This is a genomic window from Acinetobacter junii (assembly GCF_018336855.1).
GTDB lineage: Bacteria > Pseudomonadota > Gammaproteobacteria > Pseudomonadales > Moraxellaceae > Acinetobacter > Acinetobacter junii.
This window is the reverse complement of record NZ_CP059558.1, coordinates 865,073-922,743: the sequence shown is the minus strand read 5'-3', so window position 1 is coordinate 922,743 and position 57,671 is coordinate 865,073. Positions and strand designations below refer to the sequence as shown.

Genomic DNA, 57,671 nt, shown 5'->3' with positions numbered 1-57,671 from the left:
TTGAGTACATCTTAAAAAAGCAAAAAAAACCACATCGTGAGATGTGGCCAAAGGTGTAGCCATGCTTGAACTGTCATGCTGCATTTTTAGAATAAGCGAGAAAACTTAATTTAATATTAAGTCAAAAAATAATTTATTTAGCTTTATTCCGAATGTTTAAAATTCGATTGTTTGAATGAATCATTTTTAAACAACAAGTCATTCAAGGATCTTATATTCACAAGGATTTTACAGTACTGCACCTATATTAAAATTTTGTACTGGTGACAAGCCTATGCGGTACGGCTTAATCTTAGGAGATCAGCTTTCAGAGCAAATTGCCACACTCAAAGTGCTTGATAAAGATCAAGATCTCATTTTGATGGCGGAGTTGGTTGAAGAAGCTACCTATGTACAGCACCATCCTCAAAAAATCGCATTTATTTTCAGTGCAATGCGCCATTTTGCAAAATCATTAAAAGCACAAGGTTGGAAGATTCGTTATCAAACATTTGACCGTACACAAGCTGCCCAAGGATTTATTGATTTTATCCAAGCACAATTAGAAAAAAATCCAGCTGATGCATTGATCATCACAGAAAGTGGTGAATTTCGATTACAACAAGCGATTGCAACCACATGGTCTAAGCAACTTCAAATTCCAATACAAATCCTTAATGACGATCGTTTTTTTTCCTCTCCCCAAGCTTTTCGCAACTGGGCTTCAAATACCAAAACCTTACGCATGGAATTTTTCTATCGAAAGCTAAGACAACAAACCGGTTACTTAATGAATGCTAATGAGCCAATCGGTGGGAGATGGAATTATGATACCGAAAATAGACAAGCTTGGAATAAGAATGACCCAACCCCCTCAGCTCTACAATTTCATCGAGATCAAATTGACTTAGATGTCATTGAGTTGGTTAAAACAGAGTTTAAAGAACATATCGGTCATATCAATCATTTCAACTGGGCAACGACACGACAACAAGCCCTCGAAGCGCTCAAATATTTTATTGATTATCAATTAATTCATTTTGGTCAATATCAAGATGCAATGGTCAGTGGAAAGGATTATCTCTTTCATAGTCTGCTTTCTCCTTATCTGAATTGTGGCTTACTTTCTCCAAAAGAAGTCTGTGATGCTGCGCAACAAGCATACTTTGATCATCATGTTCCGCTAAACGCTGCTGAAGGTTTCATCCGTCAAATCTTAGGTTGGCGTGAATTTATTCGAGGAATATATTGGTTAAAAATGCCAACTTATCCTGATTTAAATGAGTTACAGGCAGATCGTAACCTTCCTGATTATTTCTGGACAGCTGAAACAAAAATGCTATGTTTGCGTGAAGCTTTAAGAAATTCTTTGGAAAATGCTTATGCCCATCACATACAACGATTAATGGTGATTGGGAACTTTACTTTATTAAATGGTATTTCACCTAAACAAGTGAATGATTGGTATCTCAGTGTTTATGCAGATGCTTTTGAATGGGTGCAGTTACCTAATACTCACGGTATGGTTTTGTTTGCAGATGGTGGTCTCGTGGCAAGTAAACCTTATGCAGCTTCAGGCAACTATATTCATCGTATGTCTAACTACTGTCAGAACTGCCACTACAATGTCAAAACCAAAACTGAACAAGATAGCTGTCCTTTCAATAGCTTATACTGGAATTTCTTAGCCAAACACCGTGTTTTCTTTAGCTCCAATCACAGAATGTCAATCATGTATAAACAATGGGATAAGCTTAGCCAAGATGATCAAAATACAATTTTGACTCATGCGAATGATCTACAAAAACGTATCGAAGAACTCTAATCATGCATAAGAAACTTCATTTACCTGAAAAAATTTGTGCTTATTGTTTACGCCCTTTCACATGGCGAAAAAAATGGGAAAGAAGCTGGGGTGATGTGAACTTCTGTTCCCAAAAATGTAAACAGCTTGCTAAGCGAAAAGCGAAGTCAGATGTAAACAATCACACCTGAATGAGTCGATTATGGTGAAGTATGAGTTGTTTTAATTAAATTACTTAAATCATAACCTTGCTGTTTGGCGGTTTGTAAATAGGATTGATAAGTAGCTTCATCAATTGTTGGAGTTTTTGAAAGTATCCATAGATACTTTGTTGATGGTCCGCCAACTAAAGCAACTTTATAATCTGGATCAACTCTCAATACCCAGTAATCGCCTTTGGTGAACGGTAACCAACGTAATCCTTTTGGCAAAAAGCTCACTTTCAACTGACTTTTTCCCTGATTTTGTGGATAGGCTACGCCCTCTGAACTTTTCATTTCTCCAGAAGCAGTACGACAACTATTAAGTACTGAAATTGTATTGTCAGCTTTAATTGCATATTTAGCGCTGGTATCACTCACACATTGACGTTGAAAATACATCGGTAAATGTGCGATTTCATACCATTTACCTACATATTGATTTATATCAATTTTATCAACTGCTTTTGGTGTGTTTGCAAAGGTTGGGAAGCTTAAAGTGCTTAATGAAATAGACAATACAGATAGACTTAATAGCGTTTTTACTTTCATTTTATCCTCTTCATCGAAAACTATACTTTTCAACTATAAGTAGCTCAGCGTGAATAAAATGTGAGTCATCTCTAAGAGTAAGTTTTATTCTTTTTTATATAAAAAGAAAGTTGGAGATGTCACTCCAACTTTCCGATTAAGAAATTAATTTACCTGTTTATCTTTATAGAAAATCGCATAACTTGCATAACAAGCGATGATAAACAAGACACAACATACAAATCCAACTTGCATCGATGGATCAGTCACCATACTAATACATGTAATGACGCAGAATACCCCACCTAAAATAGGAGTTAATGGGAATAACGGCGCAGCAAATTTGAGATCTTTAACAGTGTTACCTGATTTAATCCATTGTCTACGGAAGTTAAATTGAGAGACACAGATCGAAATCCACACTACAACCATAGTGAATGCAGCAACACCTAATAAATTTTTGAAAATTGTTTCAGGTGCAAAGTGCTCAGACAATAAACCAGGTATTGCACCAAACATCGTCACGATAATTGCAATAATCGGTGTACCTGAACGTGTCAATTTTGCGAAAACTTTAGGTAACTGATTTTTAGTTGATAGTGACCACATCATACGTGAAGCAGCAAATAATCCAGAATTCGCAGCAGATAACAATGCAGTGATAATCACAAAACGAATAATATCTTCAGCATATGGAATACCGATGTAATTGAATACAGTTACAAAAGGACTATTACTTACCGAATTTGCATTTAAACCCGCCATATCATAAGGCAATAAGGCACAGATCACGATAATCGTACCAACAAAGAAAATCAGGAGTCGCCAAATCGCGGCATTGATTGCTTTAGGAACCGTTTTAGCTGGTTCTTCTGCTTCACCCGCAGCAACACCAATCAACTCAGTACCTGAGAATGCAAAATTCACAATTAACATGGTCGCAAAAATAGGAAATATTCCATTTGGAAACCAACCGTGCTCTGTTAATTTACTAAATAAAGGCGCTGATTCATGCCCATGGTAGGAAATAGCTCCGAAAATAGCGGCTAACCCCAAACCAATAAAGCAAATGATGGTTAAAACTTTAACCAAGGATAACCAAAATTCAGATTCTGCAAATAAACGCGTTGAACTGACATTCAGTGAAAAAATTAATCCTGCAAATAACAGCGTCCATGTCCACATGGAAATGGATGGAAACCACTCCTGCATCAATAATGCTGCCGCAGTAAACTCCGTCCCCAATGTTGCGGTCCAAGTTAACCAATACAACCACGTAATCATGTAACCTGTACCAGGTCCAATATAAGTTCTGGCATATTCACCGAACGAACCTGATACGGGCATATGCACGGCTAACTCGCCTAAGCACAGCATGACCATGTAAGCAATTACGCCCCCAAGTAGATAAGATAAAATTGCTCCAATTGGGCCAGCTTGAGAAATAACATCTCCTGAACCAAGAAACAGTCCTGTTCCAATCGCACCACCTAAAGAAATCATGACCAAATGACGTTTTGTCATTGCACGTTTCAAAGGTTTAGTGACATCTACTTCTGACAACGAAGTATTTAAATGGCTTGATGTGTCTTGTTGCGGCACATATTGCTCACTCAGGAGTTCACCTGAAGGAAATGTTTTTTCATTATTGTTACTCATACACGATCACTCCAACGATATTCTTATGACAACCTGTCCTTGCTGTTTCACTTTCATAACAATCAATATCCAACGGATATCTTTTTTCTGCGTATTTTTCTACTGAACATCCATATTCAAACTCCATATACATCATTTCCTTGAACCGCTTAAAATCTTTCGAATGGCGTTATCTACATTATTTCTTTGAGAATTAGCCCTGCTCTCAATCCTACTTTGACGTTCGGATTTGGAAATAAAATCCAAACTTGCTGATCACTTGCAATATAATTTCCTGCCTCTTGAGTCGCGATTACATCGCCTTTTTCAAAGGTCGAAAAATTAGGTGCATTCGCATCTAATCGCAATTGAAAATCCTCACTTTGTTTAACAATTGAATCTACAACCTTGAATTGACGAAGCGATGCTTTTTGTCGTTGAGGTAAAGCTTCACCTGTAATTACGGCACGTAGTACTTGTTCAATTGCAGAAAATTCAGCTAAATCATTTTGACCAAATGGCTTTGCTTTACCTAACTCCAAAGTACTGCTAGCAGCCTGAAAATACTCAGTTGTAAAATGAGTAAAAGTTTTACCAACAGCCTTGTGATACACCAAAGCATCAAGATCAGCAGCGTTGAGACTATCTATGAGAAAATCATCGTAGGGTTGCGTCTGATAAGGGAATAAGGCAAATACAGCTAATAGTGATGTGCGTATAGCCGTATGCAAATCATAATGATAGCGTTGAGCATCACTATGACTTTGCTGGAAAAACTCTGCGGTAATTTGCTCTAAAAGCTGAGCACGTTTTGTTTCTTCATCAGAATTTAATTGTTGATAAGCTCCACAAAACATGCGGTTCATATCATTTTCTAGATAACGCACACCTTTGCGAATAGCTTGAGGATTACCGAAAACAAAAAGGACTCTCTCAGTCAGACGTAGACGAGACGCGAACAGGTCTTGAACCATCTTTGCAAGTAATTCAATAGGTGCCGTTTCATTTCCATGAATACCCGCAGAATATATGATGGCCTTGTTATAGCTTGTTTTAGGCGTGCATACCAATAACCCTTCACCTAGCCATTGCCAAGTAAATTCAGTTGTTTCACCTTGAGTTTGATTAGGTGCTTGCTGTGCAAGAGTTAATTCGAGTAGATCAACCATATGCCATCATTCCCTTGTTTAACCACCTCAAATCCGATGCCATTGTGAGCATTCGGATTTGAGGAAAATCCATATCAATCTTTTCACTACGATGATTAGCGTTGAAAGTGATAAACAGAACCTAAACCTAAAATTTTGGTTAATTCATCTAACGCTGTACGACTCTCAATCAACAAACTTGGATCAGCTAAATCATCCTGAGTTAATTCATCACGATAGTGTTGATCGACCCATTGGTTGAGGGTCTTAAACAAACCGTCATTCATAAATAAATTTGGATTAACTGCTGCTAACTCTTTTTCATTGACCGCGACTCGTAAGCGCAAACATGCTGGTCCACCGCCATTACGCATACTTTCACGCAGATCAAACACCTTGATGTCATCAATTGGCGTGCCCATCTGAATCATGTCATTCAAGTAGCTCCAAACCGCTTTATTTTGACGAGACTCTTCAGGTACAACGATACTCATCCCACCATCTGCTCGTGTCAAAATTTGGCTATTGAATAAATATGTCGCAACAGCATCTTCAACACTCACACGGTTTTCAGGCACTTCGATCGAAATAAATTCTTGCTCAATCCCTGCCATTTTCTGGCGAATTTCATTCAAGGCTTGTGTTTGATTCAAAAACGCATGTTGATGATGAAAAAGTACCTGTTGGTTACTTACCGCAATCACATCGTTATGAAATACACCTTGATCAATCACGTCAGGATTCTGTTGAATAAATACCGTCCGTTTTGCATCTAAACGATGTAAACGTGCAATCGCCTCACTCGCTTCACGGGTTTGACGTGCAGGGAATTTCTTCGGCGCAACCGTACCACCGAGCTGCTGTTGTCCGTAAACAAAAACTTGCACGCCAGCTTGCTCGTATCCACCGCCTAGACGGTTATGATTGGCTGCACCCTCATCACCAAATAATGCTGCATCAGGTAAGGCTTCATGATGCGCGAAATATACATCATTATCGAACATCGCTTTAAGGATTCGCGTTGTCGTATGATGCTCAATTGAGCGATGGAACTTATTATTTAGATTTGCGGCTGTAAAATGTACACGTCCATCCGCACTATCAGCCGATGGTGACACGGTGCATGAGTTTGCAGTCCACATTGAAGATGCGGAACTGAGTGAAGATAACAAGGCAGGTGCTGTTCGCATTGCCTGTGCAATGACATCAATATCACTGCCTGTAAAACCTAAACGGCGTAAGGTCGGAACATGTGGACGCTCTTGTGGAGCAAACACCCCTTGTTTAAGCCCTAAATCCGCAAGGGCTTTCATCTTCATTAAGCCCTGTTTGGCTGCTAATTTAGGATTGGACGCATTATTACGGTTTTTTGTTGAAGCAACATTACCAAAAGAAAGACCTGCATAATGGTGAGTTGGTCCAACCAAGCCATCAAAATTGATTTCATAACCTGACATTTTTTTCTCCATATCGTCACGGCACGATTTAACTTAGAGCACAATGCCCGGTGATAATTTTGATGGCAGTGTAACGCTATCGCTTTCCAGTGAAGCCATCGGCCACGCACTATAATCTGCTGCATAAAACGCGCTTGCACGATGATTACCCGATGCACCCACACCACCAAATGGAGCAGCACTCGATGCGCCAGTTAATGGTTTATTCCAGTTCACAATGCCAGCTCGTGCTTCGATCAATACTCGATCAAATAATTCACGATCAGGAGAAACCAAACCTACAGCTAAACCAAAACGTGTGTTGTTGGCTATTTTGAGCGCTTCATCAAAATCGTGATAACGATAGATCGTCGTCAAAGGACCAAAGTATTCATCATCTGGGATTGCATTCACTTCACTCACATCTAAAATGCCTGCACTGAGTAATGAACTATCAGCTTGAGGACGAGTCATTGCTAACAATGGTTTTGCGCCTAGTGCGATCAATTTGCTTTGTGCAGCCAGCATCTGATCTGCCGCATGAGATGAAATCACCCCGCCCATAAATGGTTGTGGTTCAGCATCCCAAGCCCCGATCACTAAGTTCTTTGTGACTTCAACAAAACGTTGAATGAATGCATCACCATTAACGCCATGTTTTACAATGATACGGCGTGCACATGTACAACGTTGCCCCGCAGACACGAAAGCGGATTGAATAGCTAGATTCACCACTGCATCAATATCAGTTGCTTCATCAATGATTAAAGCGTTGTTACCCCCCATTTCAAGGGCTAGGATTTTTTCAGGTGCGCCTGCCATTTGTTTATGCAAGTGATAGCCAGTGTTGGCACTTCCCGTAAACAGTAAACCGTCAATTTGTTCAGCAGCAGCTAAAGCCTCACCAGTCGTGCGACCACCTTGCACAAGGTTGAGCACACCATTTGGTAACCCTGCCTCTTGCCACAATTTTGCAGTTTCTTCGGCTGTCCAAGGCGTTAATTCGCTTGGCTTGAACACAACCGTATTACCTGCAATTAATGCAGGAACAATGTGTCCATTAGGTAGATGTCCTGGGAAATTGTACGGTCCGAAAACTGCAAGTACCCCATGAGGACGATGACGTAAAGATGCGATGCCATCTGGCATTTCAGTTTCACTAAAACCAGTCCGTTGGTGATATGCACGGATTGAAATCGCGATTTTTCCAATCATCGATTGTACTTCTGTGAGTGTTTCCCACAGTGGTTTACTGGTTTCTTGACTGATGACTTGTGCAAGTTGATGTTTATTTTGTTCAAGTAAACTTGCAAAGCGTTCAATAATAGCTACACGCTGCTCTAAACCTAAGCGTGCCCATGCAGGGAAAGCTGTTCTAGCAGCATTACAAGCTGCCTCAACATCAGCAACACTAGCTTCATGACCAGACCAAATCTGTTGATTGCTTACAGGGTTGGTTTTAATAAAGCTTGTACCCTTTCCCTGTACCCAAGCACCATTAATTAATAATTCACCTTGCGACATTAGTGATTCTCCATTTTATCTAATGCTAAAACTCGTACTTCATCCTGTTCGTTAACTTGGAGAGCCTGAGCTTGTGCAGATGTGATCATTAAGGTATCGCCATCACAGACTTTGTTATTGATCAACAGCACGCAGTAATTTTTGTATTGGTCATTTGCGACCAAATAGTGTGTATCAGTCGTTTCGATTTGCTCAGTGATTTTGACTTTCACTGTTCGACTTTCTTTGACCGCCCGCAAATCCGCAGTATTCGCTTCTAAAGTAGGTCCAGCATCAAAGATGTCGACATAACCTTGATATTTAAGTCCTTCTGACATCAAAACTTTTGCTGCAGGCAAGGTATGCGGATGCACTTCTGCAATTACCGCTCTAGCCTCAGCTGGTAATAGATTGACGTAAACAGGAAATCTTGGCATTAGTTCAGCGATAAAGACTTTTTGACCGATACCACTTAAATAATCGGCGGTCGCGAAATCCATATTGAAGAAGTGATATCCCAACGCATCCCAAAATGGTGAATGACCATTTTGATCTGAAAAACCTCGCATTTCTGCGATTAAGCGATCTTCAAAATACGAGCGAAATGCAGCAATAAATAGAAAACGAACCTTAGAAAGAAACTTACCGTTTTGATTTTTTCGATATTCAGGATCAAGGAATAAGGTACATAACTCACTACAACCTGTATGATCATTACTCAAAAACAAGGTGTCTAAAGCATTGTAAACATTGAGTGCTTTAGAAGCATGTACCTGTTTCGCCACACGAAAGTTATAGAATGGCTCTTTCAAACCAACCGAAACCTCGATGGCACTTACACCAACGATTGTCTGAGATAAGATGTCTTCTAGAACAAACAAATAACTTGCATCACACTGCTCAGTCGTACCTTCTAAAGTTCCTATCGTGCGTGCAATTCGCGCTGCCAAGATTTCTTTATTTTGCGGCAAGGAGGTCAGGCCGATACCTGACTCACCTGCTCGTTGCGCTAAACGATAAATGTCATCTAAGTCCCGATGCGCTGCATGTCTAACAATCATCATGGTTAGATGCTCACAGCAGATTTAGAGACGTGCTAATGCACGAGAAAAACGATTTAAACCTTCATCAATATCTTCCATTGGAATAATCAGCGAAGGAGTAAAGCGCACGACATCTGCACCCGCAACTAGAGCTAATAAACCCTCTTCACCCGCAAGTGTGACGATATTTTTAGCTTTACCTGCATGTTCATCTTTCAGTACACAACCAATCAACAAACCTTGACCACGAATTTCTTTGAATAATCCATATTGCGCATTGATTTTATTTAATGCATCTACGAAATATTGATGGCGTTGTTTCACACCCTCTAAAACGTCAGGCGTATTAATAAACTCAAAAACTGCACCCGCTACTGCGCATGCCAGTGGATTACCACCATAAGTCGTACCATGATCACCTACTGCATACATGTTGGCATAATGGTCTGTCGTGATCATCGCACCAATTGGGAAACCACCACCTAATGCTTTAGCAGTCGTTAAGATGTCTGGGGTAACACCTGTATTCATATAGGCATACAAAGAGCCTGTACGACCAACACCTGTTTGTACTTCATCAAAAATTAATACCGCACCATTGGCATCACATAAGGCACGTAGACCTTTTAAAAACTCAAGATCCGCTGGAACTACACCACCTTCACCTTGAATCGGCTCGACAATTACGGCACATGTATTTTCATTAATTACAGCTTTCGCTGCTTCTAAATCATTAAATGCCGTATGTTGAATGCCTTCAGGTAATGGTGCAAAGTCTTGAGAATACTTTGGTTGGCCGCCAGCAGTAACGGTAAATAAGGTACGACCATGGAAGGCATTTTTAAATGCAACGATATGATTTTTGTTTGGATTACCACTGAGCAAACCAATTTTTCGAGCTAATTTCAAAGCAGCTTCATTCGCTTCTGCACCTGAGTTACAGAAAAATACTTTGTCTGCAAATGTGCTATCCACTAATTGTTTGGCAAGGCGTAAAACTGGTTCATTGGTATAACCATTGCCAATATGCCAAAGCTTCTGTGCTTGTTCAGTTAAGGCATTGACTGCAACAGGATGCGCATGACCCAAAGCATTCACCGCAATTCCACCCGCAAAATCAATATATTCTTTATCTTTCTGATCCCAAAGACGAGAACCCTCGCCACGGACTAAAATAAAGTTTGCTGGGGCAAAGACGGGAACCATCCAGTCATTAAAATGACTACGTGTAATAGCGACATCATTCATTTTATATACTCACTTCCTGTTTAATCTTTGGGCTTGTGTCAATACCACAAGCCCGAGGCCGAAGCCTGTTCTATACCCTTTATTAACCAGGGAAAATACCGCGTTCTTTACGTGCTTTTAAGATACGTTCACATGCCAAGATATAAGCAGCAGTACGCAAACTGCATCCTTTAAGCTCAGCCGTATTCCAAACATCAGCAATTGCCTGAATCATTAACTTATCAAGGCGCTCATTGATTTCATCTTCACTCCAGAAGTAGCTCGCCATATCCTGAACCCATTCAAAATAACTGACGGTTACACCACCTGCGTTGCAGATAACATCTGGAACAACGGTAATATTGCGTTGAACAAATACATCGTCTGCTTCTGGATATGTCGGACCATTGGCACCTTCAAGCACAATTTTTGCTTTTAGATTTTGTGCACGCTCGACTGTAATTTGTCCTTCCAATGCTGCTGGGATGAGAATGTCCATCTCAACATTCCAAAACTCCTCATCAGCAATCACCGTTGCATCTGCAAAGCCCATTACACCACCATGTTCAGTAACATGTTTTTGTAATGCTTTAACATTCATACCTTCAGCATTAAAAATCGTGCCTGTATGGTCTTGTACACAGACAACTTTTGCACCAGCGTGGCTAAACAAGTAAGCGGCTTCATTACCAACATTACCAAAACCTTGTACAGCAACTTTACTGCCTTCAACCGCTAAACCAATGCGTTTCGCGACTTCCAAACCCGTCACGTATACACCACGACCAGTCGCACGTACACGACCCAATGAACCACCTAAATGCACAGGTTTACCAGTGACTACACCCGTAACTGTATGACCTTTGATACTTGAGTACGTGTCCATCATCCAACCCATAATGTTGGCATTGGTACCCACATCTGGTGCTGGAATATCAATTTGAGGACCGATAATTGGACTGATTTCACTGGTAAAACGACGAGTTAAACGCTCTAACTCACGCGGAGATAACTCTTTTGGATTAACACGAATGCCACCTTTTGCACCACCAAATGGGAGATTAAGTACTGCAGTTTTAATGGTCATCCATGCAGATAGCGCCATAACTTCATTTAATTCAACGTCTTGATGGTAACGAATACCGCCTTTACCTGGACCACGAGATAAATTGTGTTGTACACGATAACCTTCAAAATGACGGATAGAACCATCATCCATCACGATTGGAACATCAACGATTAATGTACGCTTTGGCGTTTTAAGGGTATTAATAAAATTACTTAAATCAGCATCAAGATAAGGCGCCACTCGATCAATTTGAGTGAGATAAGTTTGCCAAGCACCACCATGTTGACCCGTATATGATAAAGACATCATCTATTCCTTAATTAATCAGTTTTCCCTGTTATCTATAGATTCCCTTTGATTCAAAAGAGAATCCTTTCACTCCATCGTTCCATGACTACATTAGTGACTTGCGCTGACAACGTTAAAAATGTTTGGAGCTTCTATTAGCACTATTATTAATAATCAAAATGATTCACAAAATTCTTTAAAATAATTAAAATGAGATAATTTTTATCAATTTGCTAATAGAAAATATCAAAATGAATAATGTTGATCATATTATCTTAGGATTGCTCAAAGATAATGCACGGATGTCGATCACCGACTTAGCTGCGAAAACACGCGTTTCACGTGCCACGGTTCAAAAGAGAATCGAGTACATGGAAAGCACAGGCATCATTACAGGCTATACGGTTCGTTATCGCCCAAATGTTGAAAAAAATATCATTCGTGCATGGATGAATGTCATGGTCGAAGGCACTAAGGCACAAGCAGTGATACGAGAACTCCGCTTAGAATCGGCAGTTGAACGTGTACATACCACTAATGGTAAATGGGATATTTTGGTCGAATTACAGTCCGATAGTTTAGAAAATTTCGACAAAGCATTGGAAAGAATTCGTAATATTTCAGGTATTTACAATAGTGAAACCAGTATTTTATTATCGACCTATAAAACTTAATGTTGATCTAGCTTTGCTTGGTTTTGACTAATCAGTTGAAGTAACCTTTAGAGCAAATTTAATCTAAAATAGTGCTTGTTCCCTCCTTTTAAAAGCGGGAACAAACAAGGAACTATTTTCTCATTCAAAATGATCATGGGTAGTTAAATCTTCTAGCATGTTAAAGTTTGTTTAACCCATTATGCTTAAAGCGTTATCCAATTTTTTTGATGTTTCTAAACTAAATTTAAGCACCGCATTAAAATTATTTTTTTCAGTGGATGTCACAAAGAAAATACTGCCATTTTTAAGCAAGTGCAAAGCCAACAATTTATTTGCAGTCCATAACAACATCATACGTGGCTCGGACTCTCCGATATAACTTAAAGCAGTTTCTGACTCTACAAACAAACTAGATGCACATGCTGCGGCTTCATCACCTGAGATTTGTCCATGCATCGCCAGAACCAAACCATCAGGGCTAGACAGAGCAGCTCCCGAAAAACCTATACATTGTTCACATTCACGTAAGGTTTTTTCAATAAACACCATTGCTGTTCTTGAAAATTGACCAATCATTTTTTTTCTCTCCTATTCGACCATTCATCAAGTAAATTTTTACTGGATAATTGCTAAAGCTTTATCCATCGCCACATTATTTTGAACATGCTTTACAAGCCAATTTTCCAAGACGCATATGAAATCTCACTACGGTGCCTTGCTCAATTTCCGCCTCACAATAATCACAAATTGTTGCTTCATCTAACTGACATTCTTCATATTTTTCAGTGTCTACCAATAAATCACCGACTTGTTTTAACCAAGCTTGGGATTTGACAATATCGTTTTTAAATTGCAACTCATAACATTCAAATTGTTGAATCAAATCAGCCGATAGCTTGTGTTCTAATAAAGTTTGATGCATCAGTAACATACGGTGCTCAAATAACTCATCTGAGATCACCATCCAATGATGTGAGTTTCTTGGTTGCTCACCAAAGAAAGTTGCCTCACCTGTAATTAACTGTTTTAAAAATGCAAATTGTTTTCCAATAATTCGATCTATAGTTACTCTTTCAAAAAATGGAGCAAGTTGCTGATCGGCATATACTTTCTTATAGAATTCGGTCAAAATTTTTCTGACAATATGATCCCCGCCCAACGCTTCCCATAAGGCTGGATTGATCGCTACATCGTTTTCGATTATGACTTGAGGTGCGCTAATTGGGCCTTTCAGGTAGAACTCATTTCCTAACTGATCCAAGCCTTGCTCTTTAACCCACTCCATATCCTTATTAGCAATTTCAATGCTCAGTGATGTTTCTTGCTCAGGATCACTCACTAATTTTGCTAAAATTGAGTCCTGTTTTGAGATGTCAGTTATATAAACATGCTGACCTTTTTGATAACTCAGTTCTCTATAAGGCTCTGCTTGAATCAGACTATGATCTGCTTGTGAAATTGATGACAAAATCATACATTGCGTTATGCTGTCTTCGTCTGACTTCGCAACTAATTTCATATTCGTTTTTGGAACACACTGACACGCGAGTAAATAGTTTTGCCCCTGATGTGTGGTAGGTAGCCTACGACTTGCCTGTTCTGGAATGTCACCAGAAATACATTTCAACATGCAACGATGGCATACACCGCTTTTACATGAAAAATCGATTTCTATACCTGAACGCTGAAAGCATGCTAAAACCGTTTCTTCAGCTTTACTTTCAATCGTATATCCTGCAAATTCAAGATGCGGCATCACGCTCACCTTTTTGAAAATTCATCATGAAGCTCATCGTTGTTTTAAGCAAAGTTAGACCTTGCTTAAAACATACGCATCGACTGAATTATGCGTGGAACGCGCGTTCAATCGTTGGTAAAGCAATACGAGCCTTAGTCAACACCATGCCTAAGTTCGCACCTTTACGGCAAACAAAACATACGATCTCGTTTTGATCTTTAGTGCGAATAAATACGTGGATCAAATTTTCACTATTCACGATAATTTCTTGGAAGTAGTGATAATTATCTTCATCCATCAAACCACGTGATTTTTTAAAAATTTTCTCAATTGCGACAACATTCGGCCCCTGAAAAAGATCAGCTGTAGCGGCAGCTAAAAAATCAAACACTTCCGAAGGATGTGAATCAACCGTTTTAATACTTAAAATCATTCCTGAATTTAAATCTACAAAACCAGCTGCGAGACAGTCTGGTACGCTGGTCATTGCGCGTTGTAAAGCATCATCTAACATCTTATTTTCCCCTTGTATGGCGAGTTACGCCTTGCTAACCAACACATTAGAATCAATGTGTTTTTCTAAAAAAATTGAAAAATCATACAAAAAATCAATCTGTTGCTCAGATTGAATCATCAAGTAATTCAGAGAACGTATATATTCGATTGCCTCAAGTGCAGTCTTTTGAAGCCTTGCTTTCCATAAGAAGTAAACAGCCAACATCGTTCCTGTTCGCCCCAAACCCGCTTTACAGTGCAAAGCAATGGATTTGCGATGAGATATGTTTTGGTCAATACATAGACAAAACTGATAAGCATCCTGTAAAGATGGAACAGACATATCGTCAATCGGGAAATGTGAAACTGTTATGCCAAATTCAGCGGCTAGATCAGGGTTAAAGCTTTCTTCGGTCAGTGATACCAAATCAGTAATTCCAACATCCTGTAAATACTTCAAATCAAGTGCCGTCTCTCGAACTACTCCAGGACACGGACAACCAGCAAGCCGTCCGCGAATTAGCCAAACAAACCCCAAAGGGCCTCTAGCTTGGTTTTTTGCATCCGCTGCGTGTTCTAAAAAATCAACGTGTTGCAGATTTGTGTCTGTATCTTCACGACTTTGGATTTTCTGCGAGCACTCTAAAATTGGTTCATTTGATATTTGATCAACGTCTACTAAATGTTTAGCTAAACTCAAATGTTTTGAAGTCGCTACTTGGAGATTCATCAACGATTGCTCTTGTCGATCTAACTCTTCAGCAGAAAGCTCCGCACAGGACCCGGTTCTCAGAAATTGTTTCGTCATCTCGTGTTGAGGATGTTCAAAAAAAGCTTCTGCTGAGCTAATTTCTTGTATGCAACCATTTGCTAATAAACCAACGTAATTGGCTAATTTTTTAGATCGCTGAATATGGTGAGATACAATCAGAATCGGGATTTTCTTGGCAATTTTTCGGATTAAATCATGCACAAAAATCGCATCGGAATCAGATAACCCCACCGATGGTTCATCAATCATCAACAGTGCTGGCTCTGACAACAAGGTATATAAAATTGCTAAATTCTTTGCTTCATGGCGTTCTAAAGTTGCCGTCGATTGGTGAAGCTTTGCCAGAATCCAAGTTTGATCATACTGATCGCATAACTGCTGAATTAGACGGAGTTGTTGTTGTAAATCTAAGCTTGAACGATTAGGTAAATGTGAAAGAATATTTTCTTTAACAGTCTGTGTAATATGAATTAATTTTTGCTGAACTAAGGCAGGTTTTTTATCAGAGTCGAATAATGAATAGCCATTATAAGTGATCTCACCACTGAACTTGAGTTGAGGTTTTCCTTGATTCAGACCCGCAAGTGTACGCAGTAAAGTTGATTTACCTGTTCCGGAAGGTCCCATTAAAATAGTAATCCCTTGGCTTAAAACCTTTAAATTTAAAGATCTTAAAATTTTCTTCCCTGAGATTTCTAAATTAAAATTTTTTATCGAAAGTGTTGAATCCTCATCCACTTATCAACCCCAATAACCATCAAAAAGCAAATGCAAAAAATAAAAACAATTAAGATACAATTTATAACATAAATAACATAATTTATCACGGTAATAATTAGTCTAATTTTCAAAACATTTTTTCTCAATTTTATTCTTTGATTCCACCCTGCTCTTCATAGCAAATTTTTTCTTCTAAACAACAATATGATGTATTTTCAATCAAATTCTTTGTTTTATTTCAATTTAAGTAAATGACTTGATTGCTGTAGCGAGTTTATTGTCCGTTGGTTTAATTGAAATGCAAGAATCTATTAATCGATCAAATTACATAGAAATTAACGTTCAAATCCATAATATTTGTGCTATGATGCTTGTTCATATATGGGGATGTTATTGGCTTCGACGCTGGTGATGAAGCTCATAGATGCATGCCGAGAGCGCATTTTCTCTCGTAAATAAAATTTGCATTTAAATAGTCGCAAACGACGAAACTTACGCTCTAGCTGCCTAAGGGCAGCTTGTCCGCTTCCTAGAATACTTGTGGTTTAGGAACCCGACCGAAGCGCACGCACACAAGTCCGTATAGAGCCAAGCCTCGGGGCTTTATACCAAACTTAGAGGATCGCACCTTGTACCCTGTTCGTCGGGTCACATGGTGTTAAAACAATAGACGATATCTAAGCATGTAGTATTCTCGAGTGTAGTGCTGGCGGACGCGGGTTCAACTCCCGCCATCTCCACCAAATACCTTTAATAAAAAAGCCACTTACATAAGTGGCTTTTTTATTGACAAGACTTTTATATTTTTTTAAATTCGCAAGAATATCAATAATGTACAAAACAAAAAAAAGATTCATTATTTGAGTAAATATAGAATAAAACCCTCAAGCAACTGATTTAAATATCAATTTCATCATGTTTATTTTAAAAATAGATTTCACTTCGATATTTACATAGTGAGTACTTGACCTTCCTATAATGGTAAGGTCTATGCTTTAAGCAATCAAAGAATATTTATAGGTAAATCCCATGGGAACCGAAATAAATCAAAGATTAAGCTTACAAATTGAAGGTATGACTTGTGCAAGCTGTGTAAGTCGTGTTGAAAATGCTATTAAAAAAGTTGATGGTGTGCGATCAGCCTCAGTAAATTTAGCCACTGAGCGTGCAGACATTACACTTAATAAGCCTTTAGATCGTCAATTATTAATTCATGCAATTGAACAAGCAGGCTATGATGTTCCCCAAAACAGAATTGAATTATCAATAAAAGGTATGACCTGTGCCTCATGTGTTGGTCGTGTCGAGAAAGCACTCAAATCCGTCTCTGGTGTCACTGAAGCGAATGTCAATCTTGCAACTGAACGAGCAACAGTAAGTGGTTCGGCAAGTGTAGAGGCATTGATCGCAGCAATAGATAAAGCTGGATATGATGCTGTAGAAATTCAAGCTTCAATTGCCGATCCATCTGAGCAGCTTCAGAAAAAAGATCAAGAACGCGCTGAACTTAAACGCGATTTAATTCTTGCCACGCTTTTTGCTTTGCCTGTGTTTATTCTTGAAATGGGCTCTCATCTAATTCCAAGCTTTCATCATCTGATTGCTCAAACCATTGGGATGCAAAATAGTTGGTACATACAATTCGTACTGACTACCCTTGTTTTAACGATTCCAGGTAGAAGATTTTATTTAAAAGGCATCCCCGCTTTATTTCGTCTAGCACCAGATATGAATTCTTTGGTAGCCGTTGGAACATTAGCTGCATATCTATTTTCTATAGTGGCTACCTTCATTCCAGACACACTCCCTTCGGGAACAGTCAATGTTTATTATGAAGCTGCTGCGGTTATTGTTGCTTTAATCTTACTTGGTCGTTTTCTTGAAGCAAAAGCAAAAGGACGTACTTCAGAAGCGATTCAACGTTTAGTCAGTTTACAAGCTAAAACAGCTCATGTTCACCGTGATGGACAAATGCTTGAGATTGCAATTGATCAAGTTATTGCTGGCGACACGGTGATTGTAAAACCTGGTGAAAGAATACCTGTTGATGGGCAAGTGACTGATGGAAATAGTTTTGTCGATGAATCCATGATTACAGGTGAACCGATACCTGTTGAGAAAGTGATTGGTAGCGATGTGGTAGGTGGTACGATTAATCAAAATGGAACTCTCACTTTTACAGCGTTAGCTGTTGGTGGTGAAACCATGCTAGCGCAAATAATTCGCTTAGTTGAGCAAGCACAAGGCTCTAAAATGCCGATTCAAGCGGTAGTCGATAAAATCACCTTATGGTTCGTACCAGCAGTAATGATTGCAGCAGTGCTGACATTCTTAGTTTGGTTAATTTTCGGCCCATCTCCTGCCCTAACTTTTGCCTTAGTAAATGCAGTCGCAGTACTGATTATCGCTTGTCCATGTGCTATGGGTTTGGCAACACCTACATCGATCATGGTGGGTACAGGTCGTGGTGCAGAATTAGGCGTGTTGTTCCGTAAAGGCGAAGCTTTACAGCTATTAAAAGATGCAAAAATTGTAGCTGTTGATAAAACAGGTACTTTAACTGAGGGACATCCAGAATTAACTGATTTTGAAGTCACATCTCAGTTTGAACGAGATCAAGTTTTGGCTGCTGTAGCTGCTGTTGAATCCCGATCAGAACATCCTATCGCAAAAGCGATTGTTGATCAGGCCAAGCTAGAGAACTTGCTTCTTCCTAAAGTTGATCGCTTTGATTCGGTTACGGGTATGGGTGTATCTGCAGTGATCAATGATGATATTCAAATTAATATCGGTGCTGATCGTTATATGCAGCAGCTTGGTATTGAAGTACAGCCCTTCGCAACAACTGCTTTACGTTTAGGTGATGAAGGTAAATCACCACTTTATGTTGCGATGAATGGTCAACTAGCAGGAATTATAGCGGTTGCAGATCCAATTAAATCCACGACTCCCGCAGCGATTCAAGCTTTACACCAATTAGGACTGAAAGTCGCAATGATCACTGGAGATAATGCACGTACTGCTCAGGCAATTGCAAAACAATTAGGTATTGATGAGGTAATCGCTGAAGTCTTACCTGAAGGAAAAGTTAATGCAGTCAAAGAGCTAAAATCCCAATATGGTCATATTGTCTTTGTTGGTGATGGAATTAATGATGCCCCTGCATTGGCTGAAGCCGATGTAGGTGTAGCGATAGGTACAGGTACAGATGTTGCAATTGAATCGGCAGATGTCGTGCTCATGTCTGGCAATATGCAAGGTGTAACAAATGCAATCGCCTTATCCAAAGCCACAATCGGCAACATTCATCAAAACCTGTTTTGGGCTTTTGCTTACAACACCATGCTAATTCCTGTTGCCGCTGGAATATTATATCCAAACTATGGAATTTTAATGTCACCCATCTTTGCTGCAGGAGCTATGGCATTATCTAGCGTCTTTGTATTAGGAAATGCACTACGTCTACGTCGTTTTCAACCACCCTCAGTATATCTAGGTTGAGGAGAATAAGATGAATATTGGTAAAGTCTCTCAAGCTTCAGGGGTCTCAACCAAAATGATTCGATACTATGAACAGATTGGTTTGATCCCGACAGCGGGGCGTAATAATGCAGGTTATCGCTCCTACTCAGTGACTGATGTTGAACGTTTAAAGTTTATCAAGCGAAGTCGAGAATTGGGATTTTCAGTTGTGGAAATCTCAGATTTGCTTGATCTGTGGAATGATCGCAATCGACAAAGTGCTGATGTAAAACGCTTAGCACTCGGACATATTGAGAAATTAGAACAACGTATAAACGACTTACAGCAAATGGCGAATACGCTGAAAGATTTAATCAATTGCTGCGCAGGTGATGATCGTCCTGAATGTCCGATTCTTGAGGGTCTCAAAGAACCGAGCAATGAAAATAAGGAACAGCATCACCATAATGACCTGCTGTCAATTTCACCATTAGCCAAGAAAAAATAAGGAATTAAAAAGGGCTACAAAAATGTAGCCCTTAAACTTTGTCTAAATGATTTTAGCGCGGTGGGAAACCTGCTTCAGTCAATGCTTCAGCAACCTGCTCTTGTGTTGCTGTTGTTTCAACAGTCACTTTACGACTTGGTGGATCAGCAATCACTTTAGCATTTGCATCCAAAGCTTGAATTGCTCGAGTAACACCGCGAGCACAACCACCACACGTCATATTCTCTACATGGAATTCCATGATATCTCTCCAATAAAATAGATGGTTAATAGAATATATTCCTTCCCATAATTGTAAGGTCAAGCGATTTTTTACTTGATCCTCTTTAGAGTTAGGTTACACCTTAGCTATAAGAAAAAACTCGGAGAACAACTCCAAGTTTAATTCAATGATTTCCACCTAAATCATGCAGTTAATGTGGTGCGGGGCCACCTACTATCGGCTTAGGTTTAGGACTTAACCAAATTAATAGACTCGCAAACACAAACACCAAAGCCAAAATCATAAAGACATGATTTGCTGAAATCGTAATTGCTTCTTTATCGACAAGATTGGCGATTGTTGCCAAAGTAGCATCAGAAGAAAACCCATTTTGCAGCAATGTATTTTGAACCTCTTGTGGATGCAGTGAATTAACCATTTCACTACGCGCCACTTTGGTGTGGTCATCCCAAATCGTAACTGCAATCGAAGCACCGATTGCCCCTGCCATGGTTCTTAGAAAATTCATTAAACCTGCAGCAGATGCCATTTCTTGGGGAAGAACCGAGCCCATTGCAATATTAGACAAGGGGATAAAGAAAAATGGGACAGCAAATCCCTGCAATATCTGAGGCCAAGCCAATGCCATAAAATCTGCATCAGTTACCCAAAATGCACGCATTAAGGTTACAACACCCAGCAAAGCCAAACCAAAACTCGCTAAAGCACGTGGATCATATTTGGTTGATAATTTGGCTACAATTGGAGACATCGTCAAACTACCAAAGCCCATAGTTGCCGTTAGATAACCAGCCCATGTTGCGGTATATCCTAGATTGATTTGCAACCACTGTGGGATCAATACAATACTGCCAAAAAATGCCCCAAACCCAAATGCTAAGGCAGTGACAGAAACTGCAAAACCTCGATGCCTAAAAACATATAAATTTACAACAGGGTGTTTTTCGGTTAACTCCCAAATCATAAAAACAATAAAACCAATCACGGCAATTAAAGCTAAAACGATAATACTACTACTGTTGAACCAGTCTTTTTCATGCCCAAGATCAAGCATGAGTTGTAACGCACCAATCCAAAGTACCAGCAATCCCAGCCCAATCGCATCTATGCGTAATTTTTCTGTTTTGGTTTCAGCTACCGACAACAAACGCATCGCAGCGAGAACACAAAATATTCCGACAGGTATATTGATAAAAAATATCCAATGCCATGATAAATTATCGCTAATCAAACCGCCTAAAATAGGACCGAGAATAGGTCCAATCACCGTTGTCATTGCCCATAGCCCCATCGCTTGAGCATGTTTTTCAGGTGGAAAAATACGCATTAATAATGTTTGACTCAGTGGCATTAACGGTCCACCACAGAGCCCTTGTCCAATACGGAAAAAGACCAACATTTCTAATGAAGTCGCTAGACCACATAAAAATGAAAAGACCGTAAAGCCAATCAAACCAAAGACAAAGACACGAACCGTACCAAATCGCCCTGCCAACCATCCAGTTAAAGGAACACAGATGGCCTCAGCCACTGCATAAGACGTAATCACCCAAGTTCCTTGAGAACTTGAAACGGCGAGGTTACCAGTGATATGAGGAACAGAAACGTTAGCAATCGTTGTGTCTAACACCACCATAAAGTTAGAAAGTGCAATTACAAAAGCTGCAAGCAATAATCGCCCACCACTAAGTTCTGCAAAAGGATTCTGAGTCTTCATGATGAATTACTTCGATGCTAGATCAATATCTACTTGCATTGAAAGACCTACTCGCAGAGGATGCTCAGCCAACTCTTTAGGATCTAAGGTGATGCGTACAGGTAGGCGCTGAACCACTTTAATCCAATTTCCAGTCGCATTTTGTGCAGGAATCAATGCAAAAGCAGCACCTGTTCCACCTGAGAAACCTTGAACTTTGCCGTGATAAATGACTTCATCCCCATATAAATCAGATGTTAATGTCACAGTTTGACCTGCTTTCACTTTTGCCAATTGGCTTTCTTTGAAGTTGGCATCTACATATAACGCTGAAACTGGTACGACGGACATCATGACTGTTCCAGGTGCAACACGCTGTCCAATTTGAATATTCTTACGTGTTACAACACCATCTACAGGGGCACGTATAACCGTTCTTTCCAAATCTAATAATGCTTGATCAACATGTGCTTTTGCCACTAAAACATCTGGAGTTGAAGCCTCATTGACACCTTGAATCAAAGCATCGTTTGCAGCCAAAGTACTTACCGCAGCATTGCGACTCGACATAGCTTGAGCAAGTCCTGCTTGAGCAAGCTCTAAACTGGCTTTTGCAGTCGAAACAGCACTTTGTGATTTACTTAATTCTTCTTTAGAAATTGCACCTGAAGCAGCTAGTTCGTTACGACGTTTTAACTCTAAACTCACTCGATCATATTCAGCTTGGGCTTTATTGACTTGAGCTTGAGCACTTGTGATTTCATCTTTAGTTACGATCACTTGTGAATTCAGAGAACTGCTATTTGCTTGGCTTTGTTTGTATTGACGTTGTGCTTTTGCTAGCTCCGCTTGAGCCTGTGCAAGTTGAATTTGTGCATCTCGTTGGTCGATTTTAACTAAGATATCGCCACGTTTAACCTGCTGTGTATCCTTCACTAAAACTTCAGCAACTTGTCCACCGATCATAGAGGTCACTTGTGCTGTTTCAGCACCAACATAGGCATTATCAGTGCTTACAGAATGATGAAAAAATAATGCCCAAATCCCATACAAAATTGCAGCTATGATAAGAATCAGGGCAAATAGTCCTAAAAACTTTTTACGCTTTGCTTTCATTGCATCATCAGAAATAGCTTCAGATAAAGCTTGCTGTTCGTTGGTTTGGGAGTCAGTCATAAATTATTCCTGAAATTAAATAGATCATTTACTTCTGTTTTAATCAGCCGATCAGTCTATGTATCGAAACTTAACCGAAAGTTAAAAACAAAAGATAAATATGAACAAAAATTTCAGAGCATTCTACCGACAAATAATCATATTACGAGAATAAAAAAAATAACTGATGCGTTCAGTTATAGCATTTTGATAATAATTAAAACTATTTGTTTTCAGAAATAAAAAAAGCGCCGAATGGCGCTTTTTTGAAATTTTTCAAAAAATTAGAAAGCATATGATGCGATTGCAGTCGCTATTGGCTTATCGTCATCATTGACCATCGTCATGCGCATCGTGCATCCCTTACGCCCTAAACGTAAAGTTTCTGCACGAGCGATAAAATATTTACCACGACCAGGTGCAAGATAATCTACACGCATATCAACAGTAGCCAAACGAGAAACTTTTTTAATAGTATCAGGTAAATCCTCTGGCGTTGCACGGCGATATAGCTGTTCCATTGCAACCACTCCACCAATACTATCCAACATCGTTGCAGCAACACCACCATGCAAAATCTGGAACGCAACATTACCAATCAACTCTGGTTGCATCTCAATGTAGCCTTCAATTTGATCATCAACTACACGCATGACCATGCCACAGTGCTTAAAAAATGGTGAAGAATTAAATGCTTTACAAAGCTGTTTTAATACCACGCCATGATCGGCTTTAGCACCTAACTGAATATTACCTGTCCAGTTTTTCTTTACATCATTCATACGCTGCCTGAATCCATAGATCGAAGCTGATGAGCATTGATAAATGCCTGCAAATACTTATGACTTATCATGAATACTGCATCACATGATCAAAATTTCAACAGCCCTTTTGAAACATCCCATAATTTTTACAAAACCAAAATTATAGGGCTACAATAGTGAGGACATCGAATTGACCTAAGCCGCTAAGTTCTCCCCTAGCATGACTTAAATGATTCAATTATTCCTATAGTGTAATACTGAACATCGAGATTGTTATGACTTATACGTTCAATCGTCCTGCTTTCCCTGCGACTCGCATGCGCCGTATCCGTAAAAATGACCAATTACGAGCGATGGTAAGCGAAACACAATTGACAGCTAATCACTTGATTTATCCAGTTTTTGTACTACCAGGACAACAACAAGTTCAAGACATTCCGAGCATGCCAAATATACAGCGTTTATCTGCTGATTTATTGCTCAAAAAAGCAGAACAACTTCTTGAGTTAGGTGTTTCAAAGCTTGCACTATTTCCCGTTACCCCTCAAGAAGACAAAAGTTTAACTGCTGAAGCAGCATGGCATGAAGATGGATTAGTACAAACCACTTGCCAATTACTTAAAAAAGAATTACCTGAAATGGTACTCATCACAGATGGTGCGCTTGATCCTTATACTACTCACGGTCAAGATGGCATTATCGATGAAACAGGCTATGTGTTGAACGATGAAACTGTTGAATGCTTAATTAAACAAGCATTGAGTCATGCTGCGGCAGGTGCAGATGTTGTTGCCCCAAGTGACATGATGGATGGTCGTATCGGAGCAATCCGTCAAGCACTTGAACAAAACGGTTTTATTTATACCAATATCATGGCGTACTCTGCTAAATATGCATCAAGTTTCTATGGTCCATTCCGTGATGCAGTTGGCTCTGCTAGCAACCTAAAAGGCGGCAATAAATATAATTATCAAATGGATATCGGCAACCGTGCTGAAGCATTACATGAAATTGCTTTAGACATCCAAGAAGGCGCGGATATGGTCATCGTTAAACCTGGAATGCCATATCTAGATGTTGTTCGTGAAGTAAAAGATACTTTTGGCGTACCAACCTTTGTCTATCAAGTTAGCGGTGAATACGCGATGCTTGCAGGTGCTATCCAAAATGGCTGGTTATCGGACAGTGTTATCTTAGAATCATTAATGTGCTGTCGTCGTGCAGGTGCAGACGGTATCTGGACTTATTTTGCTGAAGAAGCCGCACGTAAACTCAAAGAGATGAAATAACTCTCCGAAGCTACAACACTCCTCACCTCTTTAATAAGGAGGGAGGGATCTTTAAATTGGTTTGACGTTAATATGCATATTGCCATCATTGGTGCAGGGATCAGCGGCTTAATGACAGCTCTGGAACTTGCTGAACAAGGCTGTTTTGTTGATATTTTTGATCAACAGCAAGCAGGTCAAGCTGCATCTTGGGCTGGTGGTGGTATTTTATCGCCTATGTATCCGTGGCGATATGCACCCGAAGTTAACCAATTAGCTCAGTTTGGAAAATCGCTCTATCAAATGTGGAATGAAAAACTCTACCCAATCACAGGGATTGATTTTCAGATTCACGATACAGGCATGCTAATTTTCGATCAGGATGATTTTGATATTGGGTTGAGCTATGCAGCAAAGTTCAATGAGCCGATGCAACAATCAGAATATTTAAATCAGAATCAACTCAATCAGATTAATCCACGTGTTTCAGCAAAATTCCGAGAAGCCATTTATTTTCCTCATCTATCCAATGTGCGGAATCCTCGCCTACTTCAATCTCTGATTAGTTATTTGAAACAACATCCTTTGGTTCGTTTTTTTGAACATAGTCCAATCGAAAAGTTAATCATTCAAAAACATAAAATTAAGGGCTTGCAAAGCGAAGATGGTCACCAACACTTTGCTGATCATGTAGTTTTAACTTCAGGTGCGTGGACAAAGCATTGGGAAGAACAGTTACAACTGAATATTCCTGTTCATCCTATCCAAGGTCAAATGTTGTTATTCAAAACACCTGAAAATTGGCTTCCAACGATGTGCATGAATCAAGTGATGTATCTGATTCCACGTCAGGATGGTCATATCGTCTGTGGTTCAAGTATGGTGGACTGCGGTTTTAATACCACTGTAGATGATCAAACTCAGCAAGACATTTTGACAGCGTGCCTAGAAATGGTTCCTGAGCTAGCTCAATTTCCAATCGTAAAACGTTGGGCAGGCTTGCGCCCTAGCTCACCACATGGCATCCCATACATTGGGGCGATTCCAGAGCTTGAAAATTTGTGGGCAAACTTTGGACATTTCCGCAATGGATTATGTATGGGAGCAGGTTCGGCACAACTGCTGCGTCAGCTCATTCTAGAGCAACCGACATGTGTTGAACCAAACGCGTACTCTCCAACCCAACTGCGAAAGAAACTCTTAGTCGTCGAGTAAAATTTCACCTAATGCCATATCTAAAGTTGGATATTGAAACTCAAAACCAAGAGCTTGTAAGGCTTTAGGCTGTACATATTGACCATTTAAAATCAATTGTGATTGTTCGCCTAGAGCAAGCTCAAATACGAACTTTGGCAATGAAATAAAGGGTTTTCGCTTTAAGATTTTGCTAGCAATCTTAACGAATTGCTGTTGATTTGTTTGCTCAGGTGTAACGAGATTGTAAACCTTCTGCGCACTATTGGAGTCAAATAAAAACTCTATTGCACTTAACACATCTTGGATATGAATCCACACTACTGGTTGTTGCCCTGAACCAATCTTACCCGCGGCATTTAATCGAATCGGCAACAACATTTGCGGCAAAATTCCACCACCTTGACCAAATACAACCCCTAAACGAATAATTTTCGTATTCTGTTGCGAAAACTTTAAAGCCGTTTGCTCCCAAGCTTGGCAAAGCTCAGACATAAAAATCGCCTGCGCTGGGGTGTTTTCATCACAACTGGTATTCCATTGCTCTTGTGGATCAATACCATAGTAGCCAATCGCTGAGCCAGAAATAATGCATTTCGGAAAAATCTGTTGCTGTTGCAACCACTCATAAAGTCGTTGGGTGGTATTGACACGACTATTCATTAATTGCTGTTTTCGCTCACTACTCCAGCGTTTTTGACCAATATTTTCGCCCGCAAGATTGATGACATAATCAATTTGTTGGGTTTGAATCTGCTCAAATGAAGTCACCCATTGCAGATCAGGATGTTGTGAAGATTTATTCGTTTGTCGTGTTAGCGCAATGACCTTGTACTGTCTTTTCAACAAAAAAGGTAAAAGATGAGAACCAATAAATCCACTCGCCCCTGTTACCAATACAGTCAATTTTTGCATCGCACTACCTATCAAAAATCATGTGTATAGATAGTCTTAACAGAACAAGGGTGAATTACAAGTGAACTTTATTAACCTAGTTAAACATCTTGTTCGCCATTCGTTGTGCTTGTGCGCCATAGAACCACAATGTGATCAAATATAGAGGTATTGCAAGCATCAACCACATTACTACAACGATCATAAGAAAATTTGGCTGCTGTAAATACGCAATAAAGTTCTGCCAAACTTCAGGATCATTGCGACTAAAAATGAATAACCCGAGTAATAATCCAAATAAGTTGTACCCCCAAAAAATTAAACTAAACATCAAAGTGAGTTTCTTTTTTTCAGTTGCAGTTGGGGCACGGCGTTGCTGTTTTAAAAATTTGAATAAAACAAAAATAATAGCAATCAAATACGGAATTGCTGTGAGTATACCTGCAATATTATTTGGTAAAATAGCAGCCAGCACGCCTGCTACCAAAGTTGAAACCAAACAAATAATAAAAAACCATAAATAATATAAACGAAGTGAAATCATGTAGTTAAACCCAATTTGAGTGGTTTCATTAATTAATTATAAATTTTTTTCACTTTTTTTTCATTTTTATGTCAACCGATCAACATTCTTTAGCGTTATATAGGGTACAAGGTCGCAGCAACCGAATCTAAATTGCACGGCATCCGCAACGATTTTCGGTGACCTTTCATTATGACTCTCCATCTTTAGCATTTGTTTTGTTAGCAGCCAAAACTTTTGATAAAGATTTTGACCGACGATTTATCATCACTCGAATCGTCGGTTTTTATTTTTCTAATCATACAAAAATAAAAATATAGGATTAGCCATGAACTCGATTATCTATTTTGAAATTCAATCCTCCAATCCCAAACGCGATACTCAATTTTATCAAAATGTCTTTGGTTGGCATTTCGAGCATGTTGATGGCTTACCCATCGAATATTATCGTATCGAAACGGAAGGGATTCATGGTGGATTACTTCAACGTCCAGTCGCAATCCCCTCAACTGAATGCGGTACCAATGCTTTTACCTGTACGATTGAAGTAGACAATTTTGATGAAACCGCAGCCAAAATTTTAAGCTTGGGCGGTCTTATAGCGATGGATAAATTTGCGATTCCTCATCGTTGTTGGCAAGGCTATTTTCTCGACCTAGACAATAATGTCTTTGGTACATGCAAAATAGATGAGAATGCAAAATGACAGTGTTATACTAAATTTTCTTAAAATTAAGATAGTTAATTCAAATAAAAATGAAATGTCCAAACTGTCAAAACGAAGTTGTGAATGAGAATATCAATATCCAAACGGATATGGGGAAATGTCAAAACTGCAATCATCTATTCAGAGTATCTGAAAATTTTGATTCATCGCCCCAATTCGCTTTTGATATTAATCAACCACCTAAAGGTGCTTGGTATAAAAATGACATGCAAGAAATTAAACTTGGTGCAACCTTAAGAAGCCCAATCGCCTTTTTCTTGGTTCCATTTATGCTGATATGGTCAGGTGGTTCATTGGGTGGGATTTATGGTACTCAAATAGCGAACCAAGAATTTAGTCTTTTACAAAGTTTATTTGGTATCCCATTTATCATCGGTACATTAATCTTTGGCTTTTTTACTTTACTCGTACTGTTTGGAAAAGTTGAACTCACCATAGATCGTCAAGGTGGAAAGGTTTTTACAGGTATTGGGAAACTAGGTAAATCCAAATCTTTTATTTGGAATGAAGTGAGTCGAATCAGAGAAAATCATATTCAAAATGCTTCCAACAAACAACAAGGACAAATCTTTATAGATGCCGCGCAACCCATTCGCTTTGGTTTGGGCTTATCTCCAGAACGTCAACATTATATATTTCATGCATTAAAACGAATACAAATGCAGTATAAACCTGAAAGAAGATAATTTTCTGTAAAATCATCCTTCAAGATATTGATAAATTTATTTTTACATTTTGTACAATAGAGACTTAAAACATGAGTAAAGCAAAAGCTATTGAATTAAGAAAACAATGGGATAATGATAGTAATTCAGCTAAAAGACTAGAGAATAAAAAAACTCCTATTGCTGATATGATAGATGGCGTATTAGCTGAAGATGATTTACTAATAATTTCTAACACTAAGAAGAGAATTAGACATCTTTCTCAAGTATTAGAATCACTACATGACATTTACCTGAAAAATAAAGATTTATATGGTGATAGTTTCTTAGCATTTGTTGGTGATCAAGTTATTAGAGGATGGCCATGGAAAGATTTCCCATTCGCCTCAATTCAAGCATATGATTTAATTAAAGAAAATAATATTAAGTTATATCTAACACAAAAAGACCGTAAATTGAGAAAACAACTAAAATGCAAAAAAATTCAATATGAACATTGGACACCAATTTCTTTTTTTAGAGATGTTTTTCACCTTTCTGAAACACCATTGGATGCAGAAACTTTTTACCATTTACTTATTGAATATTATCGAGTAGTTTTAGTGACAGAGGAAGAAAATAAACTATTAGATAAAAATAATAGGTGGTGGCGACCTTCAGATACATACGAGAAACTCGGCATCAGCATTTTAAATAGAGAAGAAACTTGGCAACAACTTAGTGATGAAAATTGAATATACCAAGCTTCAAAATAGACTATTTACCCTGAAACTGTGGCAATCGTCTTTCCAGCATGGCTCGAACACCCTCTTGAGCATCCTCAGATTCAAATAGTGGTTTAAGGTAGTTATCCATTTTATCAAACGCAACTGTATGCCCTAAAGTCACTCCATCGGTTGCAGAAGCTAATAGAGCCTGCACAGCAAGTGGCGCAGCAATACAAATCTCTTTAGCAACTTCGATCGCACGCTCAAGTTGCTTACCTTTTTCTACAACCTCAGAAACAAGATTCAACTCATTGGCTTTTTGAGTATCAAAGGTTTTACCTGTAAGTAAATAAGGCATGGCTTTTTGCCAACCAGCTGCCTGTACAAAACGAACCGTTGCACCGCCAAAAGGCATAATCCCACGTAGCACTTCTAGTTGTCCAAATACAGTATCTTCGCTGGCAATTACCACATCTGCATTGAGCATCAGTTCCACTCCAGCGGTATAACAAATACCCTGCACTGCGACCACAACAGGTTTAGTTATGTGTCGTCCTCCAACGCCCCAAGGATTAATTTGAGCATCGGCAAAATTAAAAATCCCATGCGGAATTTTCGGTTGTAATTCCACTAGGTCTAGACCAGCGGTAAAATGATCACCATGCGCATAAATGACAGCACAACGTAATTCAGGATTATTTTCATATTCTGTTAATGCTAAAGATAAATCATCAATCATATGGCTATCAAAGGCATTGCGTTTTGCCACACGATCTAAACCGATCAACATAATATGATCAATCATTTCACGGCTTACTTTTCCTAAGCTCATTTTCTATTTCCTTTTATTTAGTTTTTCGGTACCAAACTAGTTGATCGTTTTAAAATGATCAAGCGATATCTTGTAGCTACTTTCTGCTTGGCTAAGCTCTACTTTTTTCTAGAATACGTGCTACCTTATTCGCATTCATTTCATTATTAGATTCACTTATGGCCGTGCGTTTTTTTCATACTTCTGACTGGCATCTGGGACAGTTTTTTTACAACCATTCCCGCCACTACGAACATGAACAATTTCTTGCATGGTTACTTGAGCAAATCAAAATTAAACAACCGCATGCCTTACTCATTGCAGGCGATATTTTTGATGTGATCAATCCGAGCTCACAGGCACAAAAACAGCTTTATCAATTCCTTGCTGATGCGCATGATCTTGCACCACAGATGCAAACATTGATGATCGCGGGAAATCATGATTCAGGCTATCGCATTGAACAAGTAGAACCCTTACTTGAAAAATATAATGCCAAAACAGTCGGAGTGATTCGCTGGAATGAAGATAAAAGCTTAGATTTAGATCGTTTAATTTTGCCGATTTATGATGAGCAAAAACAGATTGTCGCATGGTGTATTGCCCTGCCTTTCTTACGTTCAGCCGAAATCACAGGTTTCAATGAAAATACCACCAACAGTCAAAATGCGATTGCCTATCTGCATCAACATTTAATCGCTGAAGCAAAACGCCGTAAAACCGATGATCAAGCTCTAATTCTGATGTCGCATGCACATATGCAAGGTGGTGAAACTTCAGATTCTGAACGACCAATTATTATTGGTAATGAGGAAGCACTTTCAACCACGCTGTTTGACGACGAGATTGACTATGTGGCTTTGGGACATCTGCATAAACCACAGAAAGTTGGGCAAGATCACATCCGTTATAGTGGCTCTCCAATTCCCTTGTCATTTAGTGAAATTAATTATAAACACCAAGTGCTTGAAGTCACGATTGATCCAGTTAAAACTGAAAATCAAGTTGAGTTTGAGGCCATTGCCATTCCGCGAGCAATTCAATTACACAAAATTAAAGGTGAACTCAATGACGTCATGCAGCGACTCAAAAATCTGCCACAGGGCCTCATTGAATGTATAGATCATCGTGAATATGTTGATATTGAATATCACACAGCCACGCCTCCTCAACCGAATCTCAGACAACAATTCGAAGATGCCTTGCCTAAAGACCGTTACCGTTTGGTGCGGATTTCACGTCAATATTTATCCAATCAAACCAATGCAGAAATTGAATCAAAAATTAATTTAGAGCCACCGACACCCGAAAAACTGTTTCAACAAATTTGGGAGAAAAAAGGCTATAGCGCTGATGATGAAGTCACCAAAGACTTTTTAAGCTTAGTTGCTGAAGCACAGAAAAAACTTGAAGATGATCAAACAGTTTAAGGATTTGCCATGAAAATTTTATCCATTCGACTAAAAAATCTGGCATCTCTTGCAGGTGAGCATTTTATTGATTTTGAAAGTGAACCTTTAGCACATGCTGGATTGATTGCGATTATAGGAAAAACAGGTGCAGGTAAATCCACGATTTTAGATGCGATGTGCCTTGCCCTATTTAATCAAATCCCACGACTAAAAGGCAGTGATGGCAAACTAATCGATGTAGATGGATCAGAATTGCTGACAAACTCTCCTCTCACTGTATTACGTCGTGGTACTGGACACGGTTTTGCCGAGCTGTGTTTTGTCGCACAGGATCAAAAACATTATTTAGCGCGTTGGGAAATTAAACGTGCACGTGAAAATGCCAGTGGCAAACTGCAAAGTGTACAACGCTCATTGAAATGCCTCACCGATGGCGTGGTTGTCGCAGATAAAACCAAAGCCGTCGAAACTCATATTCAACAAATTACGCAGCTCAGTTTTGAACAATTCACGCGTGCCGTGTTACTGGCACAATCCGAAGTCACCGCCTTTTTAAAAGCACGGGATAATGAACGTGGTGAATTATTGGAATATCTGACCAACTCCAGTATTTTTGCCAAGATTGGACAGTTGGCTTTTGAAAAAACCAAAGAAGTTCGCTTACAACGTGAAAAATTAGAAAGTGTTTTAGGACACATTGAAATTCGCTCTGATGAAGAAATCGCTGAGTTACAACAGCAATTCCAACAGCTACAGCAACATGTGCAACAACTTGAAAATGAAAAAAATCAATTCAAACAACAACAACAGTGGTTTGAGCAACGCGATAAAATCAATAATGAAATTGGATTAAAAAAGCAACAGTATGATCTGCAACTTAAAGCGCAAGAAAAAATTGCTAAAGATCGTCAATTACTGAGCCAATTAGAAACCTTTGCCGAGATACGTCCTATTGTTTTTCAACAACAACAGTTGCAAAAAACATTGCAACAACTCGCGCCACAAATTCAACAAAAGCACAATGAATTTAGTGCCTTAACCACTCAATTTGAGCAACAAAAAACACTTTATTCTCAAGCAGAAACAACACTCAATCAATTTCAAGATTTCGAGCAAAAGCATCAAACTGAACTGGCACAAGTACGCAAGTTTGTTCAAGAACGAGACTATATTGCTGAAGAATATAAGAAAACCAAAATTCGACTGACTCAATTGGAAAGTCAACAGCAACCACTCATCGAGCAACAACAACAGCTTCAACAAAGCATCCAAAACTTGAGTGCGCAACATACGGCTTGCTTAGAACAGTTAAAACACAGTGCCCAATACGCTCCTTTGGATAAAGGCTTACATGCCCATATTCAACAACTTAAGCAATTTATTCAGCAATATCAAAAAGTAGAAAATACGCTAGGCTCTATTCAACAAGCACAAACTCAACTTGCGCAAAATCAAAACACATTCAATAGCTTAGTTACTCAATTTGGCACAACCCAACACATTGAACTGCGTATTGAGCAACAGTCGAAACTAAAAGAAACCCAACAAATTCGCCTCAATCAATTGGATGCAATTCAACAAAAACTTCAGCATTATTTTGAATTAAAAAATGAAGTCCTTACGCAGCAAAACAAATTTGAAACAGTACAAAAGCAAGCTCAAGAGCTAGAACAACGCAGCAGAGAAACTGAGAAAGATTATCACGCTGCCAAAACTGAACGTGAGAAACTACAACAGGTTTTGCAACAACAACGTCTGTTGCATGCTGAAAATATTGAACATCTAAGAGCTGAACTCAAGCACGGTGAAGCCTGTCTAGTCTGTGGCAGTACCGAGCATCCTTATCGTGATGACGAGAGCCAAATCTCTAAAGCTCTATATGCCTTGCAACAACAACAAGAACAGCAAGCGATTCAACAGGAACAACAGCTTTTCCAACTTTGGCAAAAAGCTCAACAACAATTCACTCAAAGCCATACCGAACAAAATCAATTGCAACAGCAATTGCAGCAATTGAATGAAAAAGTAAAAACACATGATCATGTGTTACAACAACATGTATCACAAACGAATATTCAACTCGATTTCAGTCTCACTGAGTATGACATCACAACTAAGATGCAAACATTCATTTTAGAAGCGTCACAAACTCAACAGCAGCTTGAAAAGGAATTATTACAATTTAATCAAGCCAATAAAGATCAGCATGTGCTTCATCAGAACATTCAAAATACACGTCATCAACTAGAAACCGTAGAGCATTTACAACAACAGATTCAGCATATCGTGGATTGTCTCAATGCTGACGATAAAATGGCTTGGTCAAAACATGACGTGTCAATCTCACAACACATATTGCAAGCATTGCAACAACGTAGCCAACAACTAGAGCATGCAGAATCGCTCATCAAACAGAAAGAACAAATTGATCAGCAGTTAAATGTATTAAAGACCAATTTGACAGGACTCATTACACAACAAACAGAGTGCGCACAACATTTAAAAGACATCGAGATTAAAGGCAAACAAAATACGGATGCTGCTAATCAACTGATTATCACCATGACAGGTTCAGCTGAAATCAAAGCCAATGAATGGTTGCAACAGCATGATCAACAACGCCAGCAATTGCAGAGTAAATATCAGCAAGTGAAGCAAAGTTTTGAACAAGCTCGTCAGAATTATGAGCAGCAGAAAAATGTGCTCGAACAACTCAAAGTACAGCAGCAACAAAATCATAATTCTCTTGAACTATGTAAAGCTGAAGTCACCAATTGGTTGGCTCAACACCAGAATTTTGCAGACGATCAACTGAGCGAATTACTTGCGATCTCATCAACTCAGGAACAGCAGATTCGAAATGCAATACAACAAGCGGATCGTGCTTTGAGTGAAGCAAATTCTGCACTGAAAACTATGCAAGAACAGTTGAATGTACATCTTCAATCAGAACCCAATATTCAGGTTGAACAACTGACTGAATTGATAAATGCCAATCAAGAAATTTTGCAACAGACAACAGATCAACGAGATCAACTTAAACTTCAATTGGAAGTGCATCAGCAAAATTTAGCCAAACAAAAGCAATTTGCTGATCAGATTCAAGAGATCCAGCAACAAGAGCACCGCTGGAATAAGATTTCTAGTTTAATTGGTGATTCAAAAGGTAAAGAATTCCGTGATTTAGCCCAACAGTACAATCTCGATATTTTACTTGAATATGCCAATCAACAACTGGCGATGCTGTCACAGCGCTATACCTTAAAACGTTTAGATAATTCACTCAGTCTTGCGATTATTGACCATGATATGGATGGCGAAACCCGTTCAGTTGCTTCACTGTCTGGTGGGGAATCATTCCTCACTGCCCTCGCCATTTCATTGGCGATAGCCAATATGGCATCAGGTTCAATGAAAATCGAATCGCTGTTTATTGATGAGGGCTTTGGCACCTTGGATGCATCTTCTCTGCATATGGTAATGAATGCACTAGATCAACTGCAAAGCCAAGGACGTAAAGTCATTTTAATCTCGCACATTCAGGAAATGCATGAACGTATTCCTGTGCAAATTCAGGTACAACCCATTGGTTCAGGTTCAAGTCGGATTGAAGTGGTGGGTTAAAGTGAATAATCCCTTGCCCCAAACAATGCTGTCCCAACTCTAACCATGGTTGAACCCGCAGCAATTGCTGCATCCAAATCAGCAGACATACCCATACTCAAAGTATCCCAATCTTGAGGCTGTGCATGTAATGATTTCACTTGATCAAATAAATTTTTAGCATCAGCAAATGCAGCAACGTTATCAGGTGCTGGAATCACCATCAAACCACGTAAACGCAAATTTGGTAGTCGGCTGATTTGCTGTACTAATTCAGCGACCTCATTTGGTTCACAACCATCTTTAGAGTCTTGTCCGTCAATATTGACTTGTAAACATATATTTAATGGCTTTTGAGTTTCTAAACGTTGGCTCGATAGGCGCTTTGCGATAATTAAGCGATCAACACCATGTACCCAATCAAACTTTTCAGCTAAATGTTTGGTTTTATTACGTTGTACATGACCAATAAAATGCCATTCAATATCTAAATCTTGTAACTCTTCAATTTTTGCCAACGCTTCTTGTAAATAGTTTTCACCAAAACTCCGTTGACCAACCGCATACATTTCGCGCAAGCTTAAACTAGGATGTGTCTTCGATACAGCCAACAATTGCACAGTATTAGGATCGCGTTGTACACGCAGACACGCCTGCTCAATTTGACTTAATACTTGCATGCGTGATTGTTCTGATTGATTCATTGACACAGTTCTCATTTACGAAATGTTTTTTTGCTTTCACATTCTATAATGTGTTGGTAACACAGAGTGAAAGCCGTATATTATTCTACAAAATAATGAGACATTTTTTGATTGTTTCGGGGAAATTATGGATATTACAGAATTACTCGCGTTTTCAGTAAAAAACGGTGCTTCGGACTTACACCTTTCAGCGGGTATGCCACCAATGATTCGCGTGGATGGTGAAGTTCGCCGTATCAATTTACCAGCATTAGAACATAAAGATGTACACCGTTTAGTGTACGACATTATGAATGACAAACAACGTCGAGATTACGAAGAAGATCTAGAAACGGACTTTTCATTTGAAGTACCAAACATTGCCCGTTTCCGTGTAAACGCATTTAACCAAAACCGTGGTGCGGGTGCTGTATTCCGTACCATTCCATCTAAAGTCTTAACCATGGAAGACTTGGGTTTAGGAACAATTTTCAAAGATATTTGTGACTACCCGCGTGGTATTGTTCTGGTCACTGGTCCAACGGGTTCAGGTAAATCAACGACATTGGCTGCAATGATTGATTATATTAATGAGCATCGTTATGACCATATTTTAACGGTTGAAGACCCAATCGAATTTGTACATCAATCAAAGAAATGTTTGATTAACCAGCGTGAAGTGCATCGTGATACACATGGCTTTAACGAAGCACTTCGTTCAGCCCTTCGTGAAGACCCTGATATTATCCTAGTCGGTGAGATGCGTGACCTAGAGACAATTCGTCTTGCTCTAACCGCAGCAGAAACAGGTCACTTAGTATTTGGTACTCTGCATACCACCTCAGCAGCAAAAACCATTGACCGTGTGATCGACGTATTCCCTGCCGAAGAAAAAGATATGGTTCGCGCGATGTTGTCCGAATCATTACAAGCAGTAATTTCACAAACATTGTTGAAAAAGAATGGCGGTGGTCGTGTTGCAGCGCATGAGATCATGATCGGTATTCCTGCGATTCGTAACCTTGTTCGTGAAAACAAAGTTGCACAGATGTACTCTGCGATTCAGACAGGTGCTAACTACGGCATGACCACACTCGATCAAAGTCTTAAAAACTTAGTTTCGAGAGGCATCATTAGCCCTCAAACAGCTCGTACTGTTGCTAAACAACCTGAATCATTCCTATAAAAACTAAAATTAATGGGGAAAGCATATGGATTTTAATGATTTACTCAATCTAATGATTGAACAAAGTGCTTCGGATTTATTTGTTACCGCTGATGTTGAACCTTCAATGAAAATCAACGGTCAGATTGTTCCTGTGGCTAAAGCAAAACTTTCAGGCGAGATTGTTGGTCAGTTATTACACTCAATCATGAGTGATAAACAACGTAAAGAATTCGAAGATACTCGCGAGTGTAACTTCGCAATTATGAACCGTGAGAAAACAGCGCGTTTTCGTGTGAGCGCGTTCCAACAACGTGATATGCCAGGCATGGTATTACGTCGTATCGAAACGGTTATTCCAACGATGGATGAATTAAAACTACCTGCAATCCTCAAAGATTTAGCGATGACCAAACGTGGCATCATTATCTTTGTTGGTGCAACAGGTACAGGTAAATCAACCTCGCTCGCGTCAATGATCGGATATCGTAATCAAAACTCTAAAGGTCATATCATCACCATTGAAGACCCGATCGAGTTTGTACACCAACACGCGGGTTGTATTGTGACTCAACGAGAAGTCGGTATTGATACAGACTCTTTTGAAGTAGCTTTGAAAAATACACTTCGTCAAGCACCCGATGTGATCTTGATTGGTGAGATTCGCTCTCGTGAAACAATGGACTATGCGATTGCTTTCGCAGAAACAGGTCACTTAGTACTTGCTACACTTCACGCGAATAACGCTAACCAAGCATTAGACCGTATTATTCACTTCTTTGAAGCTGACCGTCATGCTCAACTACATATGGATTTATCGCTCAATCTAAGAGCAATGGTTGCTCAACAGTTAATTCCAACACCTGATGGAAATTCGCGCCGAGCAGCTATCGAAATTCTAATTAATACACCGTTACTATCAGATTATATCCGTAAAGGTGAAATTCATGAGATTAAAGACCTCATGAAACGCTCGCGCGAATTGGGCATGCAAACATTCGACCAAGCGCTTTATGATTTATATAAAGCTGGTGAAATCACGTATAAAGATGCGCTCAAACATGCAGACTCACCAAACGATTTACGTCTCACCATTAAACTTTCTGAAGAAGGTGCAGATCAATTGTTAAGTGCAAGTCGCAACATTACATTTGATGGTCAATAAGCTCTCTTAAATCATTAAAAAAAGGAAGGTTTTTGTAACCTTCCTTTTTTATTTGTTTTATTTCAGTGAAAATTTCTATCTTTACTGAAACAACACTTATTTCTTACGATAAGCATCTTTGCATTCTTGATTACTACAATACCCATATAAATTTAATGAGTGTCCTGTCAAAGTAAAACCATGCTGATCAGCTACAGAATGTTGTTCTTTTTCAATAACATCATTAGTAAATTCAATAACTTTGTTACAGTTTAAACATACTAAGTGATCATGATGATCTTCTTGCATGATTTCAAAAACTGAATGATTATTTTCAAAATGATGACGTTGGATAATTCCTGCAGCTTCGAATTGTGTTAATACACGGTAAACTGTCGCTAAACCAACATCTTCACCTTGTTCAAGCAAAGTTTTATAAATATCTTCTGCACTTAAATGATGTTGTTTCGAATTTTCTAATAATTCCAAAATCTTAATACGAGGAAGGGTAACTTTAAGTCCAGCTTTGCGTAAGTCTTGGTTGGAAATAGGCATGAAAAAAGGTCTCTCAACAAATCTTAAGTTGGAATAGGCAATAGAGTTTAGATGCAGTATGATCTATCCTTGAATCAAATGCATCATCATTTATCAGGATAGTGTAGCAAAATGCAAAAAATCATGCTGGCGTTATTCGTCACTTCAGTACTTAGCGGTTGTTCAGTCTTTGGTGTTTATAAAGTTGATATTCCACAAGGAACACCGTTAACCAAAGCACAAGCATCTCAAGTACAAGTAGGCATGAGCTTTCAGCAAGTTCGCTTCTTGTTGGGTAGTCCAACGGTTACTGATCCACTGAATCCATTACGTTGGGACTATATTTACAACTATATCCCTGGTACATATGCCAAAAAGGCAAAAATACCTGCAGCACATGGACAACATTTAAAAATTTACTTTGATGCAAATGGTAATGTTGAACGCATTGAAGGTTTAGATACAATTCCAGAGTCACAACCTGGTTTACCAGCATCTAAAGAAGCGATCTTAACAGCGCCGCCACTATAACGGCTTTAGGTTATAAAAATAAACCCCTCATGGATTGATCCTTGAGGGGTTTTATTTATGAACTTGATGGTCTAAATCGATTACCTTTCGCAAAACGCCCAACTGGATTCTTTGCAGCACGTTTGCGACGGATGTCTTTAGGATTAATTGTTAAAGAACGATAGATTTCAACCCGATCTCCGATCTGAAGCTGAGTGTCTGGCTGTATTTTGATACCAAACACGCCCAAATGAAGTTTCTCAGGTAAAGTCACCTGCTCGGCTAATCCGCTAGCAATAATCGCTTGTTCAGCCGTCATTCCTTCTAGGAAATCAACTTCTAAATGAAATTGTTGCTCAGGTGTCGCATAAGCGACCCATACACATGCATTAGATTTCATTAGATCCATTGTCCAATTACAGCAACAATAGCAATTACAATCGACAGTGGTAGAACTAAACGAACAGCGATACGCCATAAATTATAGAATAGCTCATTACTGAAACCCATAGATTTACGCAAATGGCTGATTTTCATAATCCAACCAGCAAAAATTGCATAAACCAAACAAACAATTAATCCCCAAACAATCAATAGAAGATTGAAAATCGAACTTAGCTGAGGTGCAGCCCAAACTGCAATTGCAGCAACGATGATCACCCATTGAATTGCTGGAGCTAGTTGACGTTGAGCCAGTTGTTCTTTTGCAAGTTGCATTAATAAAGCAGCAGATACCAATGCAGCAAATAACCATGCAAAAGCAGGGATCTCAACTTGAAGAGAGAAGAATCCAAACGCTACAACTGCAAGTAATTGAGCTAACCAGATCGGTAATACAACTGAAGTTGCGGCTTCTTGTTGACGAACTGTTGCAAGGCTGTTTTGCCAATACAATCCTAATCCTAATCCATTCGCCACAAGCGCAAGAACAGTTGCATTGCCCCACTCTTTAAATTCAATACCAGTCCAATGCCACGCTTGTAATTGAGTGCCAAATACATTTGCTAACACTAGAGATCCAATTACACCCAAAGTCGTTAAAGCAATTAGGAATTGACGTGGAATAAAAGATAATCCGAGTGCAATCAAGGCAAGCACAGCGAAAATGATCTGATTAGATACGCCAAATTGTTGTTGAACTAAAATATCAGATGCTGAAAATAAAATACTACCAGCAAAAAATGGCACTAATACTACAGCCAACCAACCAACTACACGCCATTTTGGAGATGCATCAGCCTCACGTGTTAGATTTGATAAAGCCTGCAAAGCGGTAACTTTAGAACGTTTTGCTAAAGCAATTTCAAGATAACCAATCGGTAGTGCCAATAAAATCATCGTTCCCAACCAAAGCAACCAAAAATCAAATTGGCGCTCAATTTGAATACCTAGAATTGGTGCTAGTGTTGTGATCATGACAAAAGATAAGCAAAACGCCATCACTGGTGCAAACCAGCGTGACAGAGTTGTGTCCTGCATAATGCATTCCTTGAAAAATCTTTGAACTCATTGCGTTTTATGGAGTTTGCAATGAAATATTCAATCTATTTTGCCTTTCTCCTGTCTGAAAATCAAAACAAAAGATGTCGAAATAAAAAGGCAAATCACCATCTCAGATGATTTGCCGCGCACGAGTTGTTATTGTTTTTATAAGACTCTCTATTTTCACTCATATTTGCCTTATTGTTTTTATCATCTAGAGAGTCGTTTTTTATTATTATGAGAAAAATCTAGAAAACCAGTTTTTTCCCTTTTTCTTTTCATTTTCCTTAATAATTCCCATCATATTTTCTTTGACAGCACCCACATAATCCGCATCATCATGACGAATATGATTAATTAACCATTTTGACAAAGCCTCATGTAATTCTTTATCAATTTCATGCCCTAATTCAAAACGTTCACGATAAGTTTCTATTTTTTTGATAAATAAATCATGAACTCGTTTATGTGGAACACGATATTTGTAGTTTGCTTCTTCTTGTAAACTTTCTTCAAAAGTAAAATGAGATTGCGTATAGTCAATAATATTGTCCAAAACTTCTTTCATTTTCACTCGATCATGAGAGTGTTTTAAATCAGCTATTTCATTAATATAATCTAGAATACGGCGATGCTGATCATCAATAACATCTATTCCTGTATTATATTCGACAGACCATTTCAAACCCATATCGAACCCCAAACTCAAGCATATTTATTGAATAAGGACATAATATCGGTAAAAAAAATAAATAAAAACACAGCATTTTTGTCAGATTTTGTTTTTTTTCATACAAATAATTTAACTTATTGTTTTACATTTAATTTAATATTTTCACCTATTAAAACACTCAAGTATTTTTTAACCAAAGCATATAAATTAGCTAAAAATCTGATTAAAATCGTCAACTTTAAAAGCCTTAAATATTATATAAATAAACTAAATATAACTATTTATTATAAGCATATTATTCTAATATTGATCTGCCTTGGTTATTCTTTTTAAGCTCGGATCATTCGCTTCACGGATTAGACGATCTACGCGAGTCAAAGCATGTTTAATTGGCTTACCTTCTTTAAATAAAACCATTTCCCCTGCTTGATACGCCGTCCATGTTTCATTATGTGTTAATGGTTCAGTAGTAATTACCGCAACACGATCTTCTGGTGTAGTGACTTGACTAAAATCAACTTCTACATCCAAATCAATCAGATGAGCATGTTGGAAAGGATATTCTCGAACTAACCAATGTAACTTTGTCGTGGCATAAGTATATAACGCCTGTCCATTAGACAAACAAAAGTTAAATGTACCGTGTTCAGCGATCTGAGGAGATAAGCGTTCTAATAATGCAAACAAATCATCAAGTGAAGGTTCAACATATCCAAATGTCTCTACCATTTGATCGAGCAAATAACAAAAAGCTCTTTCACTATCCGTATTTCCAACAGGTTCAAAGCGTCCACTTAATCTAGGGGAAAAATCATGCAAATCACCATTGTGGGCAAAAATCCAATGTCTGCCCCACAGCTCTCTTAAAAAAGGATGAGAGTTCTCTAACGTAATTTTACCTTGGGTGGCTTTGCGAATGTGCGCAATCACATTTCGAGATTTGATTGGATAATTACGAACAAGATCTGCGATGGGTGACTCAACTGCCGACTGATTATCGACGAATAAACGACAAGCTTTATCTTCAAAAAAAGCAATACCAAAACCATCACAATGGTCTGATGTCACACCTGCTCGTTGGGAAAAACCACGAAAAGAGAAAGTGATATCAGTGGGTGTAGCGCAATTCATTCCTAATAGCTGGCACATATCTTTGAACTATTTAACATCTATGCCTATTGTGCATGAGGTACGGATGTATTGTAAATCTCAATATGTGCTCACTATTCGAAGATGAATGCTAAATCTAGTTAGCGCTGAACCATTTTATTCATGACAAATGAGGTTGCGATCTTATTTACTTCAAGAAAAACAAAGTAATCTAAGCACTTAAATTCCTCATCAAAAAATGCTTCTTTTGACAACTTTGATTGCATCCCTAAATAAGTCTGAAATAATTTCGGCATGCGTTCATCTTGCGGAAAACTATAATCAGGACGCTCAGGTTCAAACGCTCGCTTTGAGCGAATGTCGATAGTTTGATGATCCGCAAGCTGTTGAATCTGACGGTGCGTGTAATAAGTACGGGCCAAGTTATCTTCGAGATGAATACTTACGCAACCCATCAAATATTTTGCACGCATTGACCAAAGAATTTTTGGTGCCATGTTTAGCCAAAGCATCGACAAAGCTTTACCAGAGCGGAATTGTGGATGCACGCAAGTACGACCGATTTCAACAATACTCGGTAAGTGTGATAAATGGGGAACGATCTCGAACTCTTGAGCACTATAACTCTGTCCAATCTCATGTCCTTGAAATAATTTTAGTCGTGTATAGGCAACAATTTCACCCGACCATTTATCTCTCAATACCGCATGTTCACAACCAAAATCATAAAGATCCTGATCAAGATCATCTTCAAAAGTTAAGCCAAATTGATGTGAAAATTGTTTTGCTCTAAAACGCTGTACGTCTTGTAATTCTTTTAAAGTGTCAACCCATTCAAAGCGATACTGATTTTGAGCTGGTTTTTGACGCAAAGGTAAGGTCAAATTTTGACGATACTGATTTAATTTTTCTAGCATAATGAAAGCTCCTTATGACTAGAATCACCTTAAATCCTATTAATGACATTTTAGTGAATGAAAAATGAAGAGATGATGACGGTCATTTACGCTGACTTTTTTAAAAGAGTCTTTGAGATGCAGAACAAAATTTGAATTGAAGAACTATAAATAAAATCCTCCCTTCTATACGAATAAAAGGGAGGATAAGAAAGATTTAAAACTTAATGCTTCGCACGATTGGTAATTAAGGTACCTACACCATGATCAGTAAAAATTTCTAACAAAGTTGCATGCGGTACACGACCATCAACAATATGCGCACTAACCACACCACCTTTTACTGCATCTAGTGCACAACCTACTTTTGGAATCATACCGCCATAGATCACACCTGTTTCAATGAGACGATCAACTTCTTGAGTGGTCAAACCTGTCAATAAGTTTTTATTTTCGTCTAAAACACCAGTGATGTTTGTTAATAAAATTAGCTTCTCCGCACCTAAAGCTTCAGCAACCTTACCTGCGACCAAATCGGCATTAATGTTATAAGTATTACCTTCTTCATCGACACCTAATGGTGCAATCACAGGAATAAAATCACCTTGCGTAAACATCTCTAGAACGTCTGTTTTAACGCCAGTGACTTCACCCACCATACCTAAATCAATTTGTGAAACCGAACCATCAGCTTCTTGTTTTTCCATGAGCAGTTTACGCGCACGAAGTAAATTACCATCTTTACCAGTTAAACCAATTGCACGTCCGCCATGTTGATTGATCAAATTCACGATTGATTTATTTACACTACCGCCTAAAACCATTTCAACAACTTCCATCGTTGCTTGGTCAGTTACACGCATGCCATCAATACGATCTGATTCTTGCCCAAGACGTTTAAGCAAAGAGTCAACTTGTGGACCACCTCCATGTACAACAATTGGATTAAGTCCGACTGTTTTTAATAACACGATGTCACGAGCAAATGAGCTTTCCAACTCAGGATCTGTCATTGCATTGCCACCATATTTAACAACCAACGTTTTACCTGCAAAACGTTGGATATACGGCAAAGCTTCAATTAAAATTTTAGCTTTATCAATGCCGATATGCTCATGTGGCATATGCCTCTCCTTTTAAGCCTGTGCTAGTTCTTGTGCAATTTGTGGATATCGAGTTTGCAACATAGAAACAAATTTATCGCGAATTTCAACTAACCGATCTGGATGATCTGCATCAAAACGGACAGTAAAATACTCGCCTGTATTGGATGCTCGAATAATGCCAAAACCATCATTAAAATCAAGTCTTACACCATCAATTTTACTTAACTGTGCACCTAAATCCTGACTTAGAGTTTCAATTTCATTTAAAACACTTAATGGATTAATATCATGGGTACTAATATAAGTATCTTCGGTACAGCAACGCTCAGGATATTGTTTTAGCAATGCAGATAAATTTGCTGAACTTGAATGGGTGAGATATTCCATAACACGTAGTGCAGCATATAGACCATCATCATAACCAAAACCACGACCATCATTGAAAACATAATGCCCAGCATATTCACCACCAAATACAGCAGCACCATTTGATTGCGTTAAATAAGTTCGTAAAAAACTACTTCCCGTGCGAATCATTTTGGCTTGCCCACCTAATTGTTGCACTGTATTAGCAACCATTTGTGAGCATTTGACATCAAATACAATTTCTTTTTGGGGATGATTTTCTAAGCACATTTGTGCAAATAAAGAAAGCAAACGATCAGGACTAATAATCGTGGCATTTTCATCTAGCAAAACGACTCGATCGCCATCACCGTCTAACGCAATTCCAATATCTGCTTGATGTTCAATAATCAATTGTTGTAGACGTCTCAAGTGTTCAGCATGCGATGGGTCAGGTGCATGATCAGGAAAATGACCATTTGCGTCACAACGTAATGCAATCACGTCGCAACCAAGCTTTTCCAGTACAACTTTAGCACATCGCCCAGCTGAGCCATGTAAGCCATCCAAAACAACCTTCAATGGTCTGGCAAGTTGAATATCATCGAGCAAAGATTGTTGATATTGTAAACAATAATGAGGAATTACTTGATGAGTAATTGTCTCATCTCGAATTTGATAATCTACTTTAATAGGTATATTTTGAGCAAACAGCCCAACTTCTTGAATCACTTCTGGACTAGGTGGCTCACCTTTTAAAATCCATTTAATTCCATTATCAGACTTAGGATTGTGACTTGCCGTCACCATAATACCGTTACCACCAAAATCACGAGCAATGTAATACATCATTGGTGATGAGCAGCACCCGATATTAATAACTTCAAAACCTTGTTTTTCCAATATATGCTGTAGAATATCAGCATACGTTGGACTAGTTAATCTTGCATCATATCCAATAACAATTTGATGTTGGCCATATTTTTTATATTGAAATGCTAATGCATGCGCAATTGAACGAATTATCGTGGGCGTAAGGTTAGAAAGCTTTCCACGGATGTCATAGGCGCGAAAAATATTCAGAGGAAACGTATGTTTTATATTCACAGCAAGCCCCTATTCTTATAATCATTCGATTATTAAAAAAAACTTAAACTATTAAGAAATTAATTAACCCTTGTTCAGAAAAATTAAAATAATTAATCAGCTGCTTTTTAATATAAATTCAAATAACAATCAATATGAAAAATGCAATGTTTTTCAGTTAAACATTGCATTTAAAATAATAAGGCTTGGGAATTACTGTTGACCAGTATGTCCAAAACCACCTGCTCCGCGCTCTGTAGCAACAAATTCATTCACTTGTTCGAACTCTGCTTGAACGACAGGAACGAGTACATATTGCGCCAAACGCTCGCCTGGCTCTAGGCGGAATGTATTTTTTCCACGGTTCCAAACTGAAACCATCAGTTCGCCTTGGTAGTCTGAATCAATCAAACCAACTAAATTACCCAATACAATACCATGCTTATGCCCAAGACCCGAACGCGGCAAAATTAATCCCGCAAAGTTTGGGTCTTCGATGTAAATTGCCAAGCCTGTTTTAACTAAAACCGTTTCACCCGCAGCAATTTCAACTGCTTCATCTAAACAAGCACGCAAATCCAAGCCAGCTGAACCTGTTGTTGCGTACGATGGCAATGCCCATTCTTGACCTAAACGTGCATCTAATACTTTAACTTGAACTTTCATTACAACTTCCTACAAATAATCTTTAACGTTTCAATAATGCTTTTAAGTTGGCAAGATACTGTTGAGCCTGTTCTTTAGGGTCAACATTTGGTGCTAGTTTCTTTTTACGACCATGCCACTCTAAATCATCTTGTGGTAATTCATCTAAAAAACGACTCGGAGTCATTTGTCGCATTTGACCGCCATTCTTACGTTGCTCTGCAAGCGTTAAAGTTAGGCCTTGACGCGCACGAGTAATCCCTACGTACATCAGACGGCGTTCTTCTTCAATGGTTTCAGACGCAATCGAGTTCTTGTGCGGCAATAACTCTTCTTCTAAACCAATCATGTAAACGTATGGAAATTCCAAACCTTTCGCAGCATGCAATGTCAACAAATTGACTTTATCTGTATCTTCTTCTTCTTGTTGCTGCTCCAACATGTCTAGAAGAACCAATTTACGAATGACACTTTCAATATTTTTTTCATCGACATCATCTGTGCGATTAATTAAGTTTTGAATACTTGTGTACAGACTTTCAATATTATCGATCTTCGTTTTTTCTTGAGCTGGCGTTGCAGCTTGCTCACGAACATAATCAATGTAGCCTGCTTCGTTGATCATTTGACGCACTTTAGGTACTGGTTCGTCATCATCTAATAGTTCACGTGTAAAAGTCGCAATAAAGTCTGCAAACTCATGTAATTGAGTCGCCGCTTTTTTAGGTAAAACCATCGCAAGACGTTGATCAGAAGATGCTGTCAATAAAGATAGGGTATTTTCTTGAGCAAATAGGCCTAACTTTTCTAATGTGACAGGGCCAATTGCACGCTTCGGAGTATTAATAATACGTAAAAAGGCACTGTCATCTTCGGGATTGATAATGAGACGTAAGTAACTCATTACATCTTTAATCTCAGCACGGGCGAAGAATGATTGACCACCTGACAATTTATATGGAATTTGCATCTGACGCAGTTGCGTTTCAAGAACACGTGCTTGGAAATTACCACGATACAGAATCGCGTAATCTTTCCAATTTTTTCCATTCATCAATTTATGCGTGATTAAATCTTTAACTACGCGTTCAGCTTCATCATCATCATTTAAACACGTGATGACACGGATGGTTTCACCGTGCCCTTTATCACTCCATAACTTTTTATCAAAGATATGAGGGTTATTTTCAATGACAGCATTCGCCGCTTTTAAAATTCGACTAGTAGAACGATAGTTTTGCTCAAGCTTGATTACTTTAAGATTATGGAAATCATCTTTTAATAAAGCCATGTTTTCAGGCTTTGCACCACGCCAAGCGTAAATCGACTGATCGTCGTCACCTACCGCAGTAAACTGCCCCATCACCCCAACAAGCAATTTCACTAAGGTATATTGTGCTGTATTGGTATCTTGATATTCATCGACGAGTAAATAACGAACACGATTTTGCCATTTATCACGAACCTCAGCATTTTCCTGAAGCAATCTTGTCGGCATTACGATCAAGTCATCAAAGTCTACAGCGTTATAAGCTCTCAAATTACGTTCGTAAAGTTGATACAAATGAGCAAGCTGAACATCTTCAGGTGTTTCACATGTTGAATGAGCTTGCTCGGGTATGACCAGATCATTTTTCCAATCCGAGATTTTCTTCATGGCTTTCGCGATCAGTTCTTTACTTTCTGCTCCAGACAGGTTGTCACGCTGCATTAGGTCCATCAGGATTCTTTTGCAATCATCTGCATCCAAAATCGAAAAATTCGCTTTTAAAGGTAAATGTTTTAACTCTATTCGAAGCAAATTCAAACCAAATGTGTGGAATGTAGAGACTGAAAGGCCTTTGGCTTCTTCACGTGAAAGCAACTTACCGACACGCTCTTTCATTTCACGTGCAGCTTTATTGGTAAAAGTCATCGCAGTAATACGATGCGCAGGAATACCACATTGTTGAACCAGAAAAGCGATCTTTCGAGTGATTACAGAAGTCTTACCCGAGCCTGCACCTGCAAGCACCAACAATGGCCCCTGAACATATTTCATGGCTTCAAGTTGCTTGTCATTGAGTTGACTGGCAGATGACATCGTTGTAATACCTCTCACATTTTCGAGCATGATTATAGACATCTATTTTTTAGAATCCCAATAATAAATCTGAGGATATGTATAAATTATGATGTCTTGCTCCAAGATGGCGTCACTATTTGTCGTACTAAAACTTAGCAATAAAAAAACCACCCGAAGGTGGTCTTTTCACAGCAGTATTAATTACTGTTTAGCATAAATGCTGATTTCAACACGGCGGTTTTGTTCTTTACCTGCCGCAGTTGCGTTTGAAGCGATAGGATTAGAAGAACCTAAACCTTGTGCATCAATACGGCTGCTTGAAACACCTTGGCTTGCTAAATAGTTTTTAACTGATTGAGCACGTGCTTGAGACAATGGGATATTGATTGAATCATTACCAGTATTGTCTGTGTAGCCAGTAACTAAGATTGCGCTCTTGTTATCTTCAGCTAAAGTTTGCGCCACTTTGTTTAAAGTGCCGTAGAAGTTTGGTTTGATGTTTGATTTATTTGTATCAAACGTGATGCTACCAGGCATGATCAACTGAACAGAACCATCTGGGTTACGGCCAACTTCTACACCAGTACCTGCCATTTGAGCACGTAATTTTTTCTCTTTATTATCGAGATATAAACCACTCGCACCACCAAGGATTGCACCAATCGCAGCTGCGCGGTTGTTTTGTGAAGAAGAGTTAGCATTACCTTTTGAGATACCATAACCTGCAGCTGCACCAATTAATGTACCTAAAGCAGCTTTGTCGTATGAAACACCGCCGATATCATTACCTTGTCCGCTCATTGTTTGGCAACCAGAAAGTACCAATCCAGCCCCTACGAGTGTTGAAATAACTAATGCACGCATCGCGTAGCTCCTGTCTATGTATTTTGTTGTCTGAACAGATAATGAATGAGAAAATTCAGCTAGACCATTGATATTTTGTTAATAATAAACAGTTTATTTGTATTTTTGTAATATTTTGATGCATTTTACATTTCCACTTAATCATAGTTTCTTCATGTTTATCCAATTGTGAAGAAATCAAGGAAATTTATAAGTTAGAATGGGCTTCGCAAACAAACTAAAATTTGTGCATATGCGACAGATTCACGTTTTCTGCACAGAAAAATTAATTCAAATGGTTTAAATATATAAAAAAATGTCAATATCAATAAATATACAGTTGTATTTAAACCACTGTTGTTTATAGTTAATCCATCTTTTCAAAACATCTGCCTCAAGGTTCGATTTATGTCTACCGCGAATAAGAAAACATCATTATTGCGAAAGGTCAGTAAAGGTCTTACTGTTAGTTCTGTGATCACAGGAAGTACATTTCTACATGGACCTCCTGTTCTGGCTTTAGGTCTCACTAAATTATTCAAAAAATCTGCCAAAGTAGATGAAACCAATATTCAACTAGCCAATAGCTGGATTGGGGTAAACAACCAACTGATTGAGAAAGTTTTACCAAATCTAAAATGGGACATTACCATTGATGAAAAATTAGATCTCAATCTACAAGGTCGCTACATGATGATTTGTAATCATCAAAGCTGGGTAGATACTACGGTAAATCAATATTTTGGTTTGATTCGAATGCCCCTTACTCGCTTTTTTACGAAGTGGGAGCTGATCTTTATTCCTTTTGTAGGTCAGGCTTTTAAAATCTTGGGTTTCCCAATGATGAAACGCCATACCAAAGAACAAATCGCTAAAAATCCTGAACTCAAACATCGTGATTTGCTAGAAGCACGTAAGGCATGTGAACAACTATTAAGTCAGCCATTCACCCTTCTCAATTATTTAGAAGGTACTCGATTTACGCCTGAAAAACATGCACAACAACAATCACCTTATAAGAATCTACTTAAACCCAAAGCTGGTGGCTTAGCCCTAGCATTAAACATACTTGGTGACAAGATTGATGCATTAGTGGATATGACGATTGTCTATCCTGAAGGTGCGCCAGGTTATGGCGACTTTTGGTTAGGTGACGTTTCAAGCATTGCTGTTGATTTACGCAAAATTGAAATTCCTGATTGGGTTTTGGGTGGAAATTACGAAGATGATGCAGTTTATCGTGAACGCTTTCAGAAATGGGTAGATCAAATCTGGACTGAAAAAGATCAACTTATTAGTCAACTCAAATCGAGATATAATTCATAATCTCTTCAAGGATTGAGCAGAAAGATGACCCAGCAGGACACCGATAAAAACTCTAAATATAACTATGTTAATCCGAACAGTAAGTTCTTCAAGCTGTTTCTTATTTATGACATTTTCATGGTTTTTATTATTGTTTTCAATTTGTTCTGTCTTGGAATGAACTTTTTCCTGATGAGTAATATTGGTGAATGGTTTTTTAACACCATTCACCTCTATAGCGTTTTAGAGTTTTATCGTAGCTATCTACATCCATGGGTTATCACGACTGAAGCTTGGTTTATTATCTTCCTGATCGTGGAGCTTGCGATTCGTTGGCTACTATCAATCATACAAAAGCATCACGCACGTTGGTGGTTCTTTCCATTTATTCACTGGTATGAAATTGTTGCAATTATCCCCCACTTTCGCTTTCTGCGTTTATTCCGTGCGGGGATTATCGCGTATCGTTTACATGAGCTTGGATATAAAGTTGTACCCGATAGCATCCGCTTAAAAGCAATTTTTTATTATCGTGTTGTCATGGAAGAACTTTCTGATCGGGTTGTGATCACAGTAATCGATGGCATTAAACACGAACTGGACACTAGCTCAAGTCATAAAAAAATTATTCATGATCTAGTCGATCATCATCGTCAATTATTTACTGTGACACTATCGTCAATGTTGCAAGAATCGCTCGCAAAAGCTTTACAACAGCAACAACCAATCATTACTCAAAAAGTAGGTCATATTGTTAACCAAGCAATCGAAGATACACCTGAACTGACTCAACTATTACGTCTGATTCCTATTGTTGGCAGTCGTATAGAACAACAAATTCAAAGTATCGGACAACGTTTGGGTGAAAACATTACCGCGGGTTTGATTGAACCGTTCACAGTTGGCTCATTTGAACGTCCAAATGAAAACTATTTACTGATCGCAGAAAAAGTCAGTCAATTAAATATTGATAACCAATACTTAGAAGAACTAGTAGAATCAGTAGTCTATGAAAGCCTCGAAGCGATTCGAAAACAAGTCAAAGTTAAACAATGGCAACAAACATTAAATGAATATGATCAATTGGATAAAAAAGCAGTGTGATTACAAGAAAATTTACTAATCAAGCTAGAGAATTCGTGTAATTTGTTCTAGCATTTGCTTTTATTTACAACATGCTTAAACACAATAGAGTGCTTAAAAAGCCCTGAAGGATAAATTATGGCTGACATACGGATTACGGGCAGAATGGTGAATTTTAGTCGACTCACGTTCGACACAAATGACCACGATGCAATCCGACAGCAACTTACTAGCACACTAAACGAAGGTTCCTATTTAGGAACTTTAGTCATTCTAGACAGTACCGTTGAACAAGAATTGATTGCTCTTATACAGCTACTGATTGATATTGGTTTACAACCTATGGCTGTAATCGATGGAATCTTAGGCGATGAAGCACGTGCAATCCAATTCCCTGTATTGCCCGCAGATCAACCTTTACAGCGGATCAAAGCGTCTAAAGAACAAGTCATTGAACATGTTGTCGAGAAACAAGCAGATCAGGCTGCAAAAGAAATACCACAAAAAGCTACATCAAGTCCGCATATCACCTCATATCATGATGAAATTTTGCGAACTGGACAATGTTTAGTGCAAGATCAGGGTGATATTATCTTGAATGCTGGCATGAATAGTGGTTCTGAAGTAATTGCATCTGGAAATATTCACATCTACGGGAATGCTCGTGGTAGAGTCATTGCTGGTGTGGGTGGACATATGTCCGCACGAATTTTTTGCAATTCGCTTGAAGCAGAATTAATTTCTATTGCGGGCACTTATTGTGTAGCAGATGATATTCCTAAAGATATGATCAAAAAGCCTGTACATATTTATTTAAATAACAAGCAAGAGCTTGAATTTGAAGCCTTGCAGTTTTAAGTTATCACATTAAACACCAAAAAAGCCCTTTTAGGGGCGTATGACCATAAATAGGAGTGGATTCGGTGGCCAAAATTGTTGTCGTAACGTCAGGCAAAGGTGGTGTAGGTAAAACTACAACAAGTGCATCTTTTGCAACAGGTTTAGCCCTACGTGGTCATAAAACTGTTGTGATTGATTTCGATGTGGGTTTGCGTAATCTTGACTTGATTATGGGTTGTGAACGTCGTGTAGTCTATGACTTTGTCAATGTCATCAATAATGAAGCTCGCTTACAGCAAGCACTGATCCGTGATAAAGATATTGAAAACTTATATATTCTTCCTGCATCACAAACACGTGATAAAGATGCCTTGAGTGATGAAGGTGTTGCACGAGTTATTGATGAACTTTCTCAAGAGTTTGACTACATCATTTGTGATTCTCCAGCAGGTATTGAGCGTGGCGCTATCCTTGCGATGTATCATGCTGATGAAGCAATCATCGTAACAAACCCTGAAATTTCATCTGTTCGTGACTCTGACCGTATCATCGGAATGTTAGACAGCAAAACTAAAAAAGTTGAGCAAAACGAAGGACGTATTCGTAAGCATCTTTGTATTACTCGCTTCAATCCTGAACGAGCGGATAAACAAGAAATGCTCACGATTGACGATATTTCAAAAGACATTTTACGTGTACCAACACTAGGTGTTGTACCTGAATGTCCAAGCGTACTTCAAGCATCAAACGAAGGTAAACCTGTTATTTTGTACTCTGAAGCAAAAGCAGGACAAGCGTATGATGATTTAGTTGCTCGTTTCCTTGGTGAGGATCGTCCATATCGACACATCACAGTACAGCCAAAAGGTTGGTTAGCTAGACTATTTGGAGCGTAATTATGGCAGGATTCTGGAGTAAACTTTTTAGCAGTGATGAAAAACCATCAAGTGCACAAACTGCCAAAGATCGCTTAAAAGTTATTGTTGCGTCTGAACAAGGTCTTGGTCGTCGTTTAAGCCAAGACAAAATTGATCAAATGAAAAAAGAGATCATGCAAGTGGTAAGTCGTTATGTTCGTGGTGTAGACGAACAACATATCCAAATGCAAGTTCGTTCAGAAGCTAACATCGAAATGTTGGAAATGAATATCAATTTACCTGAAGATCGATAGAAGTTTTTCAATTAGCGATTTTTTGTAAATAAAGGCAAAATACACAACAGAATTTGAAAAGTTTGAGTTTTATTTTCACAATTGTTTTGAAATACTTTTTTCGAATAAATTGAGAGAATTAACGCTTTTCTGATCCTGCATCGTATTTTGCCTTTATTATTTTTAAATTCAGGAGATTGTCATGGCATTATCACAGCCAGCAACTTTCAATGAAGAATGGTCAGATGAGCGTGTTTTTGCCTACCTCAACCAACTTCCTCCAGCAGGCGTAAATGCTGACTTTCACGTTCTATATCATGCGTTTAAACATATGCGCCCAAATGATTACGAACGATTAATTACTAAATTCTTAGCAGATGGTCGTGACTTAAATGCAACCAACCCTGAAGGGCAACGCATTCATGATGTAATTGCACAATTTCCTCGTCAAAAAGATGGATTCTTAGAAGTCCTAGCGAAATTTGCATAATAAAAAAGCCTGCTTCAAGCAGGCTTTGATTTCTCTGTTATCGGCTACCAATCAAATAAACACCGAGCAAAGTAAAGAGCCCTCCAGAAATACCATCAATCCATTTAGCAAAGTTCTGGTAAGCATTTCTGAATGTAGGTAGCGAAAATACAAAAGCCACAAGTAAAAACCATACCAATGTTTCAACAGCTATTATGATAAACAATAAGAAATGATGTTGATCAAAAAGTGGATTAGCAAGAAAGAGCGAGAACACACTACCAAAATAAATGACTGCTTTAGGATTGGATAAATTAGTGAGCAAACCTTTTATAAAAAACAACCATGCTGATTGAGGTAAGGTAATTTGTTTGATTTCCTGCTTTTGTTTAGAAAATGCTGAACGCAGCATCTGATAACCGAGCCAACACAGATATAAACCACCAGCAATCAAAAGTCCTTGTTTAAGCCAAGCCATTTTCTCAAAAATGATATTCAGTCCCATTAATGCCAACAAAGACCACAGCATCGCGCCCATGCATATTCCAACTGCAACTAATACAGCATCTTTACGTGAACGACTTACTGCTGTTTGCGACACAAGGAAAAAATCTGGACCAGGTGTAATCAATGCACAAAAATGAATGAAAATGAGTGTACTTAAAGCGATGAACATAACTGATCTCGATGCTGAGACGATGGTCTATCAGCTTAATTAAAAAACGTGATTTTTACCATATTTAATCTATAAAAATGAAAATAAAAAAGCCTCGAAATTGAGGCTTTTTAAATGATCATTTAGTTTAAACCAAAATATCTCGTTTCCCGTTTGCCCCCATTGAGCTCACAATTCCATTCTCTTCCATCTGATCGATAATTCGTGCAGCTCGGTTATAACCTAAACTAAATTTACGTTGAAGTGATGAAGTTGAAGCTTTTCGGGTTTCCAAAACAAAAGAAACACATTGGTCATATAGAGCATCCCGACTAGGATCACCATCGCCATCTTCAAAACCACGTGATGTAGGTTCTTCATCGAACGGCGTCAAGATTTCATCCACATAATTTGGCTCACCACGTTCACGCCAAGCATCACATATACGGTTCACTTCATCATCACTGATAAATGCACCGTGAACACGCTCAGGCTCGATTTTACCCGGTCCAAGGAATAACATATCACCATGTCCAAGTAAGTCCTCTGCACCACCCGCATCAAGGATGGTACGTGAATCGATCTTACTGTTCACACGTAAAGCCACACGCGTTGGAATGTTGGCTTTAATGAGACCTGTAATAACATCGACAGATGGACGTTGTGTTGCAAGTAAAAGATGAATCCCAGCGGCACGTGATTTCTGCGCCAAACGCGTAATCATTTCTTCAGCTTTTTTACCCACCTGCATGATCATGTCTGCAAATTCATCGGCAACAATAACAATCGAAGGTAATGGTGTTAATCGAGGTGCTCTTTCTTGAGTTGCTGAATCACTAGGTTTCCACGTCGGATCAATTAAATCCTCACCATTTGCAATCGCTTCTTCAACTTTACGGTTATAGTCACTTAATTTACGAATCTTCAAGAATGACATCAACTTATAACGACGCTCCATCTCATTTACACACCAATTTAAAGCACTAACAGCATCCTTCATGTCTGTTACTACAGGTGTCAATAAGTGAGGAATATCACTATAGTTTGCCAACTCAAGTTGTTTTGGATCGATCAAAATTAAGCGTAATTGATCAGGGGTATACTTTAATAACATCGATAAAATCATCGAGTTTACTGCAACCGATTTACCTGAGCCTGTTGTTCCCGCTACTAGCATATGTGGTGCTTTGGCTAAATCAGTCAGTACTGGATTTCCTGAAATATCTTTACCCATCGCCATACTGATCAAGTTATTTGGATCACGATAAGTTGGGGTTTCCAATAATTCGATCAAGCGCACCATTTCACGAGAACTATTAGGTACTTCAATCCCGATATATGGTTTACCAGGAATAACCTCAACAACACGTACGGAAGCCATCGACATTGAACGCGCTAGATCGCGTGAAATATTAGTAACTTTTGATGCTTTAACACCTGGTGCAAGATCAAGTTCAAAACGTGTCACTACTGGTCCAGGCTGTGCTTCCACCACTTGTGCTTTGACATTAAATTCTTGCAGTTTTATCTCAAGCAATTCAGATAATCTAGCCAGTTGATCGGCTGTAAAATTCACTTTCTTATTTGGATCAACACGATCTAATAACTCCAAACCAGGCAAGGTAGGTAAGTCACGTCGCTTTTGGGCAACTTGCATTGCTCGTGACATTGGTCGTCCGAAAGCATCAGTTAAAGGAGCATCTAGATCAAAATCATCATCCAAATCGATTTCTAATTCTGGTTCTGCTTTACCAGCTGTTTCCTGCCATGCCTCGATGAATGCTTCCTTAGATAATGTTTCTTTTGGTGCTTCAACTTCAATTGGTGCTTTTACTAAAGCAGATGACTGTGCATAACTCGTGCTTGTCGAAGGTGTCTTAAACTCATCTTCGTCTATCAATAAATCATCGAAGTCATCAAATTCAGATTTCTTAGTTTGTTTCACCTCATCATGAGCACTTATCGGGGAATGAATATTTTCTTCAACGACTACAGTATTCTCTGTCTTTACAGCGAATTCAAA

54 protein-coding genes and 1 other RNA gene (1 of these 55 cut by a window edge) are annotated in these 57,671 nt (G+C 38.7%); 22 read left to right on the top strand and 33 right to left on the bottom strand.

Going from position 1 to position 57,671, the window contains the following annotated elements:
• The first annotated feature begins 274 nt into the window (after positions 1-274).
• Positions 275-1,804: a cryptochrome/photolyase family protein gene (locus tag H2677_RS04410; RefSeq protein ID WP_212639219.1), complete on the top strand. Its 1,530-nt coding sequence runs from the start codon at positions 275-277 to the stop codon at positions 1,802-1,804.
• A gap of 2 nt (positions 1,805-1,806) precedes the next feature.
• Entirely contained in the window at positions 1,807-1,974 is a 168-nt protein-coding gene (locus H2677_RS16195; RefSeq protein ID WP_005403050.1) for a DUF2256 domain-containing protein, read from the top strand.
• A 9-nt stretch (positions 1,975-1,983) separates the two neighbouring features.
• Here the strand turns inward: H2677_RS16195 and H2677_RS04400 are convergent, their stop codons facing one another.
• The 8 genes from H2677_RS04400 to H2677_RS04365 form a co-directional block, all read right to left on the bottom strand.
• The gene (locus H2677_RS04400) at positions 1,984-2,535 is read right to left on the bottom strand and encodes a lipocalin family protein (protein ID WP_004952799.1); all 552 of its coding nucleotides are present in this window, start codon (positions 2,533-2,535) and stop codon (positions 1,984-1,986) included.
• A 144-nt stretch (positions 2,536-2,679) separates the two neighbouring features.
• Positions 2,680-4,173, bottom strand: a complete 1,494-nt coding sequence (locus tag H2677_RS04395) for an amino acid permease (protein ID WP_004913820.1) — start codon at positions 4,171-4,173, stop codon at positions 2,680-2,682.
• Between the two features lie 173 nt (positions 4,174-4,346).
• Entirely contained in the window at positions 4,347-5,321 is a 975-nt protein-coding gene (astE, locus tag H2677_RS04390) for a succinylglutamate desuccinylase (RefSeq protein ID WP_212639218.1), read from the bottom strand.
• A 95-nt stretch (positions 5,322-5,416) separates the two neighbouring features.
• Entirely contained in the window at positions 5,417-6,757 is a 1,341-nt protein-coding gene (gene astB / locus H2677_RS04385; protein ID WP_004959956.1) for an N-succinylarginine dihydrolase, read from the bottom strand.
• A 33-nt stretch (positions 6,758-6,790) separates the two neighbouring features.
• Positions 6,791-8,260 carry a succinylglutamate-semialdehyde dehydrogenase gene (gene astD, locus H2677_RS04380; RefSeq protein WP_212639217.1) on the bottom strand — a complete coding sequence of 490 codons (1,470 nt, stop codon included), beginning with the start codon at positions 8,258-8,260 and terminating at the stop codon, positions 6,791-6,793.
• Positions 8,260-9,303, bottom strand: coding sequence for an arginine N-succinyltransferase (astA, locus tag H2677_RS04375; RefSeq protein WP_212639216.1), 1,044 nt, complete (start codon positions 9,301-9,303; stop codon positions 8,260-8,262). Before astA ends, astD begins: the two co-directional genes overlap by 1 nt.
• Positions 9,304-9,324: 21 nt before the next feature.
• The gene (locus tag H2677_RS04370) at positions 9,325-10,530 is read right to left on the bottom strand and encodes an aspartate aminotransferase family protein (RefSeq protein WP_212639215.1); all 1,206 of its coding nucleotides are present in this window, start codon (positions 10,528-10,530) and stop codon (positions 9,325-9,327) included.
• A gap of 82 nt (positions 10,531-10,612) precedes the next feature.
• Positions 10,613-11,887, bottom strand: coding sequence for a Glu/Leu/Phe/Val family dehydrogenase (locus tag H2677_RS04365; protein ID WP_099948256.1), 1,275 nt, complete (start codon positions 11,885-11,887; stop codon positions 10,613-10,615).
• Between the two features lie 230 nt (positions 11,888-12,117).
• Between H2677_RS04365 and H2677_RS04360 the strand changes: the two genes are divergently transcribed.
• Positions 12,118-12,540 (top strand): Lrp/AsnC family transcriptional regulator, encoded by a 423-nt coding sequence (locus tag H2677_RS04360; protein WP_212639214.1) that lies wholly within the window; start codon positions 12,118-12,120, stop codon positions 12,538-12,540.
• 171 nt (positions 12,541-12,711) lie between these two features.
• On the opposite strand, the gene H2677_RS04355 is transcribed toward H2677_RS04360, so the two are convergent.
• The 4 genes from H2677_RS04355 to H2677_RS04340 all read right to left on the bottom strand — a co-directional run bounded on the left by H2677_RS04355 (position 12,712) and on the right by H2677_RS04340 (position 16,154).
• A complete protein-coding gene (locus H2677_RS04355) occupies positions 12,712-13,098 on the bottom strand; it encodes a roadblock/LC7 domain-containing protein (RefSeq protein ID WP_004913841.1) in 387 nt (128 codons plus the stop codon).
• A 76-nt stretch (positions 13,099-13,174) separates the two neighbouring features.
• Positions 13,175-14,278: a globin domain-containing protein gene (locus H2677_RS04350; RefSeq protein ID WP_212639213.1), complete on the bottom strand. Its 1,104-nt coding sequence runs from the start codon at positions 14,276-14,278 to the stop codon at positions 13,175-13,177.
• 88 nt (positions 14,279-14,366) lie between these two features.
• Positions 14,367-14,774 carry a hypothetical protein gene (locus H2677_RS04345; RefSeq protein WP_004913846.1) on the bottom strand — a complete coding sequence of 136 codons (408 nt, stop codon included), beginning with the start codon at positions 14,772-14,774 and terminating at the stop codon, positions 14,367-14,369.
• Between the two features lie 24 nt (positions 14,775-14,798).
• Positions 14,799-16,154 (bottom strand): phosphatase domain-containing putative toxin, encoded by a 1,356-nt coding sequence (locus tag H2677_RS04340; protein ID WP_235702179.1) that lies wholly within the window; start codon positions 16,152-16,154, stop codon positions 14,799-14,801.
• 476 nt (positions 16,155-16,630) lie between these two features.
• Between H2677_RS04340 and ssrA the strand changes: the two genes are divergently transcribed.
• From ssrA to cueR, 3 genes are all read left to right on the top strand, one after another.
• Positions 16,631-16,990, top strand: a transfer-messenger RNA (tmRNA) gene (gene ssrA / locus H2677_RS04335).
• Between the two features lie 286 nt (positions 16,991-17,276).
• Complete coding sequence (locus H2677_RS04330; RefSeq protein ID WP_212639212.1) at positions 17,277-19,748, top strand: heavy metal translocating P-type ATPase; 2,472 nt, start codon at positions 17,277-17,279, stop codon at positions 19,746-19,748.
• 10 nt (positions 19,749-19,758) lie between these two features.
• Entirely contained in the window at positions 19,759-20,217 is a 459-nt protein-coding gene (gene cueR, locus H2677_RS04325) for a Cu(I)-responsive transcriptional regulator (protein ID WP_004952770.1), read from the top strand.
• A 52-nt stretch (positions 20,218-20,269) separates the two neighbouring features.
• Here cueR and H2677_RS04320 read toward each other — a convergent pair whose 3' ends face one another.
• From H2677_RS04320 to H2677_RS04305, 4 genes are all read right to left on the bottom strand, one after another.
• Complete coding sequence (locus H2677_RS04320) at positions 20,270-20,458, bottom strand: heavy-metal-associated domain-containing protein (protein ID WP_004913856.1); 189 nt, start codon at positions 20,456-20,458, stop codon at positions 20,270-20,272.
• A 172-nt stretch (positions 20,459-20,630) separates the two neighbouring features.
• Positions 20,631-22,157, bottom strand: a complete 1,527-nt coding sequence (locus tag H2677_RS04315; RefSeq protein ID WP_004913858.1) for a DHA2 family efflux MFS transporter permease subunit — start codon at positions 22,155-22,157, stop codon at positions 20,631-20,633.
• A gap of 6 nt (positions 22,158-22,163) precedes the next feature.
• Positions 22,164-23,312 (bottom strand): HlyD family efflux transporter periplasmic adaptor subunit, encoded by a 1,149-nt coding sequence (locus tag H2677_RS04310; RefSeq protein WP_212639211.1) that lies wholly within the window; start codon positions 23,310-23,312, stop codon positions 22,164-22,166.
• A gap of 263 nt (positions 23,313-23,575) precedes the next feature.
• Complete coding sequence (locus H2677_RS04305) at positions 23,576-24,073, bottom strand: thioesterase family protein (RefSeq protein WP_004952759.1); 498 nt, start codon at positions 24,071-24,073, stop codon at positions 23,576-23,578.
• 257 nt (positions 24,074-24,330) lie between these two features.
• Between H2677_RS04305 and hemB the strand changes: the two genes are divergently transcribed.
• Complete coding sequence (gene hemB / locus H2677_RS04300) at positions 24,331-25,344, top strand: porphobilinogen synthase (RefSeq protein ID WP_004913864.1); 1,014 nt, start codon at positions 24,331-24,333, stop codon at positions 25,342-25,344.
• Between the two features lie 72 nt (positions 25,345-25,416).
• Positions 25,417-26,538 (top strand): NAD(P)/FAD-dependent oxidoreductase, encoded by a 1,122-nt coding sequence (locus H2677_RS04295; protein WP_212639210.1) that lies wholly within the window; start codon positions 25,417-25,419, stop codon positions 26,536-26,538.
• Here the strand turns inward: H2677_RS04295 and H2677_RS04290 are convergent.
• Both H2677_RS04290 and H2677_RS04285 read right to left on the bottom strand, forming a co-directional pair.
• Positions 26,524-27,432 carry a TIGR01777 family oxidoreductase gene (locus H2677_RS04290; protein WP_212639209.1) on the bottom strand — a complete coding sequence of 303 codons (909 nt, stop codon included), beginning with the start codon at positions 27,430-27,432 and terminating at the stop codon, positions 26,524-26,526. The two genes, H2677_RS04295 and H2677_RS04290, sit on opposite strands and share 15 nt — an antisense overlap.
• A 76-nt stretch (positions 27,433-27,508) precedes the next feature.
• Entirely contained in the window at positions 27,509-27,955 is a 447-nt protein-coding gene (locus H2677_RS04285) for an ABZJ_00895 family protein (protein ID WP_151707908.1), read from the bottom strand.
• A gap of 307 nt (positions 27,956-28,262) precedes the next feature.
• Here H2677_RS04285 and H2677_RS04280 point away from each other — a divergent pair, with 307 nt between their 5' ends.
• The 3 genes from H2677_RS04280 to H2677_RS04270 all read left to right on the top strand — a co-directional run bounded on the left by H2677_RS04280 (position 28,263) and on the right by H2677_RS04270 (position 30,060).
• The gene (locus H2677_RS04280; RefSeq protein WP_212639207.1) at positions 28,263-28,640 is read left to right on the top strand and encodes a VOC family protein; all 378 of its coding nucleotides are present in this window, start codon (positions 28,263-28,265) and stop codon (positions 28,638-28,640) included.
• 50 nt (positions 28,641-28,690) lie between these two features.
• Positions 28,691-29,347, top strand: coding sequence for a hypothetical protein (locus H2677_RS04275; RefSeq protein ID WP_004952744.1), 657 nt, complete (start codon positions 28,691-28,693; stop codon positions 29,345-29,347).
• A gap of 71 nt (positions 29,348-29,418) precedes the next feature.
• On the top strand, positions 29,419-30,060 hold the full coding sequence (locus tag H2677_RS04270; RefSeq protein WP_212639206.1) for a hypothetical protein: 642 nt from the start codon (positions 29,419-29,421) through the stop codon (positions 30,058-30,060).
• A gap of 22 nt (positions 30,061-30,082) precedes the next feature.
• Here H2677_RS04270 and H2677_RS04265 read toward each other — a convergent pair whose 3' ends face one another.
• Positions 30,083-30,865 carry a crotonase/enoyl-CoA hydratase family protein gene (locus tag H2677_RS04265; RefSeq protein ID WP_212639205.1) on the bottom strand — a complete coding sequence of 261 codons (783 nt, stop codon included), beginning with the start codon at positions 30,863-30,865 and terminating at the stop codon, positions 30,083-30,085.
• 158 nt (positions 30,866-31,023) lie between these two features.
• On the opposite strand from H2677_RS04265, the gene H2677_RS04260 reads away from it, so the two are divergent.
• On the top strand, positions 31,024-32,274 hold the full coding sequence (locus H2677_RS04260) for an exonuclease SbcCD subunit D (RefSeq protein WP_212639204.1): 1,251 nt from the start codon (positions 31,024-31,026) through the stop codon (positions 32,272-32,274).
• 9 nt (positions 32,275-32,283) lie between these two features.
• Positions 32,284-35,880, top strand: a complete 3,597-nt coding sequence (locus H2677_RS04255; protein ID WP_212639203.1) for an AAA family ATPase — start codon at positions 32,284-32,286, stop codon at positions 35,878-35,880.
• On the opposite strand, the gene H2677_RS04250 is transcribed toward H2677_RS04255, so the two are convergent.
• Positions 35,877-36,563 carry a YggS family pyridoxal phosphate-dependent enzyme gene (locus tag H2677_RS04250; protein ID WP_212639202.1) on the bottom strand — a complete coding sequence of 229 codons (687 nt, stop codon included), beginning with the start codon at positions 36,561-36,563 and terminating at the stop codon, positions 35,877-35,879. The two genes, H2677_RS04255 and H2677_RS04250, sit on opposite strands and share 4 nt — an antisense overlap.
• A gap of 127 nt (positions 36,564-36,690) precedes the next feature.
• Here H2677_RS04250 and H2677_RS04245 point away from each other — a divergent pair, with 127 nt between their 5' ends.
• Positions 36,691-37,728 carry a type IV pilus twitching motility protein PilT gene (locus H2677_RS04245; RefSeq protein WP_004960020.1) on the top strand — a complete coding sequence of 346 codons (1,038 nt, stop codon included), beginning with the start codon at positions 36,691-36,693 and terminating at the stop codon, positions 37,726-37,728.
• A 25-nt stretch (positions 37,729-37,753) separates the two neighbouring features.
• Positions 37,754-38,872 carry a PilT/PilU family type 4a pilus ATPase gene (locus tag H2677_RS04240; RefSeq protein WP_004913902.1) on the top strand — a complete coding sequence of 373 codons (1,119 nt, stop codon included), beginning with the start codon at positions 37,754-37,756 and terminating at the stop codon, positions 38,870-38,872.
• A 96-nt stretch (positions 38,873-38,968) separates the two neighbouring features.
• On the opposite strand, the gene fur is transcribed toward H2677_RS04240, so the two are convergent.
• The gene (fur, locus tag H2677_RS04235; RefSeq protein ID WP_004952725.1) at positions 38,969-39,406 is read right to left on the bottom strand and encodes a ferric iron uptake transcriptional regulator; all 438 of its coding nucleotides are present in this window, start codon (positions 39,404-39,406) and stop codon (positions 38,969-38,971) included.
• Positions 39,407-39,517: 111 nt separating this feature from the next.
• Between fur and H2677_RS04230 the strand changes: the two genes are divergently transcribed.
• Complete coding sequence (locus tag H2677_RS04230; RefSeq protein WP_004913908.1) at positions 39,518-39,916, top strand: outer membrane protein assembly factor BamE; 399 nt, start codon at positions 39,518-39,520, stop codon at positions 39,914-39,916.
• Positions 39,917-39,971: 55 nt separating this feature from the next.
• Here H2677_RS04230 and H2677_RS04225 read toward each other — a convergent pair whose 3' ends face one another.
• The 10 genes from H2677_RS04225 to H2677_RS04180 form a co-directional block, all read right to left on the bottom strand.
• Positions 39,972-40,295: an RnfH family protein gene (locus H2677_RS04225; protein ID WP_126131884.1), complete on the bottom strand. Its 324-nt coding sequence runs from the start codon at positions 40,293-40,295 to the stop codon at positions 39,972-39,974.
• Positions 40,295-41,374, bottom strand: coding sequence for a hypothetical protein (locus tag H2677_RS04220; protein WP_212639201.1), 1,080 nt, complete (start codon positions 41,372-41,374; stop codon positions 40,295-40,297). The genes H2677_RS04225 and H2677_RS04220 overlap by 1 nt, the downstream gene beginning before the upstream one ends.
• 238 nt (positions 41,375-41,612) lie before the next feature.
• Positions 41,613-42,068 (bottom strand): bacteriohemerythrin, encoded by a 456-nt coding sequence (locus H2677_RS04215; RefSeq protein WP_004913914.1) that lies wholly within the window; start codon positions 42,066-42,068, stop codon positions 41,613-41,615.
• A 282-nt stretch (positions 42,069-42,350) separates the two neighbouring features.
• A complete protein-coding gene (locus tag H2677_RS04210; protein ID WP_005403076.1) occupies positions 42,351-43,199 on the bottom strand; it encodes a class II glutamine amidotransferase in 849 nt (282 codons plus the stop codon).
• A 101-nt stretch (positions 43,200-43,300) separates the two neighbouring features.
• The gene (locus H2677_RS04205; protein ID WP_168154103.1) at positions 43,301-44,077 is read right to left on the bottom strand and encodes a GNAT family N-acetyltransferase; all 777 of its coding nucleotides are present in this window, start codon (positions 44,075-44,077) and stop codon (positions 43,301-43,303) included.
• Between the two features lie 203 nt (positions 44,078-44,280).
• The gene (argB, locus tag H2677_RS04200; protein WP_004913920.1) at positions 44,281-45,180 is read right to left on the bottom strand and encodes an acetylglutamate kinase; all 900 of its coding nucleotides are present in this window, start codon (positions 45,178-45,180) and stop codon (positions 44,281-44,283) included.
• 12 nt (positions 45,181-45,192) lie between these two features.
• Positions 45,193-46,614: a phosphomannomutase/phosphoglucomutase gene (locus tag H2677_RS04195; RefSeq protein ID WP_194597363.1), complete on the bottom strand. Its 1,422-nt coding sequence runs from the start codon at positions 46,612-46,614 to the stop codon at positions 45,193-45,195.
• 192 nt (positions 46,615-46,806) lie between these two features.
• Positions 46,807-47,259 (bottom strand): dUTP diphosphatase, encoded by a 453-nt coding sequence (gene dut / locus H2677_RS04190; RefSeq protein ID WP_212639200.1) that lies wholly within the window; start codon positions 47,257-47,259, stop codon positions 46,807-46,809.
• Between the two features lie 22 nt (positions 47,260-47,281).
• Positions 47,282-49,321 (bottom strand): DNA helicase Rep, encoded by a 2,040-nt coding sequence (rep, locus tag H2677_RS04185; protein WP_004960037.1) that lies wholly within the window; start codon positions 49,319-49,321, stop codon positions 47,282-47,284.
• A 183-nt stretch (positions 49,322-49,504) separates the two neighbouring features.
• Positions 49,505-50,167: an OmpA family protein gene (locus tag H2677_RS04180; protein WP_004952706.1), complete on the bottom strand. Its 663-nt coding sequence runs from the start codon at positions 50,165-50,167 to the stop codon at positions 49,505-49,507.
• Positions 50,168-50,554: 387 nt separating this feature from the next.
• Here H2677_RS04180 and H2677_RS04175 point away from each other — a divergent pair, with 387 nt between their 5' ends.
• From H2677_RS04175 to H2677_RS04150, 6 genes are all read left to right on the top strand, one after another.
• Entirely contained in the window at positions 50,555-51,472 is a 918-nt protein-coding gene (locus tag H2677_RS04175) for an acyltransferase (RefSeq protein WP_212639199.1), read from the top strand.
• A 24-nt stretch (positions 51,473-51,496) separates the two neighbouring features.
• Positions 51,497-52,555 (top strand): hypothetical protein, encoded by a 1,059-nt coding sequence (locus H2677_RS04170; RefSeq protein WP_004952703.1) that lies wholly within the window; start codon positions 51,497-51,499, stop codon positions 52,553-52,555.
• Between the two features lie 117 nt (positions 52,556-52,672).
• Positions 52,673-53,392 carry a septum site-determining protein MinC gene (minC, locus tag H2677_RS04165; protein WP_130575420.1) on the top strand — a complete coding sequence of 240 codons (720 nt, stop codon included), beginning with the start codon at positions 52,673-52,675 and terminating at the stop codon, positions 53,390-53,392.
• A 65-nt stretch (positions 53,393-53,457) separates the two neighbouring features.
• Entirely contained in the window at positions 53,458-54,270 is an 813-nt protein-coding gene (gene minD / locus H2677_RS04160; RefSeq protein WP_004913932.1) for a septum site-determining protein MinD, read from the top strand.
• Positions 54,271-54,272: 2 nt separating this feature from the next.
• A complete protein-coding gene (gene minE, locus H2677_RS04155) occupies positions 54,273-54,545 on the top strand; it encodes a cell division topological specificity factor MinE (protein WP_004663449.1) in 273 nt (90 codons plus the stop codon).
• A 181-nt stretch (positions 54,546-54,726) separates the two neighbouring features.
• Positions 54,727-55,014: a PA4642 family protein gene (locus H2677_RS04150; RefSeq protein ID WP_004952694.1), complete on the top strand. Its 288-nt coding sequence runs from the start codon at positions 54,727-54,729 to the stop codon at positions 55,012-55,014.
• Between the two features lie 37 nt (positions 55,015-55,051).
• Here the strand turns inward: H2677_RS04150 and rhtC are convergent, their stop codons facing one another.
• Both rhtC and H2677_RS04140 read right to left on the bottom strand, forming a co-directional pair.
• Positions 55,052-55,669 carry a threonine export protein RhtC gene (gene rhtC, locus H2677_RS04145; protein ID WP_004913934.1) on the bottom strand — a complete coding sequence of 206 codons (618 nt, stop codon included), beginning with the start codon at positions 55,667-55,669 and terminating at the stop codon, positions 55,052-55,054.
• 127 nt (positions 55,670-55,796) lie between these two features.
• Positions 55,797-57,671: the 3' portion of a DNA translocase FtsK gene (locus H2677_RS04140; protein WP_212639198.1), read on the bottom strand. The gene runs 1,215 nt beyond the window's last position; only the last 1,875 of its 3,090 coding nucleotides appear in the window; the start codon falls outside the window, past its right edge — the gene reads right to left on this strand; the stop codon is at positions 55,797-55,799.

Excerpts from the sequence above, each read along its gene's own strand:
- H2677_RS04355 (WP_004913841.1), bottom strand. The coding sequence starts at position 13,098 with ATGATTGGTCAATTTTCAAGAACAGCAATGGTGTTTATTGAAAAAACC.
- astD (WP_212639217.1), bottom strand. The coding sequence starts at position 8,260 with ATGTCGCAAGGTGAATTATTAATTAATGGTGCTTGGGTACAGGGAAAG.
- argB (WP_004913920.1), bottom strand. The coding sequence starts at position 45,180 with ATGCCACATGAGCATATCGGCATTGATAAAGCTAAAATTTTAATTGAA.
- H2677_RS04180 (WP_004952706.1), bottom strand. The coding sequence starts at position 50,167 with ATGCGTGCATTAGTTATTTCAACACTCGTAGGGGCTGGATTGGTACTT.
- H2677_RS04395 (WP_004913820.1), bottom strand. The coding sequence starts at position 4,173 with ATGAGTAACAATAATGAAAAAACATTTCCTTCAGGTGAACTCCTGAGT.
- H2677_RS04370 (WP_212639215.1), bottom strand. The coding sequence starts at position 10,530 with ATGAATGATGTCGCTATTACACGTAGTCATTTTAATGACTGGATGGTT.
- rep (WP_004960037.1), bottom strand. The coding sequence starts at position 49,321 with ATGTCATCTGCCAGTCAACTCAATGACAAGCAACTTGAAGCCATGAAA.
- H2677_RS04410 (WP_212639219.1), top strand. The coding sequence starts at position 275 with ATGCGGTACGGCTTAATCTTAGGAGATCAGCTTTCAGAGCAAATTGCC.
- astA (WP_212639216.1), bottom strand. The coding sequence starts at position 9,303 with ATGATGATTGTTAGACATGCAGCGCATCGGGACTTAGATGACATTTAT.
- H2677_RS04245 (WP_004960020.1), top strand. The coding sequence starts at position 36,691 with ATGGATATTACAGAATTACTCGCGTTTTCAGTAAAAAACGGTGCTTCG.
- H2677_RS04305 (WP_004952759.1), bottom strand. The coding sequence starts at position 24,073 with ATGAATGATGTAAAGAAAAACTGGACAGGTAATATTCAGTTAGGTGCT.
- H2677_RS04280 (WP_212639207.1), top strand. The coding sequence starts at position 28,263 with ATGAACTCGATTATCTATTTTGAAATTCAATCCTCCAATCCCAAACGC.
- astE (WP_212639218.1), bottom strand. The coding sequence starts at position 5,321 with ATGGTTGATCTACTCGAATTAACTCTTGCACAGCAAGCACCTAATCAA.
- H2677_RS04240 (WP_004913902.1), top strand. The coding sequence starts at position 37,754 with ATGGATTTTAATGATTTACTCAATCTAATGATTGAACAAAGTGCTTCG.
- hemB (WP_004913864.1), top strand. The coding sequence starts at position 24,331 with ATGACTTATACGTTCAATCGTCCTGCTTTCCCTGCGACTCGCATGCGC.
- H2677_RS04270 (WP_212639206.1), top strand. The coding sequence starts at position 29,419 with ATGAGTAAAGCAAAAGCTATTGAATTAAGAAAACAATGGGATAATGAT.
- H2677_RS04290 (WP_212639209.1), bottom strand. The coding sequence starts at position 27,432 with ATGCAAAAATTGACTGTATTGGTAACAGGGGCGAGTGGATTTATTGGT.
- H2677_RS04360 (WP_212639214.1), top strand. The coding sequence starts at position 12,118 with ATGAATAATGTTGATCATATTATCTTAGGATTGCTCAAAGATAATGCA.
- rhtC (WP_004913934.1), bottom strand. The coding sequence starts at position 55,669 with ATGTTCATCGCTTTAAGTACACTCATTTTCATTCATTTTTGTGCATTG.
- H2677_RS04170 (WP_004952703.1), top strand. The coding sequence starts at position 51,497 with ATGACCCAGCAGGACACCGATAAAAACTCTAAATATAACTATGTTAAT.
- H2677_RS04260 (WP_212639204.1), top strand. The coding sequence starts at position 31,024 with ATGGCCGTGCGTTTTTTTCATACTTCTGACTGGCATCTGGGACAGTTT.
- H2677_RS04255 (WP_212639203.1), top strand. The coding sequence starts at position 32,284 with ATGAAAATTTTATCCATTCGACTAAAAAATCTGGCATCTCTTGCAGGT.
- astB (WP_004959956.1), bottom strand. The coding sequence starts at position 6,757 with ATGTCAGGTTATGAAATCAATTTTGATGGCTTGGTTGGACCAACTCAC.
- H2677_RS04250 (WP_212639202.1), bottom strand. The coding sequence starts at position 36,563 with ATGAATCAATCAGAACAATCACGCATGCAAGTATTAAGTCAAATTGAG.
- H2677_RS04175 (WP_212639199.1), top strand. The coding sequence starts at position 50,555 with ATGTCTACCGCGAATAAGAAAACATCATTATTGCGAAAGGTCAGTAAA.
- H2677_RS04285 (WP_151707908.1), bottom strand. The coding sequence starts at position 27,955 with ATGATTTCACTTCGTTTATATTATTTATGGTTTTTTATTATTTGTTTG.
- dut (WP_212639200.1), bottom strand. The coding sequence starts at position 47,259 with ATGAAAGTTCAAGTTAAAGTATTAGATGCACGTTTAGGTCAAGAATGG.
- H2677_RS04210 (WP_005403076.1), bottom strand. The coding sequence starts at position 43,199 with ATGTGCCAGCTATTAGGAATGAATTGCGCTACACCCACTGATATCACT.
- H2677_RS04230 (WP_004913908.1), top strand. The coding sequence starts at position 39,518 with ATGCAAAAAATCATGCTGGCGTTATTCGTCACTTCAGTACTTAGCGGT.
- H2677_RS04220 (WP_212639201.1), bottom strand. The coding sequence starts at position 41,374 with ATGCAGGACACAACTCTGTCACGCTGGTTTGCACCAGTGATGGCGTTT.
- H2677_RS04350 (WP_212639213.1), bottom strand. The coding sequence starts at position 14,278 with ATGCCGCATCTTGAATTTGCAGGATATACGATTGAAAGTAAAGCTGAA.
- H2677_RS04275 (WP_004952744.1), top strand. The coding sequence starts at position 28,691 with ATGAAATGTCCAAACTGTCAAAACGAAGTTGTGAATGAGAATATCAAT.
- H2677_RS04345 (WP_004913846.1), bottom strand. The coding sequence starts at position 14,774 with ATGTTAGATGATGCTTTACAACGCGCAATGACCAGCGTACCAGACTGT.
- minE (WP_004663449.1), top strand. The coding sequence starts at position 54,273 with ATGGCAGGATTCTGGAGTAAACTTTTTAGCAGTGATGAAAAACCATCA.
- H2677_RS04265 (WP_212639205.1), bottom strand. The coding sequence starts at position 30,865 with ATGAGCTTAGGAAAAGTAAGCCGTGAAATGATTGATCATATTATGTTG.
- H2677_RS04150 (WP_004952694.1), top strand. The coding sequence starts at position 54,727 with ATGGCATTATCACAGCCAGCAACTTTCAATGAAGAATGGTCAGATGAG.
- H2677_RS04340 (WP_235702179.1), bottom strand. The coding sequence starts at position 16,154 with ATGGGACCTTCCGGAACAGGTAAATCAACTTTACTGCGTACACTTGCG.
- H2677_RS04330 (WP_212639212.1), top strand. The coding sequence starts at position 17,277 with ATGGGAACCGAAATAAATCAAAGATTAAGCTTACAAATTGAAGGTATG.
- H2677_RS04310 (WP_212639211.1), bottom strand. The coding sequence starts at position 23,312 with ATGACTGACTCCCAAACCAACGAACAGCAAGCTTTATCTGAAGCTATT.
- H2677_RS16195 (WP_005403050.1), top strand. The coding sequence starts at position 1,807 with ATGCATAAGAAACTTCATTTACCTGAAAAAATTTGTGCTTATTGTTTA.
- H2677_RS04205 (WP_168154103.1), bottom strand. The coding sequence starts at position 44,077 with ATGCTAGAAAAATTAAATCAGTATCGTCAAAATTTGACCTTACCTTTG.
- minC (WP_130575420.1), top strand. The coding sequence starts at position 52,673 with ATGGCTGACATACGGATTACGGGCAGAATGGTGAATTTTAGTCGACTC.
- H2677_RS04315 (WP_004913858.1), bottom strand. The coding sequence starts at position 22,157 with ATGAAGACTCAGAATCCTTTTGCAGAACTTAGTGGTGGGCGATTATTG.
- H2677_RS04215 (WP_004913914.1), bottom strand. The coding sequence starts at position 42,068 with ATGGGTTTGAAATGGTCTGTCGAATATAATACAGGAATAGATGTTATT.
- H2677_RS04400 (WP_004952799.1), bottom strand. The coding sequence starts at position 2,535 with ATGAAAGTAAAAACGCTATTAAGTCTATCTGTATTGTCTATTTCATTA.
- H2677_RS04320 (WP_004913856.1), bottom strand. The coding sequence starts at position 20,458 with ATGGAATTCCATGTAGAGAATATGACGTGTGGTGGTTGTGCTCGCGGT.
- cueR (WP_004952770.1), top strand. The coding sequence starts at position 19,759 with ATGAATATTGGTAAAGTCTCTCAAGCTTCAGGGGTCTCAACCAAAATG.
- H2677_RS04365 (WP_099948256.1), bottom strand. The coding sequence starts at position 11,887 with ATGATGTCTTTATCATATACGGGTCAACATGGTGGTGCTTGGCAAACT.
- H2677_RS04225 (WP_126131884.1), bottom strand. The coding sequence starts at position 40,295 with ATGAAATCTAATGCATGTGTATGGGTCGCTTATGCGACACCTGAGCAA.
- fur (WP_004952725.1), bottom strand. The coding sequence starts at position 39,406 with ATGCCTATTTCCAACCAAGACTTACGCAAAGCTGGACTTAAAGTTACC.
- H2677_RS04295 (WP_212639210.1), top strand. The coding sequence starts at position 25,417 with ATGCATATTGCCATCATTGGTGCAGGGATCAGCGGCTTAATGACAGCT.